We start from the raw sequence: 57,671 nt of genomic DNA on the forward strand, positions 1-57,671 counted from the left end.
GCAGCAGCAGGTTGGTGGCCGGCAGCGAGACCAGCGTGATCGGGGCGCGCGCCACGGCATCGAGCGTGCGCAACGCCAGCGCCTCGGACTGCGCCGCCAGGGCGCAGGCATGGCCGCAGACCACGCGGCCCTCGAAGCCGATCTCGCCCAGCAGCCGCGCCGTCGTGGCCAGACCGGTGGCCGAAGCCGTCAGCTCCTCGTCGACATGCAGGTCGACATCCAGCCCGCAGGCCTGGGCGGCCAGCAGCAGGTGGCGCAGGGCCGTCTCGCTCCAGTTGGTGGAATGCACGAAGCCGCCGAGCAGCGCGTCCGGGCCGCTGTCGGCGATGGTGCGCGCCAGGCGATGGGCCTGCGCCAGGTCCTCGAACAGGGGCAGCTTGACCAGCGCCACGCGCTCCAGCCGCACCCGGCCGCGCCAGTCGGCGGCCAGCTCCCGCAGCACGTCCCAGGCCACCGGCACCGCATCGGGCTCCCACCAGTCGACGTGACTGCGCAGGCGCGTGGTGCCGCTCTCCCAGGCCCAGCGCAGGCCGCGCGCGGCGCGCTCGCGCACGTCGGCCGGCGTCCAGTGGACGCGGTCGGCCAGCATGGCGTCGATGGCGCCGAGCAGTCCCGGCCGCACTGGCCCCATGCGGCCGAAGGTGAAGCTCTTGTCGAGGTGCGTGTGGGCATCGACGAAGCCCGGCAGCATTAGCGCGCCGGCGGCGTCCCAGTCGGCCGGGTCCGCGCCGGCGCCGCCCGGCTGCGGCATGGCCGGCCGCAGCGCGGCGATGCGGCCCCGCTCGAGCGTCAGGTGGGCCAGTCCGGGGACGCCATCGCGCAGTGGCCAGTCGGTCGGCAGCAGCCAGCGCGGCAGGCGCAGGCGGTCGATGGTCGATGGCGCGGCCGGCCCGGCCGGGGCCTGGGAGGTCGGGAAGCTCGGCAAGGAGACGGGCGAGGCGTTCATGGCATCCGTTTCGGGATCGGGCGGCGGCTCAGGCGAAGCGCGCCATGACGCGGCCGACGTGGTCCTTGAAGCGCCGGCGCCGCTCGGGCGTCGCCACGTTCATGTGATAGCAGGCGTGGTAGTCGACCCGGGCCCGCTGCCCGGTCAGGCGCCGCAGGTAGCGCGTGACCAGCTTGCGCGGCGGGTCGCCCATGTACCAGGCCATCCAGCGCGGCCGGCCATAGGTGACCACGGCGGCGATGCGGCGGATGTGCGTGAGCATCGGCTTGACATCGGCCGGGTCGCTGATGTCGAAGGCCACGCCCGGCATCAGCAGGCGGTCGAACCAGCCCTTGAGCATGGCCGGCGGGCCGAAGCACCAGGTCGGGAAGCACAGCACCAGCGCCTCGGCCCATTGCAGCCGCTCGACCTGCGCCCGCAGCGGCTCGCGGTTGGAGGGCACCTCGTGATAGCCCAGGCGCTCGGCGCGCGAGAGCACGGGATCGAAGCCCTCGGCATAGAGGTCGCAATCGTCGACCTCGTGCCCGGCCTCGCGCAGTCGCCGCACCACCTCCCCGTGCAGCGCCGCATGGAAGCTGGTTTCGACCGGATGGCAGTAGACGACGAGGACGCGCATGGGCTTGACCGCTTAATCAGAGCAACTGGTCAGATTAAGCAAGCCATGTGCCAGCGCGCATGCACCGCGATGGCGCGCACCCGATCCGGTGCGGGCCGGCGGACGAGCCGGCAAGCGCGCGGGCGGCGCCGCGCCCGGCGGGTTCAGGCGCCGGGTGGCGTCAGCCCGCAGCCGGCCAGCACGAAGCCGACCAGCTCGCGCTCGATGGGCGCGCGCTCCAGCGGCGCGTCCGGCGCGACATCGAGCATCACCCGCGTCTGCAGGGCGTAGTCGGCATAGCTCTGGGTCATGGCCCAGATGTGCATCAGCAGGATGCGGGCATCCAGCGGCCGCATCAGGCCGCGCGCGATCCAGCCGTCGATGACATCGACCTTGGCCTGCGTCCAGCCGCGCGCGTTGGGCCAGTAGCGCGCCAGGTTGCGCCCGCCATCGAGCACCTCGCGCGTGAAGATGCGCGAGATCTCCGGCGCGTCGAAGGCATGCGCCAGCTTCTTGCGCACGTAGTCGGCCAGCACCGCCGCCGGGTCGTCGGCCGGGCCCTCGAACGCGAACACCACCTTCCAGTCGTGCAGGCACTGCATCAGCAATTCCTCGTAGAGCTCCTCCTTGCCGGCGATGTAGTAGTGCAGCTGCGGCTTGGTCAGGCCGGCGCGGGCGGCGATCGCCTGGGTCGAGGTGCCGCGCAGGCCATGAAGGCTGAACTCGGCGATGGCGGCGGCGCGGATGGCCTGGAGGATGCGCTCGCGGCCCGGACGGGCGCGCGACAACGGGCCTTCGGGCGCCGGCATCTGGCGGGTGGTGGAGCCGGCCGATGGCGCCGGGTGCAGGAACGGGATGGAGGACGCCTCGCGGTCGGCGGCGGCACGGGAGATCGCACGGGTCATGGCGCGGATCGTAGTCGCCGCGCGGGCGGCGGCACGCTTTTCAGACGGAGCGGGGTCGGACGCGCCCGATGATCGCGGACGACGCAGTTGCGACTTGCCGCAACCCGACGAGAAAAGATCAAGGCCTCGTTCGGGTGAAACTGAAAGGATCGTCCGGCTCGGAAAACCTCACCACTTCCTCCGAACCCGATGGCCTCGATTGACTGGACTCATTGAAGTTGAGCGATGTCCGCTTCATCGACAGACCCACCGCCCGCCCGTTCTCGGTGATGTATCTGTTTTCGGGGTAACTCACGGAACCATCCAGCTCCTGTCTTATGCCAAGACACGACGAGTGCAAATGAGGAAGATGAAAGAGTCGAGTCCTGTCTCGCTTGCCCAGTGGGTTCGAAACCACGTACACCTCCATCGTTCTGAACCTGCCGGAACCCATGTACCGTCCTTGGATGCAGATCATGGCCGGGCGCTTCTCGAAACCCGTTGCGACATACACCGACACGTCGTAGAGAGGAGCATCTTTCGATGGTTTTTCAGCACCCGACAGCAATCGGGCGGATTCGTAGTCGAACTGCCGGCCATTGATCCTGAATCCCCCGCCGACCAGACTGGTCGTCACGACGATCCTCCTGAGGCCAAGTTTTCCACGATGGTCTTGACATGAATCCTTCTCGCCGCAGAACCCGTGTTCGTCTTTCAGGGAATAGCTTTCATCGGGCTTGTCGAGTGGATTTCCGGAGAATACCGGGCCACTCAATTCATTGTAGTAATCGTCGTAACTGGTGAAGACCCGCTCGGAACGAGCTGGCGAGCATGCGATGCATAAACACAGAGCGAAGAGATATCTCACCGATATGCCTTTCCAGCGGTCGCCCTCAAATAGTCTTCGGGGTGCTTCCAAAAAATCGTCTTCCCATGTGCGGCCGTGGAAATCCATACGGCGTCATAACGGCCGCGTTCGGCTCCATCGACCACCTCACCCGTTCTTTTGTTCCTGATCTTCCATCGGACGACAACCTTCCGCGCACTCTCTTCGACACCAAAAATATTGTGGGAGGGATCTCCATATCTGAAGCCATCCTTTCGCTTGGGATGAGCCGAGTTGTCACTGCCATACCGATCGACCCCGAAATCCACCCCGTCCCAGAACAGGGCGCCATTCGACGGATCAACGCCCCTGTTCGCCAAGGCAGCATTTGCGCCACTGAGCGCGGCCATCATGCCCGCATCCTTCTTGACGACGTCCGTTCCGGCTTTCATGAACTTGTTGAAACGCTGATTGGATCCATTCCATGCATAGGCATAGTTGGGATCGGCCGCCTTCAGTTCCCTGACCGTCTTGCCACCCCAGGCTCGACATCGATTGGCGACAGCGAAAGCGATCCCACCCATTTCATTCGAATCGTTGGCCACTGACGCTTCGCCGTAGGCCAGAGCCGCCAGCAGACGGACATCGTCATCCATCTGGTTGTCATTCATTTTCGATTGCCATCGATCCATGTGATGAAGGCCAGATTCGGATGCAAGTTGATGGAATATGAATTGCTCTTCCCGCATTCCAGACTGGCACCATCGATCATCGTCCGGCCTGCGCTCGTCATCTTGTATGCCATGCCGCCGATTGGCTTTCCCGTTTCGGCGTCGACCACTTCATAAAAGATCTCATGCTCTTCCATGGCATGACCCGCATACGCTCGCCATGGAATCGCTCCCGGCATGCCCATGATTTCATGCCCATCGAAATCCATGCCGACGTTGTCGAACAGGGCCTTCAAACGTGGCGGGGTCGGGCATCTGCAGATGCATAGATCCCCATCGAGGTTCGCCTGCCGTCCATCCGGGTCCGTGTGGGGGCGGAAAGGCGGCACGCACCGGGTCACGCCCCAGCTGTTGCACGCATCGCAATACACGGGGTCGCCCTCGAAACAAGCAAGCCTCTCGTCATATGTCGAGGCGAATGGCTGAGGCCTGGGTTGAACCCTACCGCCTCCTGGAGTCAGGGTGTCGCCTTCGCGGATGAATGAACGTCTGTGCATTTTTTTCCTGTTTCCTCTTCAGTGGTTCAAACCGTGTCATCGAACTTTCGCTTCTGTCTCGATCGCGGATTCTTAGTCAGAGGCCCGGGACCGGATGGAGGACGCCTCGCGGTCGGCGGCGGCACGGGAGATCGCACGGGTCATGGCGCGGATCGTAGTCGCCGCGCGGGCGGCGGCACGCTTTTCAGACGGAGCGGGGTCGGACGCGCCCGATGATCGCCAGCGCATCGGCAGTCACCAGGGAGCCCAGCCAATGACGAAGATCCGCATCGACGATCGGGAACCCATGCACCCGCCGGCCGGCGCGCCGCCACGGCCGCCACGGGATGGGGCCGCGCCCTCGGCGCGCGGCGCGCGGCTGCTCTTCGTCGCCACCATCTTCGGCAGCGCGTTCCTGCTGTTCCTGGTCCAGCCCCTCATCGCCAAGCAGATCCTGCCTTGGTTCGGCGGCTCGGCGGCTGTCTGGTCGATCTGCCTGGTGTTCTTCCAGGTCGTGCTGCTCGCGGGCTATGCCTATGCCGACGCGGTCACCCGCTTCCTGAGCATGAAGGCGCAGGCGGGGCTGCACATCGGCCTGCTGCTCGCGAGCCTGGCCTTCCTGCCGATCGTCACCAGCACGCGCTGGAAGCCGACCGGCGGCGAGGACCCGACGCTGTGGATCCTGGGCCTGCTGCTGGGCACCATCGGCCTGCCCTATTTCCTGCTGTCGACCACCGGGCCGCTGGTGCAGTCGTGGGTCGCGCGCACGCCATGGGGGGCGCGGGTCTATCGCTACTTCGCGCTGTCGAACCTGGCCTCGCTGGCCTCGCTGCTGGCCTATCCGGTCCTGATCGAGCCCTCCACCCCGCTGTTGCTGCAGGCACGCGGCTGGTCCTGGGGCTATGCCGCGTTCGCGCTGCTGTGCGGCGCGGCCACGCTCCACGTCGCGCGGCGCTGGGCCGATGGCGGACCGCACGCGACGCCGGCCGCCGCCCTTGGGGGTGACCGGGCCGATGTCAGCACGACCCGGGCTTCCACGGCCGCGCCCGGCGGGCTCGACCCGTTGCTGTGGCTGGTGCTGCCGGCGCTCGGCTCCTGGCTGCTGCTGGCCATCACCAACCACCTGACGCAGGATGTCGCGGCGCTCCCGTTGCTGTGGGTGCTGCCGCTGTCGATCTACCTGCTGACCTTCGTGCTGTGCTTCGAGAGCGACCGCTGGTACCGGCGCGGCTTCTTCCTGCCGACCGCGGCGGTGATGCTGCTGCTGTGCGCCTTCGGCCTGCAGGACGACATCGGCGCCAGCATCCTCACGGCGCTGCCGATCTATGTCGGCGGGCTGTTCGTGCTGTGCATGGCCCTGCATGGCGAGATGGCGCGGCTGCGCCCGGAGCCGCGCCATCTCACGCGCTTCTATCTGATGCTGTCGCTCGGCGGCGCCCTGGGCGGCATCGCCGTCGGGCTGGTCGCTCCGCAGGTGCTGCCGGCCTACTACGAGCTCGGCATCGGGCTGGTGCTGACGGCCCTGATCGGCATCGTGCTGATGCGCGGTCGACTGCTCGCCGGCGCCGTCGCTCTCGCGGTGGCGGCTGGCTGCGCCTGGTGCCTGGCGGCCCAGATCCGCACCGATCACGCCGATTCGCGCGTGCTGGTGCGCAACTTCTACGGCACCCTCAGCACGCTCGACACGCGGCGCGACGATCCGCAAAGCAATGTGCGTCGGATGTACCACGGCGCCGTCAAGCATGGCGAGCAGTTGCTCGCGCCAGCGCGCCGGCGCGAGTTGACGGCCTACTACGGCCACTCGTCGGGCATCGGGCGCGCCATCGACTCGGCCCGCGAGGCGCCGCGCCGCGTCGGCATCATCGGCCTGGGCACCGGCACGCTCGCGACCTACGGCCGCGCCGGCGACATCTATCGCTTCTACGAGATCAACCCGCAGGTGTTCGACCTCGCCGATCGCGAGTTCAGTTTCCTCGGGGACAGTCCGGCGCGCATCGAACGCGTGCCGGGCGATGCCCGGCTGGCGCTGGAGGCGGAGCCGCCACAAGCCTTCGACGTGCTCGCGGTGGACGCGTTCTCCGGCGATTCGATCCCGATCCACCTGCTCACCATCGAAGCCCTGTCGGCCTACGAGCGGCACATGACACACGACGGCATCATCGCCTTCCATGTCACCAACCATCTCCTGGAGCTGGCGCCGGTGGTGGCCGGCATCGCCCGGGCGCGCGGGCTGCGGGCGGTGCTGGTGCACGACGATCCCGAGAGCATCCTGCTGCGTAGGACGAAATGGGTGCTGGTGGCGCGCGACGAGGCGACCCTGCGCCGCGCCGGCATCGGCGACGCGGGCCAGGCCATCGCCATCCCGCCGGGTGCCCGGCCGTGGAGCGACGACTTCAACAACCTGCTGGGGGTCGTGAAATACCGCTGAAGCGCCAGACGTGTTCCTACGCGCACACAGAGGGTTCGCCGCCACAGCCAGCGATCCGGCGCCGAGACAACAGGGTATTCACCCATCTCATCGGAGCGCAACGTGTCAGATCGTCTTTCCATCCAGGATCCCCGCACCCAGTATCCCCAGCCGCCCTTCCCGTGGCAGCCACAGACCCCGCCCGGCTCGGCGGCCAAGATGGACCCGGTCCCCGACCACGGCGAGACCAGCTACCAGGGCTCCGGCAAGCTCAAGGGTCGCAAGGCCCTCATCACCGGCGGCGACAGCGGCATCGGCCGGGCCGCGGCCATCGCCTTCGCGCGCGAGGGCGCCGATGTCGCAATCTCCTACCTGGAAGCGGAAACCGCCGACGCCAAGGATGTCATCCAGCTGATCGAAGCCGAAGGCCGCAAGGCCCTGGCGCTGCCGGGCGACGTCACCGACGAGGCCTGGTGCCGCGAGATGGTCGCCAAGACCGTCGAGCAGCTCGGTGGCATCGACATCCTGGTCATCAACGCCGGGCGCCAGCAGAACCGCGAGGACATCTCCAAGGTCACGTCCGAGGACTTCGACCAGACCATGAAGACCAACCTGTATGCGATGCACTGGATCGCCCAGGCCGCCGTGCCGCACCTGCCGGCCGGCGCGTCGGTCATTACCACCGCCTCGATCCAGGCCTATGACCCATCGGCGATCCTGCTCGACTACGCCACCACCAAGGCGGGCATCGTCGCCTACACCAAGGCGCTGTCCAAGCAGCTGCTCAAGAAGGGCATCCGCGCCAACGTCGTGGCGCCCGGACCGTTCTGGACCGCGCTGCAGTCCTCCGGCGGCCAGCCGCCCGAGAAGGTCACGAAGTTCGGCTCGGAGAGCGAATACGGCCGCCCGGGCCAGCCGGTGGAGATCGCTCCGGTGTACGTCCTGCTGGCCAGCCAGGAAGGCAGCTTCATCAATGGCGAGGTGTATGGCGTCACCGGCGGCGCTGGTGTCGCGTGAGCCGCGACGAAGACCGACGATCCACGCAGGCACCGGTTGAGGACGGGCGGCCCGCCTCCGATGCGGGCCGCTCCGATGGCTACCTGCCGCTGGAGCAGTATGGCGTGCTGGGCGATGGCCGCTCCGTCGCACTGGCCGGCCTCGATGGCTCCATCGACTGGTGGTGCGTGCCCAACCTCGATTCGCCGCCATTGTTCAACCGCCTGCTCGACCCCGAGGAGGGCGGCCGGTTCGTCCTGGCGCCCCGCGCGGCCTTCACCGCCACGCATCGCTATCGCGACGACAGCAACGTGCTGGAGACGACCTTCGTCACCGACACCGGCACCGCGCGACTGACCGAGTCGCTCAACAGCGGCACGGCCGGCCGCCTACCATGGGCCGAGCTGGCGCGCCGGGTGGAAGGCATCGAGGGCACGGTGCGCTTCGACCTGTGCGTGCTCTTCAGCCGCCGCGCCGACGCGGTGAGTCCCTATCACTCGAAGACCGGACCGCATGCCGTGTTCCATGTCGGACGCGTCCTGGGCCTGGTGCTGCACAGCGCCGGCGTCACGGTGGACCGCTCCGACGAGGGCGTGGTGGGCCACCTGGAGGTCCAGGCCGGCTCGCGCGAAATCGTCGCCGTGGTCGCGGGCGAGGACGAGCCGCTGGTGATTCCCACCATCGAGGATCTGGACGACCGCATCGATGTCTCCGACAACGAATGGAAGGTCTGGGCGCGCCGTCTCAAGCACGAGGGCGGCACCCGGCCGCAGTTCCTGCGCAGCGCGCTGGCCCTGAAGCTGCTGCTGTATTCGCCGACCGGCGCCATCGCCGCGGCGGCCACGACCTCGCTGCCCGAGGGCATCGGTGGCGTCAAGAACTACGACTACCGCTATGCCTGGGTGCGCGATGCCGGCTACACGGTCAAGGCCTTCCTGGCGGCTGGCGCGCTCGGCGAGGCCAAGGCCGCGTTCACCTGGCTGCTCCAGCGGCTGGAGGAGCACGGGCCGCAGGTCTGCTTCACGCTGCAGGGCCGGCAGGTGCCGCCGACGACCGTCATCGACGTGCCCGGCTACCGGCGCTCGCGGCCGGTGCAGATCGGCAACGACGCCACCTCGCAGCGCCAGCATGGCGTCTTCGGCGACATCTTCGAGACGGCATCGCGCTTCGTGGCGGGCGGCAACATCCTGGACTCCGCCAGCGCCGAACTGCTGTCGCGCCTGGCCGACCAGTGCGCCGATTGCTGGCGCCAGAAGGACTCGGGCATCTGGGAGCTGGAGGAACCGCAGCACTACACGAACTCCAAGATCAGCTGCTGGCAGGCGCTGGCACGCGCGGTGGAGCTGGCCGATGGCGGCCAGCTGCCCACCACCTGCCGCGACCGCTGGTGCCGCGAGCGCGATCGCATCGAGGCCTGGATCGGCGAGCACTGCTGGTCGGAGAGCCTCCAGTCCTATGTGTTCTACCAGGGCTCGGAGAAGCTCGACGCATCCCTGGCGCTGGCGGTGCGCTTCCGCTTCGACGGCCAGGACCGCCTGGCCAGGACGCTGGATGCGATCGACCGGCACCTGGGCCGGGGCGCCTTCCACTACCGCTACAGCGGCGTCGACCAGGAGGAGGCCTGCTTCCTGGCCTGCTCGTTCTGGATGGTCGAGGCGCGCGCCCTGCTGGGCCAGCGCGAGGCCGCGCTGGCCGCGCTGCGGGCCATGGGCGATGCCTTGCCGCAGGGACTCGGCGTGTTCGCGGAGATGGTCGATCCGGTCGATGGCTCGATGCGGGGCAACCTGCCGCAGGGCCTGTCGCACCTGGCGCACGTGATGGCGCTGGACACGCTGTCGAACACGCGGTGAGCCACCGGCATCCGGTCGGCTGAGTCGCTTCGCGTCCGCGGCGGCATGCCATGACATGACATGACATGACATGGCTTGCCCAATAATCGACCGCGTCGTTCCCCGCCACCTCGCCGTTCCGTCCCGTGACCCTCCTCGCCGCCCTGCCCACCGACCTCCCCGCCCTGCGTCGCATGGGTCCCGCGCAATGGCGTGCGCTGCTCGATGCGCCGGCATCCGATGCCCTCGCCTGGCTGACCACGGCGGCGCGCGAGGGTCATGCCGGCGCGCAGGCGCTGCTGGGCCAGTGGCTGCTCGACGGCCGTGGCACGGCGGGATCGCAGCCCCGGCAGCGCGATGCCTTCGCGTGGTTCCTGAAGGCGGCGCAGCAGGGCGAGGCGATGGGCATGAACATGACCGGGCGCTGCTACGAGAACGGCTGGGGCGTGGCGCGCGACCTGCAGGCAGCCATCCGCTGGTTCCGGCGGGCGGCGGACCGGGACCTCGACGCCGGCCTCCACAACCTGGCCAACCAGCTGGCCTCGGGCGCGGGCCTGCCGCGCGACGACACCCGGGCGCTGGCCCTGTATCAGCGGGCGGCCGGCCTGGGCCACGCCAAGTCGATGACCAAGGCGGGCCGCCACCACGAGGAAGGCCTGGGCACGCCGAGCGATGCGGCAGCGGCGCGGGACTGGTATCGCCGGGGCGCCGAGGGCGGCGACTTCCGTGGCCAGTACCACCATGCGCGCATGCTGGCCACCGACGGCCGCGTCGACGAGGCCCTGGCGTGGCTGCGGCGCCTGCCCGCCACGGCGACGCCGGGCTTCCTCGACGAGGTCGGCCGCCTGCTGTCGGCGTCGCCCGACGCGCGCCTGCGCATGCTCGGCGACGAACTTCTTGCCCACGCCCACGCCGCCGCGGGCGGCTCGGCCGGTCGCGGCTAGCGCGGCTGGCGCGGCTAGCACGGGGGCGCCACGGCGCGCGACGGCCTTACGATCGGACGTCCTCCAGCAGCTCCCCATGCCCCTCCACCTCGACGAAGCCATCACCTTCCGCCGGCTCGAGATCCTGCTGGCCTTCATGGAGACCGGCAACCTCACGCGCGCGGCGGAGCTGCTGCGGATCAGCCCGGTCAGCGTGCATCGCGCCCTGCACGCGCTGGAGGCTGGCCTGCGCTGCACGCTGTTCCGCCACGAGGGCCGCAACCTGCACCCGACCGATGCCGCACAGGCCTTGGCCGAGGTGGCGCGCGAGGTGCTCCACACCATGGCCGAGGGCGTGCGTTCCACCCGCGAGCTGGCCGGCTACTCGTCCGACCGCATCCGCATCGGCTCGCTGTATTCGCTGACCGACCGCACGGTGCCGATGCTGGTCATGGGCATGAAGCTGCGCAAGCCCGACCTGCAGACCGAACTGGTGCTGGGCTCCAACGCCGACCTGCTGCAGAAGCTGCGCGACGGCGCCATCGACGCCGCGCTGCTGGGGCGTCCCGAGGACGCGGCCGATGTCGAATCCGAGCCGCTGTTCGAGGACGACATCCACTTCGCCGCGCCCGTCGGCTCGCGCTACGCGGCGCTGCCGGAAATCGACCTGGCGGATTGCGCGCAGGAGCGCTTCGTCACGCTGAGCGAGGGCTTCGTCACGTACGTCGGCTTCGTCGACGCCTTCCGCGTCGCCGGCTTCACGCCCCAGGTGGCCATGCGCACCGGCGACATCTTCTCGCTCATGAACCTGGTGGCCGGCGGTGTCGGCTGCACGCTGCTGCCGGGGCGGGTGCGCCACGCGATGCCGGGCAAGGTGCAGCTGATCCCATTGCAGCAGCGCTACCTGATGCGCCAGACCATCACCCTGAGCTTCCTGCGCACACGCGAGCGCGATCCCAACCTGCTGGCGCTGCTGGCGGTCTGCCGCACGGCGCGACGCGACCTGGGCTGAGCGCCGGGTTAACCCTCGATCGTTTCGCGCGGCGTAAAGGTCGCGCGCCGCGCTTCATTGATCGCGCCGCCACGGATGCGTACCGTTCGGCTCCAGGTGCGCGGCGACCCGGTCGGCGCGACGAGAAAAAACACCGGAGACACGCTCCATGACCCCCCACTGGATCTCGATCCACGCCCTGATCGCCATGTTCGTGCTCGCCACCGCCCTGCCCATCAACATGGGCGTGATCGCCTTCGTGGGCGCGTTCCTGGTCGGCACGCTGGTCGCCGGCATGAACACCAAGGCGATCATGGGCGGCTTCCCGGCCGACCTGTTCCTGACGCTGGTGGGCATCACCTACCTGTTCGCGCTGGCGCAGAACAACGGCACCATCGACTGGCTGGTGCGGCTGGCGGTGCGCGCGGTGCGCGGGCGCATCGCCGCCATCCCGTGGATCATGTTCCTCATCGCCGCGCTGCTGACATCGGTGGGCGCGGTCAGTCCGGCGGCGGTGGCCATCATCGCGCCGATCGCGCTGGGCTTCGCCGCCAGGTACGGCATCAGTCCGCTGCTGATGGGCCTGATGGTGGTGCACGGCGCGCAGGGCGGCGGCTTCTCGCCGATCAGCATCTATGGCGGCATCACCAACAAGATCGTCGCCAAGGCCGGCCTGCCGCTCGACGAGACGGCCACCATGCTGGCCAGCCTGGGCGTCAACCTGAGCGTGGCGCTGCTGCTGTTCCTCATGTTCGGCGGCATGAAGCTGCTGCGCCAGCGCGCCGACGCCATCGGCGCCATGGCGCCGGTGCGCCGCGTCGCCCATGGCCAGGGCGGCGCCCAGGTCCATGGCGACGCCGAGGGCGGGTCCTTCGGCGAGGAGCGCCGCACCGCTTCGCCCGACACCGCCTCGCTCATGGACGCCCCGGCCGCCGACCCCGCCGCCGAGGGCTCGCGGCTCCATCAGATCACCACCGTCGCCGGCCTGGTCGCCCTGGCGGTGCTGACGCTGTTCTTCAAGCAGGACATCGGCTTCGTCTCGATCACCATCGGACTGCTGCTCACGCTGATGGCGCCCCACCTGCAGAAGCGCGCGCTCGGCCAGGTGTCGTGGCCGGAGATCATGCTGATCGTCGGCGTCAGCACGTATGTCGGCGTGATGGACAAGATGGGCACGATCGACTTCGTCGGCCACAGCGTCGCCGGGCTGACCTCGCCGCTGATCGCGGCGCTGCTGCTGTGCTTCGTCGGCGCCGTGGTGTCGGCCTTCGCCTCCTCGACCGCCGTGCTGGGCTCGCTGATCCCCCTGGCGGTGCCCTTCCTGCAGGGCGATGCCGGCGTCGGCGCCATCGGCTTCATCGCGGCCATGGCGGTGTCCTCCACCATCGTCGACGTCAGTCCGTTCTCCACCAATGGCGCCCTGGTGCTGGCCAATGCCAGGGGCGTCGACCGCGATGTCTTCTTCCGCCAGCTGATGGTGTATGGCGCCATCGTCACCCTGGTGGCGCCGGTGGTGGTGTGGTTCCTTTTCGTGGTGCTCTGACGCGCCACGCGCCACCTCCCCCTCGCGCCCTTCTCCGATCGACTTCGTCCCTCCGACTCCCCAACATCACGCCATGAACCCACGCTCCTGGACCTCCAAGGCCGACCGGCGCGCCGAGCGGCTCGCCCGCGCCGCCGCCGCGCTCGGCACCCGGCTCGCCGGCAAGCGCGTCGACACCGACGCCATCGGCGACCTGCTCGAAGCCGTGCTCGAGCCCGGCGACCGCGTCTGCCTGGAAGGCAACAACCAGAAGCAGGCCGACTTCCTGGCGCGCGCGCTGGTGGCGCTCGATCCGCAGAAGGTGCACGACCTGCACATGGTGCAGTCGGTGCTGGCGCTGCCGGAGCACCTGGACGTGTTCGAGAACGGCATCGCCTCGCGGCTGGACTTCAGCTTCTCCGGGCCGCAGGGCGCACGGCTGGCCCGGCTGGTCTCGGGCGGGCGGCTGCAGATCGGCGCCATCCACACGTACCTCGAACTGTTCGCGCGCTACTTCATCGACCTGACGCCGCAGGTGGCGCTGGTCGCCGCGCACGCGGCCGACGCCGAGGGCAACCTCTACACCGGCCCCAACACCGAGGACACGCCGGTCATCGTCGAGGCCACCGCCTTCTCCGGCGGCATCGTGATCGCGCAGGTCAACGAGCTGGTCGACGGCCGTACCACCACGCTGCCGCGCATCGACATCCCGGCCGACTGGGTCGGCTTCGTGGTCAAGGCGCCGAAGCCGAACTTCATCGAGCCGCTGTTCACGCGCGACCCGGCGCAGATCAGCGAGATCCAGGTGCTGATGGCGATGATGGCCATCAAGGGCATCTACGCCGAGTACGGCGTGCAGCGCCTGAACCACGGCATCGGCTTCGACACGGCGGCCATCGAGCTGCTGCTGCCGACCTACGCCGAGTCGCTGGGGCTCAAAGGCAGGATCGGCAAGCACTGGGCGCTCAATCCGCATCCGGCGCTGATCCCGGCGATCGAGGCGGGCTGGGTCGAGTCGGTGCATTCCTTCGGCTCGGAGCTGGGCATGGAGGACTACATCCGCGCGCGCTCCGATGTCTTCTTCACCGGCCCCGACGGCAGCCTGCGCAGCAACCGGGCCTTCTGCCAGGCCGCCGGCCACTACGCCTGCGACATGTTCATCGGCTCGACCCTGCAGATCGATCTCGACGGCAACAGCTCGACCGCCACGCTCGGCCGCATCGCCGGCTTCGGCGGCGCGCCCAACATGGGCGCCGACGCGCGCGGGCGACGACATTCGAGCCCGGCCTGGCTCAAGGCCGGGCGCGAGGCACGCGCCGGCCGCACCGGCGCGGCCGGCACGCCACGCGGGCAGAAGCTGGTGGTGCAGATGGTCGAGACCTTCCGCGAGCACATGCAGCCCGCGTTCGTCGACCGGCTCGATGCCTGGACCTTGCAGGAACAGGCCGGCATGGACCTGCCACCGATCATGATCTACGGCGACGACGTCACCCACATCCTGACCGAGGAAGGCATCGCCAACCTGCTGCTGTGCCGCAGCGACGCCGAGCGCGAGCAGGCGATCCGCGGCGTCGCCGGCTACACGGCGGTCGGCCTGGCGCGCGACCGGCGGGCGGTGGAGAACCTGCGCGACCGCGGCGTCATCCGCCGGCCGCAGGACCTGGGCATCGACCCGCGCCAGGCGACGCGCAACCTGCTGGCCGCGCGCAGCATGCGCGACCTGGTGCGCGCCTCGGGCGGGCTCTACCAGCCGCCCCGGCGCTTCAGGAACTGGTGACACGCCATGGCATTGGCAATGGCACAACGGCTGGCAAGCCCCAAGGAGATCCCACGATGAGCGACGTACCCGCAGGGCTCGAGACCCTGCAGTTCCTCTACCCCGGCGACCGGCCGGCCGGCGCCTTCGCGCCGGTGCTGGTCGGCGTCGTCGGCTCCGGCAACCTGGAGGTGATGCTGGAGGCCGCCACCGACCGTGACGACTGCGCCGTGCGCGTGGAGACCTCGGCGCGCGGCTTCGGCCCGATCTGGCAGGCCGTGATGGACGACTTCCACGCCCGCCATCCGCTGGGCGGCCTGCGCGTGTCAATCAACGACATGGGCGCCACGCCGGCCGTGGTGAGCCTGCGCCTGGACCAGGCCGTGGCCGCGATCGGCCCGATCGGCCCGATCGCACCGGACGCGGGAGGCCGGCCATGATCAGCTATGCCGAATGCTCGGCGCGCGAGCGCCTGGCGCTGCTGCTGGACGCGGGCAGCTTCCACGAATGGCTGCCGCCGAGCGAGCGCGTGACCAGCCCGCACCTGGCGCAGCTGGGCGTGCCCTCGGCCTTCGACGATGGCGTGGCGGTCGGCCGCGCGCTGCTCGACGGCCGCGCGGTGTTCGTCGCCGCGCAGGAGGGCGAGTTCATGGGCGGCGGCGTCGGCGAGGTGCATGGCGCCAAGCTGGTCGGCCTGCTGCGCCGCGCCGTGCGCGACCGGCCCGCCGCCGTGCTGCTGCTGGCGGAGTCGGGCGGCGTGCGCCTGCACGAAGCCAACGCCGGGCTGATCGCGGTGTCGGAGGTGATGCGCGCCGTGCTCGACGTGCGCGCCGCCGGCGTGCCGGTGGTGGTGCTGATCGGTGGCGCCAACGGCTGCTTCGGCGGCATGGGGATCGTGGCGCGCTGCGCCGACCGCATCGTGATGAGCGATGTCGGCCGGCTGGCGATGTCCGGCCCGGAGGTCATCGAGGCCTCGCATGGCGTCGAGGAATTCGACTCGCGCGATCGCGCGCTGGTCTGGCGCACCACCGGCGGCAAGCATCGCTGGCTGATCGGCGACTGCGATGCACTGGTGGAGGACGATGTCGCGGCCTTCCGCGCCGCCGCCATCGACCTGCTGGCGATGCCGGACTGTTCGGCGCCGCCGACCCTGGCGACGCTGGAGGCCGAGCACGCGATGCTCGACCGGCGCCTGCACGCCCTGCCCCCGCAGGCCGCCGATGGCGATGCCGATGCCGACGGCATCGACACCCTCCACGCGCCCCCCGCCGCTGGCGACGGCGGGACCGACGAGGCCGTGCGCCTCTGGACCGCCCTGGGCATCGCCGATGCCGAACGCGTGCCGGAGCTCACGGTCGACGCCGTGCGCGCGCTGCGCCTGCCATGAACCCGGAGTCCCATCCCATGCACTGGAACGAACTCGTCACCCGCCTCTTCGGCGCCGACCACGGTCTGCTCGCCGATGGCGACTTCCTGCGCGGCGAGGTGCTGTTCGACGGCGCGCCGCTGAGCATCGTCGGCACCACCTACCATGCGCCGATCGGCGTGCGGCTGGCATTGGCGCAGGCGCGCGGCGTGCTCGACACCGTCGCGCGCCATCCGGGCCGCCCGATCCTGCTGCTGATCGACACCCAGGGCCAGCAGCTGCGCCGGCGCGACGAGCTGCTGGGCATCAACCGCGCCATGGCGCACCTGGGCACCGCCATCGACCTGGCGCGGCGCCAGGGCCATCGCGTCGTCGGGCTGGTGTACGACCAGGCGCTGTCGGGCGGCTTCATCACCTCGGGCCTGATCGCCGATGCCTGCTATGCGCTGCCCGAGGCCGAGATCCGCGTCATGCGGATCCCGGCCATGGCGCGCGTCACCAAATTGCCGGAGGAGCGGCTGACCGAGCTGTCCCTGTCCAACCCGGTGTTCGCGCCCGGCGTCGGCAACTACGTGGCCATGGGTGGCGTGCGCGCGCTGTGGGAGGGCGACCTGGCCGCCGCCCTGCGCAACGCGCTGGCCGACTCGCCGGTCGAGGACACCCGCGCGCGCGATGGCGCCGAGCGCGGTGGCCGCCGGCTCGCCGCCGAGGTCGCGCAGCGCGTGCTCGACGCCGCCTGAGCCCGGACATCGCGCCATGCTCCCGCGCCCGCGCCGCCACCAGCTCGCCCGGCTCACCGACACCGGCTGGGCCGACGTGCTGCGACGTCCCTGGGACGCGCAGGCGCGCGAGTGCCTGGCGCACTGGGCCTCGCGCGATCTGCCACTGGTGGTCACGCGCCAGCCGGCCGACGCCCGGGCCGGTGGCGAGCTCGCCCTGGGCCTGCCCGCGCCGCAGCGCTGGGAGCGGCGCCGGCTGGCGTTGCGCGTGCCGTCGGCGGCGGTCGTGGGCACGGCCGAATTCCCGTGCCTCGGCGAGCTGGCCGATTCCGCTGCGCCGGCCGACGCGGTCGCGCCGGTGCGCCGGCTGGCGCGCGCGCTGGCCGACCGGCTGGCCGTCCAGCGGGCCACGGCGCGGGTCTTCGGCAGCCACGGCTGGCGGCTCCTGACCGGCCTGGACCACGTGCGGCCCGCCTCGGATCTCGACCTGTGGATCGGCGTCGCGGATGTCGCGCAGGCCGACGCCGTCGCCGCGACGCTGCGCGCCTTCGATGGCCGGACGCCCCGGCTGGATGGCGAACTGGTCTTCGGCGACGGCGCGGCCGTGGCCTGGCGCGAGTGGCTCGACTGGCGCGCCGGCCGCGTGCGCGAGGTGCTGGTGCGGCGCGCCGATGGCATCGCGCTGCGGCACGACACCGACTGGTGCCGGGCATCGGCCGTGCCGGCGGGGGTGGCATGACGCGCGCGGCGCCCGTCGCGCGCCCGACCGCCGCGCGCGGTCTGCGCGGCGGCGCCGCCGACATCGGCCGCGCCGCCGTGCTGGCACTGCACGACGAGCTGGCGCTGACGCCCAAGCCGGGCCTGGTGACGCCGGTCGACGCCGGCAGCCACGACGACATGGACGCCCACACCTTCATGCGCAGCCTGTTCGCGCTGCGCCACTACTTCGTCGAGATCGCCGGCGCCGGCTTCGACGGCGCCGGCTTCGACATGCTGGAGCGCTGCGGCATCGCGGCGGAGGCGCGCATGCGCGCCGCCACGGGCGGCGTCAACACGCATCGGGGCGCGATCTTCATGCTCGGGTTGCTGTGCGCGGCGGCCGGCGCGGCGCTGCGCGCGCATGGCGCGATCGACTCGCCGCAGGCCGTGCGCGACGCGCTGTGGCGCCACTGGGGCGAGGCGCTCGCGCGGCGGAGCCGACGCGCGCCGGTGCTGCCCGGCGGCATCGCGGCGCGGCGGCTGGGGCTGCGTGGCGCCGCGCAGGAGGCCGCCCTCGCCTTTCCGATCGTCTTCGAAACCGCCGTGCCGGCGCTGCGGGCCGGCCTGGCGCGCGGCCTGAGCGCGCGGCTGGCCCGGCTCGACACCCTGTTCCACGTCATGGCGGTGCTCGACGACAGCAACCTCGCGCATCGCGGCGGCCTCGCCGGCCTGCGCGACGTGCAGGCGATGGCGCGCGGCTTCCTGGCGCGCGGCGGCAGCGCCCGGCCCGACGGACTGGCGCACGCCCGGGCCATCGCCGCGCACTGCGTCGCGCGACGCCTGTCGCCGGGCGGCGCGGCCGACACGCTCGCGGCGGCCTGCTGGGTGCTGCGGGTGACCGAGCGATGAGCTTCGCGCTGCTGTTCTCGGGTCAGGGCGCCCAGCATCCGGACATGCTGCCGTGGCTGGCCGACGACGCGCTGGTGGCCGACACGCGCGCCCGCCTGGGCATCGACGACTGGCGCCAGGCGCTGGCGGATCCCGACTGGGCGGCGCGCAACGAGCACGCGCAGGTCCTGCTGACCGGTCTCGCGCTGGCGGCCTGGCGGCAGCTGGCGCCCCGGCTGGGGGCGGCGCCGTCCGCCATCGCCGGCTACAGCGTCGGCGAGCTGGCGGCCTTCAGCGCCGCCGGCGCCTGGTCGCCCGAGGCGGCGCTCGCGCTGGCGTCATGTCGCGCGGCGGCGATGGACGCCTGCGCGACGCTCGCCCCGGGCGGTCTGCTGGCCGTCACCGGCCTGCCGGCCGCCCGGCTCGACGCCCTGCGCGCCCGGACCGGCCTGGCGCTGGCGATCCGCAATGGCGTGGATGCGGTGGTGCTGGGCGGCCCGCTCGCCGCGCTGGCGCAGGCGCAGGATCTGGCCACGCACGATGGCGCGCAGTGCCGGCGGCTGCCGGTCGGCGTGGCGTCGCACACGCCCTGGATGCGTGAGGCGGCGCTGCGCTTCGCCACGCTGCTGGAGGAGGTGCCGTTCCAGGCGCCCCGGGTGCCGCTGTTCAGCAATGCCGCCGACCGCGTGCGCGATGCCGCTTCGGCCCGGCGGGCGCTGGCGACGCAGATCGCGACCACCGTGCGCTGGGACGAATGCATGGACAACATCAGGGACCGGCAGATCCGCTGCGTGCTGGAAGTCGGCCCGGGACAGGGACTCGCGCGCATGTGGAACCAGCGCCACCCGGACGTCCCGGCGCGCGCCTGCGACGAGTTCCGCAGCGCCGCCGCCATCGCGGCCTGGCTGAGCGGCCACGCCGGCGACGACTGAGGATGGCGGCCTTCGTGGCGGCCGGACCGCAGGCGGCGGCAGCTGCTCAGTCCAGCTTGGCGTCGGCCGCCTCGACCAGCGCCTTCCAGACCGGCATGTCGCGCTGGTAGTTGCGGCGGAATTCATCCGGGCTGTTCATCAGGGCCAGGAAACCGGCGCCGACGATGCGCTCCTGCACCTTGGCGTCGCGGGCGATCTCGCGCAGGTGGCCATGGAGCGCATCCACGATCTCGCGCGGGGTGCCGGCCGGCGCGCCCATGGCGATCCAGCCGAAGATCGAATAGGCATCGTCCTGGACGCCCTGCTCGAAGATGGTGGGCACCTGCGGCAGGATCTGCATGCGCTGGCGCCCGGTGACGCCGATCGCCTTCAGGCGGCCGGCCTCGATGAAGGGCTTGGTGTTGAGCGCGCTGGAAAAACAGAACTGCAGCTGGCCGCCGATCAGGTCCTGGATCATCGGCGCCTCGCCCTTGTAGGCCGAGTGCGTCATGTCCGAGCCGGTGGTCTTGCTCATGTAGGCGCCCGCCAGGTGCGCGTACGAGCCGGTGCCCCAGGAGCCATAGGACAGCTTGCCCTTGTTGGCGCGGGCGTAGGCCAGCAGTTCCTTCATGTCGTTGGCGCCCACCGACGGATGCACCACCAGCGTCACCGGCGCCGCCGCGATCTGCGAGACCAGCGCCAGGTCCTTCTGCGGGTCGTAGGGCAGCTTGGTGTAGAGGAACTGGTTGATCAGCATCGAGGTGCTGAGCGAGACCAGCAGCGTGTGGCCGTCCGGCGCGGCCTTGGCCACGGCATCGGTGCCCAGGATGCCGGCGGCGCCGCCCTTGTTGTCGATCACCACCGGCTGGCCGATGCGCTGCGACAGCGCCTCGCCCACGGTGCGCGCGATGATGTCGGTCGCGCCGCCCGCGTTGAACGGCACCACCACGCGCACCGGCTTGCCCGGCCACGCCGTCCTCGCTGTCTGCGCCTGCGCCTGCGCCGCGCCCATCAGTCCGCCGCCCAGCACGGCCAGGCCCTGCAGCATCGAGCGCCGATTGATCTCCGAATGATTCATCTCCGTCTCCGTCTTGTGGGTTGTTCTTTCATCGTCAGCCACTGCCAGCGCTGCCCCCTGCAAGGGAGGTGAACCTATTCCGGCAGGGTCAGCACGCCCTGCTCGCGCAGGGCCTGCAGCTGCTCGTCGCTCATCGACAGCAATGCCTGCAGCACCTCGCGCGTGCCCTCGCCCAGGGTCGGCGGCGCGTTGCGGATCGGCAGGCGCCGGCCGTCGAGCCGGTAGGGCGGCGCGAACACCGGCGTCGTGCCGACCACCGGATGCGGCATGTCCTGCACCAGCTGCCCGCGCCGCGTGCGCTCCGAGGTCAATGCCTCGTGCAGGCCGGCGACGCGCCCGCACGGGATGCCGGCGGCGGCCAGGCGTTCGAGCAGCAGGTCGCGCGGGAAGGTGCGGATCAAGCCCGCCAGCATCGGACCCAGCGCCAGTCGGTTGCGGGCCCGTTCGACATTGGTGGCGAAGCGCGGGTCCTCGACGATGTCGGGCCGCTCGATCACCTGGCGGCAGAACTTGTCGAACTGCGCGTTGTTGCCCACGGCGATGATGAGCGGGCCGTCGGCGGACTCGTACATGCCATAGGGCACGATGGAGGGATGGGCGTTGCCATAGCGCTCGGGGTCGCGGCCGAGCTCCAGCGCGTCGAGCCCGTAGTAGCCGGTGATCATCAGGCCGCAGTCGTAGAGCGCCATCTCGATGAGCCGGCCCTCCCCCGTGCGCTCGCGCTTGAACAGCGCCGCCAGCACGGCCTGCGCGGCATACATGCCGGTCATCAGGTCGACCACCGCGACGCCGAACTTCAAGGGCGGCGTGCCCGCCACGCCATTGAGCGCCATCAATCCGGCCTCGCCCTGGATCACCAGGTCGTAGCCGGGCCGGGCGGCCTCGGGCCCGCTGGTGTCGTAGCCGGCCACGGCGCAGTAGATCAGGCCGGGCTTGAGCGCCTTCAACTGCTCGTAGCCCAGGCCCAGCTTCTCGGCCCCGCCGGTCTTGAAGTTGTGGATCACCACGTCGCACAGCGGCAGCAGCTCGTGCACCAGCCGCAGGCCCTGCGGGCTCTGCAGGTCGATGGTCACGGACCGCTTGTTGCGGTTCATGCTGTTGTAGTAGGTGGTCTCGGTCTTGCCGATGCGCAGGCCCCAGTCGCGCGTGTCGTCGCCGCGGCCCGGGTGCTCCACCTTGATCACCTCGGCGCCGAAATCGGCCAGCACCTGGCCGCACAGCGGGCCGGCGAACACGCGCGAAAGGTCCAGCACGCGGATGCCCTGGAGAGGCAGTTCTCTGTCGTCGTCGTTCTTCGTCGAGCCGGTCATGGCTTTGTCTCCTGTGTCTCTCATGGCGGGGCCGCGCCGCGCCGCGTGGCGGGCTCAGGCCGTCGGGGTGGCGTCCAGCGCGATGTAGCGCGCCAGGTGGTGATCCTCGTCACCCAGCTGGTGGTCGATCATGACCAGACGCTTGGCGTAGTGTGGCAGCGGCAGCTCCCAGGTCATGCCGATGCCCCCGTGCAGCTGGATGGTCTCCTCGGCCACCTGCGCGCCGATGCGGCCGATGCTGAACTTGGCGGCCGACAGCGCGCGCTCGCGCGTCGCGCGGTCGGGCGCCTCGTCGAGCGCGGCGGCGGCGTTGATGACGGCCGAGCGGGCCTGCTCGATCTCCAGCAGCAGGTCGGCCATGCGGTGCTGCAGGGCCTGGAAGCTGCCGATCGCGAGACCGAACTGCTTGCGCGTGCGCAGGTAGTCGAGCGTCGCGACCTTGGCCGCCTCCATCGCGCCCAGCGCCTCGGCGCACAGCGCCACCAGGCCGCGCCCGACCGCATGCTCGAGCGTCGCGTGGCCCTCGCCCTCGGCGCCCAGCAGCGCATCGGCGGCGAGCCGCGCGCCATCGAAGCGCAACTCGGCGACGCGGCCGCCATCGATCGCCGGGCAGCCGCGCACGCTCAGTCCGGGCGTGCCGGCGGGCACCAGGAACAGCGAGATGCCTTCCTCGTCGTCGACCCCGCCGGCCGTGCGCGCGGAGACCAGGAACACATCGGCGTGCTCGCCCTGCGTCACCGCGCTCTTGGTGCCGTGCAGCACCCAGCCGTCGCCCTCGCGCGTCGCCGTGGTGGCGACATGCGCGAGTTCGTGGTGGGCATCGGGTTCGTCGTGGGCCAGCGCGGCGACGGCGGCGCCATCGATCAGCCGGCCGAGCCAGCTCTTCTGGGCCGCGCTGCCGGCCGCGCCGAGCGCCGAGCCGACCAGCACCGCGCCCAGCAGCGGCTCGACCACCAGGCCGCGCCCCAGCGCCTCGAAGACCACGGCGATGTCGAAGCCGCCGCCGCCGAAGCCGCCATCGGCCTCGTCGAACAGCGCGCCGATCACGCCCAGCTCGGCGAACTGGCGCCACATGCCGGGATCGAAGCCCCGCGCCGATTGGGCGATGCGGTCGCGCGCGTCGAACGCATAGCGCTCGGCGACGAAGCGGTCGAGGCTGTCGGCGAGCATGCGCCGGTCTTCGGTATGTTCGAAATTCATGCGTCTCTCCCTCAGAGGCCCAGAATCATCTTGCTGATGATGTTCTTCTGGATCTCGTTCGAGCCGCCGAAGATCGACAGCTTGCGGTTGTTGAAATAGCGCGCTGCGGCGGCGGCGGCGAGCGGCGGTCCGAAGGCGGCCTCGTCGGGCCCGTCCTGCAGGGCCTCGGCGACGAAGGGCCGGGCGTGGACGCCCATCGCGCGCCGCGTGAGCGAGGAGATCTCCTGGCGGATCTCGGTGCCGCGGATCTTCAGCATCGAGCTCTCCGCGCCCGGCGCGCCGCCACCGGCCACTGCCGCGATGACGCGCAGGTTGGTGGTCTTCATGTTCTCCAGGTCGATCTCGACGCGCGCCAGCCGGGCCGCGAAGGCCGGGTCCCGCGCCAGCGGACGACCGTGGCGACGGCGCGTGGCGGCGATCTCCTTGAGCTGCGCCAGCGCGGCGACCGAGAAGCCGACGCCGGCGATGTTGGTGCGCTCGTAGGTCAGCAGGTACTTGGCGCAGGTCCAGCCCTTGTGCTCCTCGCCCACCAGGTTCTCCGCCGGCACGCGCACGTCGGAGAAGAACACCTCGTTGACCTCGTGCTCGCCGTCGAGCGTGATGATCGGGCGCACCTCGACGCCGGGCGACGTCATGTCGATCAGCAGGAAGCTGATGCCCTCCTGCTTCTTGCCCTCGCGATTCGTGCGCACCAGGCAGAAGATCATGTTGGCGTGCTGGCCGAGCGTGGTCCAGGTCTTCTGGCCGTTGACGATGTAGTGATCGCCCCGCGCGTCGGTGCCGCGCACCGCCTGCGTCTTGACCGCTGCCAGGTCGGAGCCGGCGCCGGGCTCGGAGTAGCCCTGGCACCACCAGTCGGAGCCATCGAGGATGCGCGGCAGCCAGTGGCGCTTCTGCGCCTCGTTGCCGTACTTGATGAGCACCGGCCCCAGCATGTTGACGCCGAAGGGCACGATGCGCGGCGCGAAGGCCAGCGCGCATTCGTGCTCGAAGATGAACTTCTCGATCGCGCTCCAGCCCGGGCCGCCGTACTGCTCGGGCCAGTGGTTGGCGAGCCAGCCGCGCGCATGCAGGATGGCATGCCATTCCTCCATGTCGGCCTTGGCCAGGATGCGGCCGTCGCGCACCTTCCGCGACAGCCGCGCGGGCAATTGCTCGGCGAGGAAGGCGCGCACCTCGGCGCGGAAGGCTTCTTCTTCGGGGGTGAATCTCAGGTCCATGGGAGCTCTCGTTTCTTCATTCGGTTCGGTTCAGGCTGGCGAAGTCGGCGCCGCGCTCGACCAGTTCGACCAGCAGGGGCGAGGGGCGCCAGAACACCGGGTCCTGGCGGGCGAACTCGCGGATGTCGGCCAGCACGCGCGGCAGGCCGACCGTGTCGGCGTACTTCATCGGGCCGCCGCGATGGCGCGGGAAGCCATAGCCGTGCACGAAGGTGACGTCGACGTCGAGCGGCCGCAGGGCGATGCCCTCGCGCACGACATTGGCGCCCTCGTTGATCATGGCGGCCATGTAGCGCCGCACGATCTCCTCCGGGCCGAAGGCGCGCGGCGCGATGCCCGCGCGCTGGCGCTCGGCGTCGATGATGGCCAGCACCTCGGGATCCGGCCGGCCGGCGCGCTCGCCCTGCGGATAGAGGTAGTAGCCGCGCTGCGTCTTCTGGCCGAACCAGCCGCGCTCGCACAGGCGGTCGGCGATCTGGACATAGCGAGCCGCCGGATCGCGCGTGGCGGCCTTGCGCTTGCGGGTGGCCCAGCCGATGTCGCCACCGGCCAGGTCGGAGACCTGGAACGGGCCCATCGGATAGCCGAAGTCGCGCAACGCGGCATCGATCTCGTAGGGCGAGGCGCCATCCTCCATCATGTGGTCGGCGGCCTGGCGATAGACCGCCAGGATGCGGTTGCCGATGAAGCCGTCGCAGACGCCGGCGCGCACCGGTACCTTCTTCAGCCGCCGGGCCAGCTCGAAGCCGGTGGCCACGACATCGGCGGCCACCTGGCGCGGCACCACGATCTCCAGCAGCTTCATGATGTTGGCGGGCGAGAAGAAGTGCAGGCCCAGCACGTCCTGCGGCCGCGTGATGCTGGATGCGATCTCGTCGATGTCGAGGTAGGAGGTGTTGGTGGCGAGCACGGCGCCGGGCTTGCAGACGCGGTCGAGTTCGGCGAAGACCGCCTTCTTGACCGCCATGTCCTCGAACACCGCCTCGACCACCAGGTCGACCGTGGCCAAGGCGTCGTAGGTGGTCGAGCCCGTGAAGCGCGCCATGACGGCGGCCAGGTCCTCGGCCGTCAGGCGGCCCTTGCGCAGCAGGCCGTCGTAGACCTTCTGCACATGGCCGCGACCGCGCGCCAGGCTCTCGGCATCGCGTTCGATCATCACCACCGGCAGGCCGGCGTCGAGCATCGCGACCGCGATGCCGGCGCCCATGGTGCCGCCGCCGACGATGCCGGCCGAGGCCAGGGCGCGCGGCGCGGCGGCCCGGGTCTCCGGCGCCTTCAGCACCTCGCGCTCGGCGAAGAAGGCATGCACCAGGCCGGCGCGCTGCGGACTGTCGAGGCACTGCAGGAACAGCTCGCGCTCGCGCGCCAGGCCCTGCTCGAAGGGCAGCGCGAGTGCCGCCTCGACGGCCTCGACGATCTTCGCGGGCGAGAACAGGCCCCGGCCCTTGCGCGCGGTGTCGGCGCGCGCGGCCTCGATCGCGGCCCGGCTGGCCTCGGCATCGGCCAGGCCGCGCGCATCGCGCGTGCGGCGCACCGGAGCGCGCGTGGCGGCGAGTTCGCGGGCATAGGCCAGGCCCTCGGCCCGCACGTCGGCGCCGACGCCCAGGCGATCGACCAGGCCGAGCGACAGCGCTTCGGCCGCGCCCGCGTGGCGGCCACTCAGCATCAGATCGAGCGCCGCGGCGGCGCCGATCAGGCGCGGCGTGCGCTGCGTGCCGCCGGCGCCGGGCAGCAGGCCGAGCTGCACCTCGGGCAGGCCGAGCCGGGCCGAGGGCATCGCCAGGCGGTAGTGCGCCGACAGCGCCACCTCCAGGCCGCCACCGAGCGCGGCGCCATGCACGGCGGCGACCACCGGCCGGGCGCAGGACTCGATGCGCGCGCAGACCTCGGGCAGCGAGGGCATCTGCGGCGGCAGGCCGAATTCGCGGATGTCGGCGCCGGCGATGAAGTTGCGGCCGGCGCCGATCAGCAGCACGGCGGACGCGGCGGCATCGGCCTCGGCGGCATCGAGGGCGGCCATCAGGCCGCGCCGCACGTCCACGCCCAGGGCGTTGACGGGCGGGTTGTCGATCGTCACGACGAGGATCTCGCCATCGCGCTGCCAGCTCACCGGACCGGGGGCGGTCGTCGGAGCGGACGCGGAAGCGACGGGGGGCTGGGAGTCGGTGGTGGCCATGGCGGATCTCGTCTCGGGTCGTGTCGTGTCGGGGGTGGATGGCGGGACGGGCGGCCGGGTTGCCGGCGCCCGCGCGGGGAATCCACCGGATTCTTCGGCCGAGCCGGTGTTTTGACAATTGCACAGCTGATTGACAGACTGTCAAAGAATTCTTGACACAATCGGCGCGCATGGACATCCAATCGCTCACCCTGCTGGTCGAGATCCTCGATGCCGGCAACCTGAGCGCGGCGGCGCGGCGGCTGAAGATGAGTCGCGCCAACGTCAGCTACCACCTCAACCAGCTCGAGCGCTCGGTCGGCGCGCAACTGGTGCGGCGCACCACCCGCCGCTGCGAGCCGACCGAGATCGGCGTGCGGCTGTACCAGCATGGCGTGGCGATCCAGGGCGAGCTGCTGGCGGCGCGCGAATCGGTCACCGCGCTCGGCGACGGGCTCCTGGGCCGGGTCCGGCTGAGCGTGCCGAGCGGCTATGGCCAGCTGGTGATGGCCGACTGGCTGATCGACTTCAAGCGCCGCTATCCGGGCATCGTGCTGGACGTGGTGTTCGAGAACCGCATCGAGGACCTGCTGCGCGACGAGGTCGACATCGCGGTGCGCGTGATCCCGGAGCCGCCGCAGAACCTGGTGGCGCGCGAGCTGGGGCCGGTGCGCTATGTCGCCTGCGCCGCCCGTGGCTATGTCGAGCAGCACGCGCTGCCGGTGCAGCTCGACGAACTGCATGGCGCGCCGGTGGTCACGGCCGCCGTGGTGGGCCGGCAGCTGCGCGTGTCGGCCTATCGCGGCGAGACGCGGCGCGAGGTGATCCTGGAGCCGACCCTGATCTCCGAGAACTTCCTGTTCCTGCGCCAGGCCATCCTGGCGGGCCTGGGCATCGGCCTGGTGCCGGACTACGTGGTGGCCGACGACATCCGGCGCGGCGAGGTCGTGACCGCGCTCGACGACTGGCGCCTGAGCATCTTCGGCACGCGGATGTTCATGCTCTACATGCCCGACCGCCAGCACACGCGGGCCCTGCGGACCTTCATCGATTTCGTGCTGGAGCGCGCGCGCGGCCTCCGGCCCGTGTGATGCGCCGGGGTCGTTCCGGCGACGCATCGAGTCAATTCCTGACACATCAAGGGCATCCGCAGCGACGGGCCGGCCGAGCGGCTTGTCCAGGATGGACATCCGAAGTTTCGTCAACGAAACCCCATCCCTCCGCATCTTCAGGATCTGCCATGGACAACAAACCCAACATGCCGCCCGCTTCGAACAACACGGCCGATGCCTTCAACAAGCCCCAGGGCGACTCGCGCCAGCAGGCCACCTCGTCGTCGGCCGAGATCCGCAAGGACGTCGATCGCGCCACGGGCAAGGTCGCCGACGCCGCCAAGGACGTCAAGGACCAGGCCGTGGACACCGCGAAGGATGTCAAGAACGCGAAGGACGAGGTGGTCGACAAGGCCAAGGACGTCAAGGACCAGGCGGTCGACAAGGCCAAGGACGTGAAGGACGAGGTGGTCGACAAGGCCAAGGATGCCAAGGACCAGGCGGCCGACAAGGTCGAGGAAGTCAAGGGCGAGATCGTCGACGGCGTGCAGAACGTCAAGGAGAAGGCCGCCGAGGTGGCGGACGATGCCAAGGCGACCGCCTCGCGCGTGGCCGACAAGGTGCAGCGCTCCGGCGAGAAGGCCATCGAGGCCACCCGCACCTATGCCACCCAGGCCGTCAATGCCACCGGCCGCAAGGTGCGCGACGTGCAGGACCGCTTCGATGCCGCCAAGAGCACGGCCAGCGACTACATCCACGAGGACCCGGTGCGCGCCGTCACCTATGCGGCGATCGGCAGCGCCGTCCTCACGGCCGCATTGATCGGCTTCCTCAACAACCGTCGTTGAGCCCGGCGGGGCACCGGGCATTCGCCCGGACCCCTCCCCTCCCCCGGCCCGGTCCCGCTCAGGCGTTGAGCGAGGTCTCGGTGACCGGAGGTTCGGACCAGCTCCCCGTCTCGCGTTCGTCCGGACGGCAGGCCTGAAGGAAAGGCTGGGGCGCCATGGGCCGCCCATGCAGCCAGCCCTGCTGCGACGGACAGCCATGCTGGGCCAGGAACATCGCCTGCTCCGGCGTCTCGACGCCCTCGGCCACCACGTGCAGGCCCAGGTGCGAGCCCATCGACAGGATGGAGCACACGATGCCGGCGCTGGCCACGTCGTTGGGCAAGCCGACGATGAAGCTGCGGTCGATCTTGATCTCGTGCAATGGCAACTGGCGCAGATAGCCCAGGCTCGAGAAGCCGGTTCCGAAGTCGTCGATCGAGAAGCGCACGCCCAGGGCGACCAGTTCGCGCAGGCGCTCGGTGACATGGGCGACATCGGTGATCAGCAGTCCCTCGGTGATCTCCAGGATCAGGCCATCGGCCGGCGCGCGGCTGGCCGACAACGCCTGGCGTACGTGGGCGACGAAGTCCGGGTGGTTGAACTGCACCGGGCTGATGTTGATCGCCAGGGTCTGGTCACCGCCGCCCTGGCGCAGGTCGACCAGGATGCGGCAGCCGGCATGCAGCACCCAGATGCCCAGCTCGACGATGACGCCGCAGGACTCGGCCAACGGGATGAACTGGTCCGGTGGCACCAGGCCGCGCTCGGGATGGCGCCAGCGCAGCAGTGCCTCGCCGCCGCTCACGGCTCCCCAGCGATCGACCTGGGGCTGGACGTGCAGGAACAGCTGGGGCGATCCGATCGCCGCGCGCAGGTCCTCCTCCAGGGCCAGCCGGTCGTGGAAGCCGGCCATCATGGCGTGCTCGAAGAAGATCAGGCCGCCACGGCCACCGGTCTTGGAACGCCGCAAGGCCAGCTGGGCCTCGCGCAGGACGACCAGGCCATCGATGGTGTGGGCGTCGATCAGGCTGGCGCCGGCGCTGGCGTGGATCGACAGCGTGCAGGTGCTCAGGCGGAATGGATCGGCCAGGCTGTTGAGCAGCTTGCGCGCCACGCATTCGGCGATGTGCCGCGCAGCGCCCTCCCCCAGGCCGTCGGACGGCACGACCGCCACGAACTCGTCGCTGCCGGTGCGCGCGATGACGTCGTCGCGCCGCAGCACCGCCTGGAAGCGGCGCGCCACCTCGCACAGCACCTCGTCGCCGATGTGCGCGCCATGGGCGACGTTCAGCAGCTTGAACTGGTCGATGTCCAGGCAGATCACGGCCACCGGGTCGGCGCCGTCGATCACGCGCTGGTGCGCGACGGCCAGCTGCTCGACCAGCTCGCGCCGGTCGCACAGGCCGGTCAGCGCGTCGCGGTGGCGCTCCGTGGCCGGCGCCATCACCGCCAGCGCATCCGGCGCGCCACCCAGGCCCAGCACCGGATCGGCGACGGCGCCGACCGTGGTGCGGCCGGTCTCGGCGATGACGAAGCCGCCCTTGCCCGACTGCTTGACCGCGTACATGGCGGCATCGGCGGCATGGATCAGGGTCTTGGAATTGGCGGCATGCAGCGGATAGCTGGCCACGCCGACGCTGGCGCCGACCCGGGCCAGTTCGCCGTTGGGCAGGGCGAAGGCGACGCGGAAGCTCTCGATCAGCCGCCCGGCCAGTTCGCCGATGCTCGGATGGGTGGCATCGACGCCGATGATCATCACCACCAGCTCGTCGCCGCCCAGCCGGCCGACCACATCGCAGGTGCGATGGAACAGGGCCCGCAGGCGCTGGGCCGCCTCGACCAGCACGGCATCGCCGGCGGCATGGCCCCAGCGGTCGTTGACGCCCTTGAAGCCGTCGAGGTCGATGAACATGAGGGTCACCGCGCCCTCGTCGCGGCGCGCCGTGTAGACATGCTGGCCGAGCGAGGATTCGATGAAGGCGCGGCTCTTGAGGCCGGTCAGGGCGTCGTGCTCAGCGCGATGCTGGGCGGCATGCTCCTGCACCTTGCGCTGGGTGATGTCGTAGAGCACGCCCTCGACGCGATGCCGGCCCGAGGCCGCGTCCACCAGCACCGACACCATGCAGTGCGCCCACAGGGTGCTGCCATCCCCGCGCACCAGCTCCAGGTCGGCCGCCTCCGGCTGCGCCGAGGCCCGGGCCTGCTCCACCAGCCGCGACAGGCGTGACGGCAGCAGGAACACGGTGCCGGCGAAATCCGGCATGCGCTCGGCGTTCAGGGCCTCGGCCGGCAGGTCCAGCAGGCGGCTCAACGCCGGATTGGCCTGCAGCAGTTCGCCGGCTTCGGACAGGATGAAGATGCCGGCGCTGGTGGAATCGAAGATGCCCCGGTAGCGGGCCTCCAGCGCGGCGATCTCGCCGCGCATGGCGCGCTCGCGCTCGAGCGCCTGCTGCTGCAGGTCGAGCAGGCGGTTGACCGCCGCCGTCACGATGCCGACCTCGTCGTGGGTGTGGCTCGACGCGATGGCGAGCCGCTCCGAGGTACCAGGCTCGAGACGCGCCAGGGCCTCCGCCAGCCGATGCATCGGACGCGACAGGAGCCGACGCGCCAGTGCGTTGAAGACCAGCAGCACGCCCGCCAGCAGCACGATCAGCGCCGCCACCAGGGTCGCGGCCTGCCGGCGCGCCTCGGCTTCGAGCCGGGTCGAGTCGAGCCAGACGCGCAGCCGCCCGACCACCTCGTCGGGGTTGAAGGGCGAGGCCAGCGCCGACTCGAACGAGGACGGCTCGGACGGACCGGCCGCGCCGGCGGCGGCGAGCGCGCGCGAGGCGCCGCCGGCCGAGGCCATGGGCTGGCCCGCGAGGTCCTGCACGCTGACCCAGGAGACCGAGGGATGGTGGGCCAGTCCGCCGACGAGCTCCTTGAGCAGGACGTCGTCGCGCGCGTAGGCGCCGACGGCCACGGTCTGATGCACGGCCGCGACGATGGCGCGCGCCGAGGTCTCGCCGGCCTCCATGTAGTGCGAGCGGGCGCTGTGATAGACCACCGTGGAGACCACGGCCGCCAGCAGCGTGGCGATGCCGAAGACGACGGTCCGGAAACGGGCGTGGAGACTGCGACTGTGCATGGAAGTGGGACGCAAGGAGGAAGTCGGCTCAGGGCAGGCGCAGCACCACGCGGACCGAGCCGTCGGACGGTTCGCGGGTGAGGTAGCCGATGGCCGTGGGGTCGGCGCGCAGGCGCTGGATCATGGCCGCGTCGTCGTCGACGTTGCGCGGCGGCTGCACCTGGCCGGTGAAGTGCAGGCGGGCCCAATAGCTGTTGATGCGGGCGATGTCCATGCCGGTGAGGGCCTGGTAGAAGTCGGCGCGCGCGGCGCCGTCGTGCTGCTGGTCCCAGGGCGTCGCGGACTCGCCGCCCGGCAGTGTGCGGGTGCGCCCGGTGTAGAGCGCCAGCACGTCCTTCTGCGCCAGCGACCGCACCGGGCTCTGCGCCGAGACGACCACGTAGATGGTGTCGGCCGCGCGCGTCCGGACCGGCGTCCAGGCCAGCGCCGCCGACAGGGACAGCGCGATCAGCGGACGCATGCGGCAGGTGAAGGTCTTGCCCATCATTGCCCCCAGACGAAGTCGACCAGCACCGACATCAGGATGCCGTGCGCGCCACGCTCGTCGGCGAAGCGCCAGCCGGCACCGCCGTTGCGGCGCACGTCGAAGCGGTCGAGCTGCAGTTTCAGCGCGGCGTTGGGCCTGAAGTCCCAGCGCAGGCCGACGCCGACCGTGCCCTGGTCGAAGCGATAGTTGTCGCCGGCGGTGACGGCATAGCCGGCCAGCGCCTGCGCCTGCGCGGCGCCCTGCGGGCCGATGATCGGCGCCAGCGTGCCCGCCAGGTCGGGCGTCGAGAGCGCCGGCTGGTCGGGCCGCACCCGGCTGGCGACGCCGTAGTAGGTGAAGTCGCCATGACGGTAGCCGGCGCTGACATAGGCCCGCTTCGCGCTCAGCGGACTGTTCGGCACGCGCAGCAGGCTGCCTTCGGCGGTGAAGGTCCAGGGGCCGGTGTCGTATTGCGCCGCCAAGGCCCAGTAGCTGGCGAAGCCACGGGTCCAGAGGTTCTGGTTCAGCGTGTCGAGCGTGCCGGCCAGTCCGGGCACCGGCAACTGGCCCAGCTGGTCCAGGGCGCCGCGCAGTTGTCCCGGGCCGGGGCCGGTGTCGACCGCCAGGCGGCTGCGCAGGTAGCTCGCCTTGAGCAGCAGACCACCCTGCTCCCGCGTCAGGCCGAGCGCCAGGGTGTCGCGTCCGCGCATCTTGACGCGGTTGCCCTCGAGGTCCGTCACGCTGGAGCGGACCGAACCACCCGACAGCCGGGCGCGCCAGAGTGCGTCGGCCCCGGACCAGCGCTGCTCCAGGTCGATGCCGTCGAGCGAGGCCAGCGGCGCGAAGCCGTAGAAGTCGACCGGGGGCCGGGCCCAGGGCAGCGCGAAGCCGACATTGCGGCTGTCGGCGAACAGGAAGATGTCCGGGCTGGTGCGGCCGATGCGCACACGCGTGTCGGGCAGCGGCCGATAGCCCAGGTAGGCCCACTCGATGCTTTCGGAGACCGGCGTGCCGGAGGGCTTGGACAGCAGGACGCCCTGTACCCCGGCTTCCCAGCGCGTGCCGGGCGTCCAGTTCAGTTGCATGCCCAGGCGCGAGTCCGGTCCGGCGCTGACGGGCGACGTCGCGCCGAGCTGCGCGGTGTTGCGCAGGAAGCCCCAGTCGTGGCCGCCGGCCTGGCCGACGATGCCCAGGGTGCCGAAGCCGCTCACCTTCCAGGGCGAATCGGGTGAGCCCTGCGCATGCGCCGGCAGGAATACGGCGGCGGCCAGCAGCGCCGCCACCGCCAGGGACGAGGCCGCGCGATGGGCGGTGCGGGTCGGCCAGGGCCGTGGGGAGCGCTTCGTGCGCGAGAAGGTGACTCGTGGGAGATGCATGTCGATCCGAAGGCCGCGTGGGCGGTTTCCTTCACTGTTCGACACCCCGCGCGCGAAGTTGAGAGCGCTTTACGACCTGGAAGCGAAATAATTCGGCGATTTGGCGGAACGATGTCCGGATCGCGGACCACCGGGGCACCGGAAGCGGCGACCTGTCTGGCGCCGGTGCGGGGCGGAACGCGCTGCGCGCGAGTCGCCGGGCCGCCCGGCCCTCCCCTGGCGCGCGGCTGCCGACGGTGCTGGCGCTGGCCCTGATCCCGGCCCGGTCCACCGGTCCCGGCGGCTTCCAGCGGCGTGCCACCACCGTGAGATGGCCACGGTGAGCAGCATGGGCCTCTTTGCCACCGCGCCGATGCGGGCGGACGCCGAGGGACGCCAGCGGCCCGGCACTGGCGCCCGCGGCCGGGTCGACCGCTGGATCAGCCCGCGACGAGGCCCGCCGAAGTCACGCCGGCGATGCAGATCGCCTCGTCCTCGTCGCCCGTGCCACCGCTCGCGCCGACGGCACCGACGATGCGACCGTCGGCATCCTTGATCAGCACCGCGCCGGGCTGCGGCAGGAAGCGGCCCGACGAGGTGGCGGCCAGCGAAAGGAAGAAGTTCGGGTTGCCCTTGGCGCGTTCGCCGAGCACCCGGCTCGAGACGCCCATGCCGACGGCGCCCCAGGCCTTCGCCTGCGCGATCTCGAAGCGGAACATGCTCGCGCCGTCGGCGCTCGCGAAGGCCTTGAGATGGCCGGAGGCGTCCAGCACGGCGATGGCCATGGGCGCATAGCCCGACTGGTCCGACTCGAGGAAAGCCCCGGAGATGATCTGTTGGGCCTGGGCGAGAGTGAGCGTGGTCATGAATGGAAGCGGAATAAGGGATGGAGGAATCCGGCGTTGCCCCGATGCCTGGAGCGAACGACGGACGACGCGAACCCGGGCCGCGCGGCGAGACCCCGGCAGGCGACGACCGCATCGACATCACCATGATCGTCGAGACGGTCATGGTCCTTGCTGTCGACGGCGATGGATGTCAGGGACCGAGGCTGCTCGCTGGAGCGATCCTGATTCGCCAACCGAGTGTGGGCCCACGGTGCCCGGCGGCCTGCCGGACGAGCCCGCATGTTGCGCGACCCGGGAACGGGTGTCGTCTGGTCAGGAGGGACCCTTCGCGCATCGGGTCGTGCGCGACGCAGGACCGAACTCGGGCGATGGGCCGATGGGCCGATGGGCGATGGGCGATGGGCGATGGGCGGATGGGCGGATGGGCCGATGGGCCAGGCGGCTGTCTCGACATGGCCTTGTCCAGTGGAGCGAGCGCACGGCGCCTGCCCGTGCCGATGCTGCGAAGGGGCGCAGGCACTCCGACGGGTCCTTTGTCCAAGTTTGCATTGGCTAACATGTTCGCAATGTCAGAAGGGGGTGGCGACGCGATTGTGCGCCTGGCTCCTGAATTCCACAGGCCTCCTGTCAAGACATGCGACGTGCATGTGTGCGGTTGCGGCCTGGGTCTGGAACGGTGGTTCTCCTGCGACATTCGGCGGTGATTGCATCGATGAGCGATTCCTTGAAGGCTCGATGGATGGGCTTCACATCGCGCGACACGGACTTCGGCCAGCATTCGAGCAGTTTTTTTGAGCCAGGACGCAGCGTCGAATCTGGCGCTGACGCGCACCGGGCGATGGAACGAGCGACCGGATGGCGCCGGCGTGTCTGACGTGGATCGGTCAAGTGAGACTCACCTTTTTTTGGCTCGGAGTCGAGCCACTGGAAGGGCGAGATCAACGCATCGCGACGGAACGACCTGCGGAGGGTCTCGATCGATTCCGCGCGGTGTGTGCCGCGCGAACAGCGGGATCATGGTGCCGGACCCCGATGCCGAGTGCTACGCCGGTGAGACATCCATCGTCGGTGCGCACGCGAGTCCAGGCCAGGCAGGACCCATGAATCTCAGAGGCCGACGATCCTCCGCGGCAGACTGTTCGTTTCTCGAAAGGGGAAGGATCCAAGCATTCGGCATCCGCTCCGGGAAGCGTGTGAATGTCGGCGACAGGAGAGGGCGCGGGGAGATCGGTGGAGTGGGAGAAGGGGAGAAGGGGAGGGCGCAGTGGACGATGAGGAAGTGGATGCGGTCTGGATGTCGGCGCAGGGGTAGGACCGTCCTACCCCCCAGGCCGCAGGCTGCTACTTCAGGAACGCTTCGATCAACGCCGCGAGTTTCTTCTTCTTCGCTTCGTCCAGCTTCTGGTTGAATTTCACGTTCACTTGACCAGTCACGGACGTGGTGATGGACGCCAGCACGGCACCATCGCGCTCGATGTCGATCTTGGCCAGGGGGGCATAGGACGGTCCTACCCCCTGGCCGGCGCCCGTGAGCACACCCAGCACTTCCTTGGCCGTCAAGCCCTTTCCGGCGATGGATTTCGCCCGCTTCAGCAATCCTTCGGGGTCGCTCTGCTGCACGTCGTTCAGCGGTTTGGCCCATCGGAACTGGAGATCCAATGGCGAATGGAACGCATCGACGACGGCTTGCGGAAGCCGCGCCAGGGAGATCGCCTTGCCGACATCGGCGACATCGCGGCCGATGGCCGATGCCAGCTGGCGATTGGAGGCATACAGTCCCTGGTCCAACGCACGCGTGTACATCACGCCCTGCTCCCAGGCCGAGAGATCGGCACGGTTCCTGTTCTCGCGCTCCATCTGCACGAATAACTCCTGCTCCGTCGCCGATTCGATCAGCGCCAGGACCGGCAGTCCCAATTCCAGGCAGGCGCGGTGGCGCCGATGTCCGAAGACGATTTCGTACATCGCATCGCCCGGGGGGTAGGACGGTCCTACCCCCCCGGTCGATCCAGCCGGAATGGGTCGGACCTTGATGGGCTGCACGTTGCCGCCCGCGCGACCGATCTCTTCCTTGAGCGCCGCGAAGTCGGCCGACTCGAAGGACGAACTATGCCGATTCGCCCAACGGGATGCGACCACCTTCGTGGCATCGAGCAGGCGTGTCGGCTCGGCGCCCTCGAAGCGCGCCGCCTGCGTGCGGAGCAGTTCGTTCTCCTTCATCGCCTCGGACTGGTTGGCCATGAAGCCCATCAGGGTGCCCGGCGCGGTCTTGGGCTTCATCGCCAGACCGGTTCGGGGAGGGGCTGCGGGCGCGACGGGGTTGGGAGCCGTCTCCGACGTGGTCTCCGGCTTGACGGGCGGGATCTGGACGCGCCCGGCCTTCGCCAACAAATTACGTGCCATCACTTGACTCCTTTCTTGCCACTCACTCTCGCTGATTCGTCGAGCTGGCGATCCCATACGGTACGGATCGAGCCCTCGACCAGGGAGACGAATTGATCATAGGCATCGCGCGCGCGCTTGAAGGTCCGGGCGTTGCCGTCGTAACGCGAGACGTCATAGACCGTACCGAACTCCGCGCTCGCCGTCGCGGTCACAGCGGTCTTGGGGATCTCGATCGGCAACACCTTCTCGGCATAGGTCGATCCGATCCACTGCCGGACCACGCCACTGGCGGCATCGGAGGAATCGACACGCGACAACAGGACGTTGATGAAATCGAATTCCTTGGTCAGCCCGCGTTCCGTCAGCAGCGAGTTCGTCAGTTCCGAGAACATGCTCCAGAACTGGGCCGCGGAAGCAAAGTCCAGCGCGCTGGGTGGCAGTGGCATGACGATGCCGTTGGATGCCATGAAGGCATTGATCGTGACATAGGACAGCGATGGGGGAGTGTCGATGACGATGACGTCGTACTCCGAACGGATGTCGTCGATGCCCAGGTCCAGCACGCGCCAGAACTCGAACCCCGGCTCCTGCGACTGCCGGGCCGGCAGGGCGAATTCGGCACCGAACAGCAGGGGGGCCGCGGCCACCAGATCGATCCCATCCCAATAGGTGGAGCGGATCGCATATCGGATCGAGGTTTCAGAACCCATGGCCAGAGGCAGGATGGTCTCCTCCTCGTTGACCTCGGTATCGGGAAGGATGCCGAAGAGCGTCGTCAGGGAACCTTGGGGATCGGTGTCGATCACGAGCACCCGATGACCCAGCAGCGACAGCCCCTGGGCGAGGGTGACCGCGGTGGTGGTCTTGGAGACGCCACCCTTGAAATTGCCGATGCTGATGGTGACCGCCTCGGCGCCTGGTGGCCGGAGGAAGTCCTTGCGGTATTCCTTGACCCAGGTCCGCGACTCCTGGAGCGTGAACTCGCGACGGCTTCCGGCGCTGTTCAACTGGCCCGCCGGCAGGTCGCCCTTGGCGATCCGGTGACTCACCGAGCCTTTCTCGGCCGAGCACATGGCGGCGAGCTGACTGAGGTTGAAGACCGGCGGCGACTTGCGGGCCGATGGCGCCAGCATGGCGACCCTGATCTCTCCCATCATCGCGATGGCTCGTTCGGCCTGATCAGCGATGTTGGCCAACGTAATTTTTCGTGGCCGGGTCAAATTCAATTTGTTCAACACAATGCTCCTCGTGAAACGGGCGCCAGTCCTTTTACGGAAAGCGGCACCACAGCGCCTATTGTGTCAACTAAGGCTTGTCTGGAGAAGGTGGAACCCTCATTTCGCTGGCCATATGGGCTGTTTTCTTGTCCATGAATGACGACCCTGGGATTTATTCAGTATCAACCCTTTAATCTCTTTAATACCTTTAGGGTCCGATTTATTCAATAGAATCAACGAGTTATCGTTGTTTATGCATGTGGATACAGGAGCAGTCGGCGATTTTTCAGGAGTCGTCAGGAGGGGCTACAGGAGACAGCATGCAGGTTCCCGGGAGATCAGGTGAGAGCTTTCAGGAGCCTTCCGTGGGAGGGGACAGCAGGCTGCCAGACGGTCGGGATGAGGCGTTTCGAGCCCCGCCAGGAGCCTCCAAGTGCGGAAAAATCCTCGTCGGCCCCTCGATCGTCCTGCCGACGTGAGAGTTTTCAGGAGCGCTTGGAGCCGGCTTCACCCTCCACAGGTGAGACTTTTCAGGAGTGAAAAGCGCTCGGGGGTCGATATTCCTCAGGTGAGAAGGCTTTTCTCGTCAAGCGACCCTACGGTAGAGTGCCGCATGGACCCCCAGCTCAACACTCCCGCACCATCCTCGCCACGCTGGCGTTCGAAAGCCTCGAACACCGTGGCCACGATCTCCACCCGGCCTCTGCTCAAGCCCGTCAACACCCTGGGATGGACGCCGAAGGAAAAGAAAATCACCATCCTGGCGCGCAAGAGCTGGAATGTGCTGCTGCACCTGGCGCAGGATCAGGGTCTCGACAAGGAAGTCTTCTCCACCACGCTGTCACAGGTGGTCCGGAGCATCGACTACGGCTCCAACGACCTCGAACTCATCAAGAAGCATCTGCGCGGGATGGTCTCCACGACGGTCGAATGGCAGTCGCCGACTTCGGGGGAGGGCGGGTACTGGACGGTCTGCGGCCTGCTGTCGCATGCCAAGCTGACCAAGGTCCGAGGAGAGATCTGGGTCGAGTGGTCCTATGCGGTCAACATGCGCCAGGAACTGCTGGAGCCGCGCGTCTTCGCGCGCCTCCAGCTGCCCATCCTCTCGCAGCTGCGCACGCATGCCGGACTGGCGCTCTACGAGATCTGCACGCGCTACAAGGACATCGGTCGCACCGCTCGCCAGTCGTGGCACTGGTGGCGCCCGGTGCTCACGGGCCGGCCCGACAACGAGAAGACCGCGCGGATGGAATACCGCGTCTTCAAGCGCGACTGCCTGCGGCTGGCCATCGCGGAGATCTCGGCCGTCACCGACATCGAGATCGAACTGGTGGAGTACAAGGCGGGCCGCTTCATCTCCGATCTCCAGTTCCTGATCCGTCCCAAGGCTCAGCAGGACCTGCCCGTGGTCGCGTCGACCCGCCCCGTGGACCTGGTGACGATCCAGCGCGCGGTGCGATTGGGCATCGAGAGCGACCGGGCCGAGTCGCTCATGGAGGAGTTCGGCGAAGCGGCGCTCGTGGCCGGACTCGACGCCCTGGAGCGACGCATGGCCTCCGGTTTTCCGGAACCCCTGCGTGACCTCTATCGCTATCTCAAATCGCTCATGCCGGGCGAAGCCAAGCGCGTCCAGAGCGAACAGGCGGTGCAAGCATCCAAGGCCGATCCGCAGAGTCCCGTCAGCCGGGCGCTGCAGGCGACGCGCCACGCCAAGTGGACCGAGCAGTGGCTGCGGGAGCGCCGCAATCAGGTCATCGAGGAACTCCAGCGTCTGTCGCCGGAGGCCCAGAACGATCTGGAGGTGGCCCTGCTGGAGGACATGGAGCGCCGCAACGTCCATCCCTCGATCCGAAAGAGGCTCCAGACCAGCGGGTGGGAGCACCAGATCGTCGTCCAGGACATGGTGCGCTACTACGCCCAGGCCACCCACGGCCCGCAATGGGACCAGCCGAGCGATCGTGAGTTGCTGGAGGTGGCGGCGCGCATCAGCGCCACGGGTGGCTGAGAGGGGCGCGGAAGGGCAAAGGAAGGCACGAACCGCGGGACCGGACTATGGTGGCTTGCCATTTTTCATTCTTTTAATGCAGTGTTGATTATGTGATTTATCAACTGAGCATTGTGGCTCCGATCGTGGTCAGGGTTGCGGTTGGAAGCGTCGACTGGGTCACCTGATCGTTCCTGTGCCAGCTGCCCTCGAGCCTGCAACGGCAGACTCGCCCGCATGAGCTTCTCGCCGGTGGACATCGCTATCCCCTCGAAATCGTCCGGCACGGCCAGGTCGGGCGTGCGGCCGATGCGGTGGGCGTGCCCTTTCTGGAACGGGGTACGCACGGCGCCCGCCTCACCAGGGAAGGGTTGCTGTTCCTCGAATCGGCCCGGCGCTTCGACATCGAGCGTGCCACCTTGATCGGGGCCGCGTCCGAACTCGGGGCACGGCGGGCACGCTCGTTGCGCGTGGGGCTGACCCCCGCGGCCAGCGACGGTCCGGCCGTCCAGGCACTCGCCAGGATGATGCGCAGCCGACCCGGGCTGCGGGCAGCGCGCAGCTCGCCATCGGCGTCGACATCACCGTCGTCGGACTTCACGCCCGGAGTGCTCGTCTCGCAGTCGTCCGACCCCACAACAGCGAAGTCCAGACATTCGACCCTCCCAGCGCCGACGAACCGATCGATCTAGGCCGCCTGTTCGTAGAGCTCGGCTTCGCGGGCCTTCAGAATGTCCGCGAGGAACCAGTAGGCTTCTCCCCAGGCACGCAGGACCTGGTCGTCGACCGCATCGCCCAGCACGTCCTTGATGGCGGGTAGCAAGGCATTGGCGACAGCTGGGTAATGTTCGGGCTTGATGTGCGTCTGGACATGACGCAACGAGATCCGCTCGATGGCGCCCCCGAGCGCGTCCAGGTTGTCGACGTTCCTGGCAAAGGCGAGGATGGCCGCCGCCAACCGCTTGGGCTGCGCGCCCGAGACATGAGCGGCTTCGTCGAACAGCGATTTGATCCCGGGATCCACGAAAAGACGCTCGTACATGCGGGTGCTGATGGCCAGCCCGTGTTCCTGCATCACGGGTGCCGTCGATTTCACGATGGCGATGGTCGCTGGAGAGAGAGGTGTGCTCACGTTCGATCCCAAATGCAAATGGGGATTGGAGCATCCCGCGCTGGCGCCCACCTTGATCGATGTCAGGCGGCAGGTCGAAACATCGGAAAGACGCCAGCCGACCTCTTTCCTACCGGGGCATGCGATAGAGCGTGCGCACGAGGTTCGTCGGCGTGATGATGCCGACCAGATGGCGCTCCTCGTCGATCACCGGGATATGGTGATGCCCGGCTTCGGAAAACAATGCGATCAACTCGCTCGCGTGACGTCCGACGCTCACCACGCGCACTTCGCGGCTCATGATCTGGCCGACCACTTCGGGCTTGTCGGAATGCACCCGGCCGCTGGGCTGGAGGAATCCGAGCAAGCGCTTGCCGATGCCCTCGTGGACTTCCAAGCCCGAATGGCGCAGGAAGTCCGCCATGGTGACGATGCCCACGATGCGGCGAACCCGGTCGGTGACCGGCAGGGCTTTCACGGCATGCTCGCGCATGAGCCGCCACGCCTCGGCCAGGGGAGTGCCGAACTGCACGTGCGCGGGCTCCGTGGACATGATGTCGCCGCACTTGAGGTCTCCGAAGCGACGCTGGTAGGCGGCCGACTCGGCCTGGTGCAGCAGTTCTCCCAGATCGTCGCGACTGATATCGAGCACCTGGTTGTAATGGGCCAGGGCGGCATCGAGGTCGGCCGCAGTGAAGCGCGGCGGCGCTCCGGAGTCCCTGGAATCCCTGGACAGTGCCACCGGCCGGTGGGGGTAGCGTCTGCCGGTCAGCGAGTTGTAGACGACTCCGGCGAGCACCAGCAACACGCAGTTCGCAAGGACCGGAAAAACCAGGAAGTGCAGGCCCACGCCCGTGGTCGCCGCGAGCAGGGCGGCCGCGCCTCCTGGCGGGTGCAGGCAGCGCAGCAGGAACATCAGTCCGATGGCCAGCGCCACGGCGGCCGCGCCGGCCATGACCGGATCGGCGATGGCCTGGGCGCAGAGCACCCCGACCAGCGCAGAGAGCGTGGTGCCGCCGATGACCGCCCACGGCTGTGCGAGTGGACTGGCCGGCACGGCGAAGATCAGCACGGCACTGGCGCCGATCGGAGCCATCAGCCAGGGGTAGGAAGCAAGGTCTGCTCCCGCCCACCAGCGGCACAGCGCCGCGGTGAACAGGATGCCGCAGCCGCTGCCGAGCAGGGCGCGCCAGCGTTCGCGGGCATCGACGTGCAAGCGCGCTGGCCAAAAGCCGGCTTTCAGGTGCGTGACCCCTCGCGCCAGCAATCCACCATGGATGCCGGCGCGGGTGGAGTTGGAATGGTCGTTCATCGATTCGCTGGCAGGTCGGCGTGGTTCAAGGAAGTATTCCAGATCGGGCGCGGCGTTCGCCTCCACAGCATCACCGTGCGGTCCGCAGCCGCCGCGAGGTCGTCCGGTCTGCTCGCTCGTCCACGCAAGCCCGGCAAGGGCCAAAGCACCGATCGAACGTGTTTACGGAGGAAAACACCTAATAGAAGTGCTATTTCCGCGAGTCTGCTGATTCAAGTTCATCGATACAGTAAATCGTTTTACAAGAACGGTCGAGTGACTGGCATGGGGTCGTTTCCTTGAACGACCCGGCCAGTGACATCGGTGAACACGAGACGAACAGGAGACCCCTCATGACCCAGCCTCTTTCCCTGTCCCGCCGCAGCTTCGTGCGGTCCACCGCGGTCGCCTCCTCGGCGATCGCGACCGGGCTTGCCAGTCTGTCGCCCGACGCCAGCGCGCAGTCCACCATCGCGCTGCGGTTGTCTTCGGCCCATCTGCCCGACCTCAACTCCTCGCATTTCGCCTGGCAACAGCTGATGGCGGTCAATCTCAAGAATGCGGTCGGCGACAGGATCCGCATCGACTACTTTCCCAACAACCAGCTCGGCAAGGAAAGCGACGTGGTGCAACAGGTCAAGGTCGGCTCCATCGACATGATGCTGACCGGTTCGTCCATCTGGGCCACGGTCACGCCGCAATTGGGGATGCTGGACCTGGGCTACCTCTTCGACAGCTACGACCACGTGGCCAGGGCCCTGGACAGCGGCGTGGGCGCCAAGCTCAACGAGTTGCTGCAGAAGGGCACGGGATGCCAGGTCATCACCTGGTCGGCGCACTACGGCGCGCGCAACGTGTACACCAAGCAGTCGGTCAAGTCGCTGGCCGAGATCAAGAACGTCAAGCTGCGCGTGCTGCCCACCCCCGCGTTCATCGAGACATTCAAGATCATGGGCGCGATCCCCACGCCGATCTCCTTCGGCGAGCTCTACATGGCCGCGCAGACGGGCGTGGTCGATGGCTTCGAGCACGACTCCGGCACGGTCCTGGCGAGCAAGCTCAACGAGGTCGTCAAGCACTGCTGGATGACCGAACATCTGTTCAGCCCCATGGTGTGCATCATGGGCAAGCGCGGCATCGACAAGATCCCGGCTGATCTGCGCCCGGCGTTCCTCAAGGCGGCCGCCGACTCCACCGTGCAGCTGCGCCGGATCGGCACCGAGAAGGGGCTGCAAGGGATCGAGGACCTGAAGAAGCTCGGCATCGTCTTCACTCCCATGGCGAAGAACGAACGTGATGCGGTGCGCAAGGAGATGGAAGCCAAGCTGTGGACCGCCTTCGCCAGGCAATACCCCGAGACCTCGCCGCTGTTCGTCGCCATCAATGCGGCGCGGGGGTGAGCCATGTCGGCCCACCTGCCCATGGACGGCGCCAACAACGCTGTCGCGTCGCCGGACATTCCCCGCGTGATCGCCCAGGCGCTGCAGGCGGCCTCGCCGGGGACCTCTCCTTCGGGTCATGGCCAGGGTCCGGCGGCGCCGGGCTTCAGCACCGCCCACGCGCCCGGTCGCTGGCTGGCGCGACTGATGCGATGGACCGAATACGCCGCGGGCATCGTGCTGGCGGTGGATGTCGCCGTCGTGTTCGTGTCGGTGGTCTTTCGATATTTCCTGCATGAGCCATTCGATTGGGCCGAGGAGATCGCGCGCGCGCTGATGATCGTGCTGGTGTTCTTCGGTGCCGCCACCGTGCTCGCGCGCAGCCAGCACGTCGGCGTGGACATCTTCCGAGGCCTGCTGCCCCGCCATTGGCAACCGGCGCTCATCCAGCTGTGCAGCTGGATCGTGGTGGCGGTGTCGGCCAGCCTCCTGGTCTCGTCGATCGGCCTGACGACGGACTCCTGGGACAGCACCACGCCGATCGGCCTGCCGCAGTGGATCTACACCCTGCCAGTGGTCATCGGCAGCCTCTTCATGACGATGTTCGGCATCGCCTGCGCCGTCAACGGGCCTTCGCGCATCGTCTGGGGCACGCTGGCCATCGGCGTCGCCGTGGTGGCGGCCGTGTGCGGCTGGAACGCGCTGATGCCCGCTCATGCGATCGCGCCGTGGATGCTGCTCACCGGCTGTTTCGTCGGCGGACTGCTGCTGGGCGTTCCCATCGCCTTCGTGCTGGCCTTGTCGTCCCTGGTGTTCTTCATGGCCGATCCATCGCTGCCCATGCTGGTGTATTCGCAGCAGGTCATGGCCGGCACCGACCACTACGTGCTGCTGGCGATCCCCTTCTTCGTCCTGGCCGGCCTTCTGATGGAGGCCAACGGCATGTCGTCGCGCCTCATCGAACTGCTGCTGCGCATGTTCGGCCGGGTGCGCGGCGGGCTGGGGCTGATCACCATCACGGCGACCGCCTTCTTCTCGGGCGTCTCCGGCTCGAAGCTGGCCGACATCGCCGCCGTGGGCGGCATCATCATGCCGGCGGTGCGCAAGACGAAGCAGGATCCCAACGAGACCGCCGGCCTGCTCGCGTGCACGGCGGTGATGGCGGAGACGATTCCGCCCTGCATCAACATGATCATCATGGGCTTCGTCGCCAACATTTCCATCGCCGGCCTGTTCATGGCGGGCCTGGTGCCCGCCGCCGTGCTGGCGCTGTCGCTGGCAGCCGTCACGGTCTATGTCGGCACCCGCATCGACCCCGACGATGCCTTCGACGTGCGCACGCCGATGTTCCGCCTGATCGGCGGCGCGCTGGTCGCGCTCGTCATGGTCGCGATGATCGGCAAGGGCGTGACCTCCGGCGTGGCGACCTCCACCGAGGTGTCCGCCTTCGCGGTGGTCTACGCCCTGGTGGTCGGCTGGATGGCATTCCGCGAGCTGACGGTCGCCTCGGTGGCCCGGCTCTTCGTGCGTTCGGCCTCCATGGCCGGCGGCATCCTCTTCATCGTCGCGGCGGCGTCCAGCGTGTCGTTCGCGCTGACCATCCAGCAGATCCCGCAGTACCTCTCGACGTTCATGATCGGCTTCGCGCACGAGTGGGGCAGCACCATGTTCATCCTGTTGTCGGTGCTGATCATGATCGTCTTCGGCGCGGTGCTCGAAGGTGCGCCGGCGCTGATCATCTTCGGCCCGCTGCTCACGCCCATCGCGGCGCAACTGGGGGTGAACCCGCTGCATTTCGGTACGGTGATGGTCATCGCGATGGGCCTGGGCCTGTTCGCGCCGCCGATCGGACTGGGGCTCTTCGCGACCTGCGCCATCACCGGCACCGAAGTGAAGAACGTGGCGCGTCCCATGATGAAATACCTGAGCGTGCTGTTCGTGACGTTGATCCTGCTGGTGCTGGTTCCGCAATTCTCGACGTGGCTGCCCGCACGCATGGGGCTGTGAGTTCCACGCCTTTTCCTCGACCCGAGACCCAGACAGGCAAGCAGACGTGAGCAAGATCAGAGATGTCGCCCAGCATGCGGGCGTGTCGACCAGCACCGTGTCCAACGTGCTCAACGGTCGCGGCCATCGCATGGCCGCGGAAACGCTGGCGCGCGTGCAGGCGGCCATCGCGGAACTGAAATACCGTCCGAACACCACGGCGCGGCACCTGAAGACCGGACACACGCCATTGCTGGGTCTGCTGGTGCCCTCGATGGCCAACCCGATGTATGGCGCCATCGCGCGGGAGATCGAGACGCAGGCGCAGGAGCGTCACGGCTTTCGCGTCATGATCGGCAACACCTATCGCGACGTGCGCAAGGAAATCGATTTCTTCGAGGACCTGCTGGCGCACGGCATCCGCGGCGTCATCATCATCTCGTCGCTGATCGACGAGCAGCACTACGAGGTCGCCGCGCGGCGCGGTCTGGTGATGGTGAGCTACGACCGGCGCGCCACGCCGGGCGTCGACTCCATCATCGACCACGTCACCGTCGACAGCTTCGAGTCCGGACGCCTCGCGACGCAGCACCTCATCGACCAGGGCCACCAGCGCCTGGCCTTCGTCACGCCGACCGGCCGCACCATGAGCCGCAACGACAAGATCGCCGGCTTCATGTCGGCGGCGCACGCGGCGGGGCTCGGTGCCAGCGCGCATGTGGTCGAAGGCACGCCGCTCGACGACTATGGCGATTCCATGATGAGCGAACTCGGCCGCATGCAGGCGGGTCTTCTGGCCCGGCAGGCGCAGCGGCCCACCGGCGTCATCGGAGTCAACGACCTGATGGCCTTCGGTCTCATGGCGGGTTTCCGCGACGCGGGCCTGGTCGTGCCGCACGATGTGTCGGTGCTGGGCATCGACGACGTGTTTCTCTCGACCCTGATGCATCCGGCCATGAGTTCGGTGCGCTTGCCCGTGCCCGAGATGGCGCAGCTCATGGTCGAGCGCGTGATCGCGCGTCTGGCCGACGCCTCCCTGCCGACGCGGGAGTTCAGATTCCAACCCACCCTGGCGGTGCGCGACTCGGTCAGGCCGCCACCGCTCGCGTCGTGCTGAACACGACGTCTCAACAAGGCCTTCGATGACCACGGTATTCATCAGCCACCCGCCGGGCAAGCTGGACCACTATTTCGGCGGACGTGCCATCCAGGCACTGCAGCGCATCGCGCGGGTGCGTTTCAACCCCGAGGAGGGCGACCTCGAATCAACCCGGCTGGCGGCGCTGGCGGGCGACTGCGACGTCATCGTGTCCTATCGTCAGACGGCAGGCGACGCGGCGCTGTTCGCGGCGCTGCCGGATCTGAAGGCCTTCGTGCGCTGCGCCATCGACATCCGCAACATCGACCTGTGCGCGGCCGATCGGCACGGCATCCTCGTCACGCAGGCCAGCGCTGGTTTCATCGCCTCGGTCTCCGAATGGATCATCGGCGTGATGATCGATCTGAGCCGCCACATCAGTGCGTCGGTCGGCCAGTACCGCGCCGGCGTGCAGGCACCGGCTGCCATGGGTCGCGAGTTGCGGGGCTCCACGGTCGGCGTCATCGGTTATGGCCAGATCAGCCGCTATTTCTGCCAGCTGGCGCTCGCCTTCGGCGTCGACGTCGTGGTGCACGATCCCCATGCGACTGTCGATGCACGAGGGCTTCGCAGTCTCGGATTCGACGACTTGCTCGCGACGTCGGATTTCATCGTCTGCCTGGCGGCCGCGACCGACGCGACGGAGAACCTGATCGACGGCCGGGCGCTGGCGAAGATGAAGTCGAGCGCCTACTTCATCAACGCCTCGCGCGGCAACCTGGTCGACGAAGCCGCCCTGGTCGCCGCGCTCGACGCCGGTCGACTCGCCGGCTGCGCGCTCGACGTCGGGCGCGCGCCTGACCAGATGCCGTCGCCGCATCTTGCCGCCCATCCCAAGGTGATTGCGACGCCACACATCGGTGGCCTCACCCCGCCCGCCATCGAGCATCAGGCGATGGAGACGGTCGCTCAGGTGGCTGAACTGATCCAGGGCCGCGCACCTCGTGGCGCGGTCAACGCCGACCAGGCCTTCCGATGGCGCGAGGCATTCACGGCGACGGCGCCGCGTTGACGTCTTTCCTCCCCGGCTTCCCCGCGAGCAGGGAGGCCGAGCGATTCCGAGATTTCAGGAGACCCCATGGAACCCGCCACGACCCTCACGACCTATCCGGGCGCCTGCGACTGCCACGTCCATATCTACGAGGACCGCTACCCGCTGGTTCCGGGTGTGGCCTGGGTGCCGCGCCACTCACCGGTATCGCTCTACCGCAAGGCACAGCAGGCCGTCGGCCTGCAGCGCGCCGTCGTGGTGCAGCCCACGGGCTATGGCTACGACAACGATTGTCTGCTGGCGGCCATCGCTGAGCTGGGCGACGACGCTCGCGGCATCGCGCTGCTGGCGCCTGACGCACCCGCCGGAGAGATACAGCGCCTGCATGCGGGTGGTGTGCGCGGCGTGCGCTACATGATGATCGGTGGCGTGCTGACCTGGGACTCGCTCGAGCCCATGGCGGCGCGCATGGCCGATGTGGGCTGGATGGTCAATCTGCAGCTCGACGGGCGCGGTTTTCCTGCTCACGAGGAGGTGCTCAAGCGGTTGCCCTGTCCCCTGGTGCTCGATCACAACGGCAAGTTTCTCGAGCCGGTCGAACCCGGCCATCCCGCATTCCAGTCGCTGTTGCGCATCCTGGACACCGGCAACGTCTGGATCAAGCTCTCCGCGCCCTATGAAACCTCCAAGGTCGGCGCGCCGGCTTATGACGACGTGAGCCTGATCGCGCAGACGCTCGCCGAAAAGTTTCCCGAACGATGCCTCTGGGCCAGCAACTGGCCCCATCCCGGTCGCGATCCGGTGCCTGCCATCGCGCCGCTGTACGACCTGCTTTTCGATTGGGTGCCCCAAGACGAGGTGCGCCGCAAGATTCTCGTCAGCAACCCGGCAGCGCTCTATGGCTTTTGAAAACTCCGGAGCATCAGCGCCATCCCGAGCGGCGCGCCGTATCCGATGACAAGACAAGGAAACACAACCATGATCCCGTTCGAAAACCGTTCGCGTCGACGCTTCAGTGCCGCGCTCGCTGGCTCGTTGGTCCTGCCACTGGTGCTGCCCAGCATCGCCCGGGCCGATGTCTTTCCTTCGAAACCGATCCGCATCGTGGTGCCTTTCTCCGCGGGTGGGCCCACCGACCTGATGGCGCGTTCGGTCGGCAAGAGCCTGTCGGCCTCGATGGGCCAGCCGGTCATCGTCGACAACAAGCCCGGCGGTGGCGGGGTGATCGGCATGAGCGAGATCATCCGCCAGCCAGCCGATGGCCATACCCTGGTCTTTCCCTCGATCCTGGCGGTGACGAATCCAGCGCTGATGCCGAATTACCCTTTCGACACCCTGCGTGAATTCGCGCCATTGACGGTGGTGGGTTACATACCGCACGCCATGGTGGTGCGGCCGGATTTCGAGGCCGCCGATCTGCCGGCACTGGTGGCCATGGCCAAGGCCCAACCCGACAGCCTGTCGTATGGTTCCTCGGGCAACGGGACCTCGGCCCACCTGGGGGCGGCGATGTTCGCCCAGCGCGCCGGCATCCAGGTGACCCACGTGCCCTACCGGGGCGCCGGCCCGGCGGTGCAGGACCTGCTGGGTGGCCGGATCCAGTTCATGTTCCTCGACATGAGCAGCGCGCTGCCGCAGATCCGTGCGGGCAAGCTGCGCGCCATCGCGGTGGCGCCGTCGCGTCGCTTCGCCGGCCTGCCCGATGTGCCGACCGTGGCCGAGCAGGGCTATCCGGGCTTCGACGTCCATGGCTGGTATGGCCTGATGGCCCGCGCCGGAACGCCGGGGCCGGTCATGCAGAAGCTGCACGCCGAGGTGCGACGCGCCCTGGCCTCGCCCGAGGTGGCGGATGTCTTCCGGGCGCAGGGCATCGAGCCCGGCGGCCAGTCGCCAGCCGAATTCACCACGCTGGTCCGCAATGATCTGGCGCTGTGGAAACGCACGGTCGAGCAACTCCACATCACCCTGCAATAGCCCGGTCACGGAGAGGTAAAACCATGCGCATCGTCATACCCGACGACTACCAGGACTGCGTTCGCAGCCTCGATTGTTTCGCTCGCCTGGCCGGTCACGAGGTTCGGGTGTTCCACGACACGGTGACCGGTATCGACGCTCTGGCCGAGCGTTTCGCCGATGCCGACGCCATCGTGCTGACCCGCGAGCGCACCCGTATCGACGCGGCGCTGCTGGAACGCCTGCCCCGGCTGCGGATCATCAGTCAGACCGGCAAACTCGCCGGCCATGTCGATCTGCGAGCCTGCGCGGCGCGTGGGGTGGTGGTCACCGAGGGGAGCGGCGCCGGTTCGGCCACCGCCGAACTCGCCTGGACCCTGGCGCTGGCCAGCCGGCGCTTCCTGGTGCAGGAGGCCATCGGCATGCGTCAGGGGCTGTGGCAGCGCCATCTGGGCCAGCAGCTCGGTGGCCAGCGGCTGGGCGTCTGGAGCTATGGCCGGATCGGCCGGCAGGTGGCGGGTTTCGGCAAGGCTTTCGGCATGCGGGTGTGGGTGTGGGGACGCCAGGGTTCCACCGACATGGCACGCCGCGACGGGGTGGAGGTCGCACCCTCGCGCGAGGCGTTCTTCGAGGACAGCGACATCATCAGCCTGCATGTGCGGCTGAATCCCGAAACCATCGGGCTGGTCACTGCCTGCGATCTGGACCGGATGAAGACCACCGCCCTGCTGGTCAATACCAGCCGCGCCGAACTGATCGAGCCTCACGCGCTGGAACAGGCGCTGGTGCGCGGCCGGCCGGGCTTCGCGGCGGTGGACGTGTACGAGCAGGAGCCGGTGATGCATCCCGGTCATCCCCTGGCGGCCCTGCCCAACGCCTTGTGCACGCCCCACATCGGCTATGTGGAGAGGGACAACTACGAGCGTTACTTCGGCATCGCGTTCGACAACATCAACCGCTTTGCCGACGGCCGCCTGGAGCAGGCCGAGAACGCGGCAGCGGCGGCCGCTTGAGACAGTTCGCAGGGAAGTGGTGGGGTGGCCCATCGGGGAGCGGGCACAGGAGGACGCGTCTCCTGTACCTGGATGTCCGGGACCGTCCCCGGGTCGTGTCAGAGAAAGTAGAGCCTCAGAGCGTTCTCGCCGGTGATGCGGTCACGGTCCACCGCATCGGGCACCACCGTCTCCAGCCAGTCGATCGTGCTCTGGTAGACCGTGCTTTCCGCCCCGACGAAGGGGCAATCGCTGGCCCACAGCATGCGCTCGTAACCCACGCGCCGACACAGCTCGCGCGCATGGTCCGCCGCCTGCGGACCCAGTCGATAGGCTCCCGACAGCTTGACCCAGGTGCGCCCTTGCTCGACCGAACGCACCACGGCCTTGAAACCCTCGCTGGCGACACCCAGCACCGGGTCGGGCCGGCCGATGTGGTCGATCACGATCTTCACGCCCGAGCGCTCGAGCTGCGGCAACACCTGCGGGATGCGCGGCCCGTCCAGGTGCAGGTGCACGTGCCAGTCCATGTCGGCCAGGCGATAGAGGAACTTGCGCCACTCCCAGCTGTCGAGGTCCGGCAGGTCGCGCAGGCTGATGAAGGGCAGGCGCACGCCGACCATGCCATCTTCGGCCATGCGTTCGAGGATGTAGCGGTCGGTCGAGGGCTCGAGGATGGCGGTACCACGCCATTGGGGGCGCGTGCGCAGCGAGGCGATGACGTAGTCGTTCACGTCGCCCCAGGGGCTGGCCGCGGCGATGACGCAGTGGGCCACGCCGTGGGCGGCGAGGGTGGCGTCGAGTTGCTCCGCGGTGAACTCGTAGTCCGGCGCATGACGCGGGTCGGGCACCAGAGGCATGTTGCGCCTGAAGATGTGCACGTGGCTGTCGACCAGGGGCGTGGTGCGTCGCGACGGCGCGGTGGCCCGGGGGGTTTCGAAGTCTTCGAAGTCTTCGGAATTGGAATTCATTGGGATTTGATGCCGGAAGTGTGGATGACCCGCGCCCAGCTTTCGGCGTCGCGGTGGAAGAGGGCGGCGAGTTCGCCGGGCGTGCTGGCTCTGGGATCGGTGCCCAGGGCGAGGAGGCGTTGACGCATCTCGGGCATCGCCATCACCTCCTGCATCCGTTGCTGCAGCGTATCGATGGCCACCTGGGGCGTGCCGCGCGCTGCATACAGCGCGTTCCATCCGGCGACCTCGTACCCGGGCAGTCCTGCCTCGCGCACGGTCGGCACCTGGGGCAGCCAGGGCGAGCGCTCGCGGCCCGTCGCCGCGATCACCCGGACCTGGCCGCTGTCGACCGCCGATTTCAGGGCGGCATAGGACTCGAAGGCGACGTCGACGTCGCCGCGGATCAGGGCCGTGAGCACTTCAGGCGTGCTCTTGTAGGGGATGACGTCGGCCTGCACCTTCGAGACCGAGCGGAACAGTTCCGCCGACAGGTGTTGCGTGCTGCCTGGATTGATGGTGCCGATGTTCAGGCGGCGCTTGCGGCCCTCGGCCAGCAGCGCGGCCAGGTCCGGCACGGGACTGTCCTTGCCCACGAGCAGGATCAGGTCGAAATACGCCAGGGTGGAGACCGGCGCGAAATCGCTCTCGTAGTCATAGGACTGCTTGTAGAGCGTCTTGGCGATGGTCGTGCCATTGGTGAACATGATCAGCGTGTAGCCGTCCTTCGGCGCCGTCAGCGCGGCATTGGCTGCCGAGACCCCGCCAGCGCCGGGCCGGTTGTCGACGACCACCGGCTGACCCAGGCGCTCGCTGAGTTTCTGGCCCGCGATCCGCATGGAAATGTCGGCCAGTCCGCCCGGGCCGAAGGGGACGATGATGTGGATGGGCCGGCTCGGATACGGATCGGCGGCGTGCGTCAGCTGCCAGGGCGCCAGGATGCCCACGGTGGCCAATCGCAGCAGCGATCGACGGCTGCACGCCGGCGCGGGCAGGGAGGACTCTCCGCCCGGCGATGGGGCAGCTGGATGGGGCATGGCTTGTCTCCTGAATGAACCGGAGAAAGTCTAGGGAGCCCGCGGCGCTGGAACAAATGAATCGTTTGGCGCCACCCATGCAGCCGAATCATCTTGTCCATCGGACAGCTGCTGGCGCAGCCAGCCGATGGCGCGATCCCGCATCCAGCTTTCCTGCTCGCTCGGGGCATCGTCGCGGCGGGTCAGCAGGCAAAGCTCGCGACACATCCTCGGCGCCGCGATGCGCACCACGCCGACGCCGGCGCCGTGCGGCACCGACAGGCTCGGCACGATGGTCAGGCCCAGTCCGGCGCGCACCATCTCGATCGCCATGGCGTTGTGCAATGCTTCGTAGCGCCAATGGAGCCGGTCGCGAAGAGGACCCAGCGCCTCTTCGACGAGCATGCTGTTGCCCGATGGCAGACTGATGCGGATCAGGGGTTCGCCCTCCAGCACGGCGCAGTCGACGCCGGGATTGACGGCCAGGGGGTGGTCCGGCGGGCAGATCAGCACGAAGGGTTCGACCGCCACCGGCTGCATGACGAGATCGCCGTAGCCCGGTTGCACCACCGTCAGTCCGAAGGAGGCGACCCGCGATGTCACCACCTCGACGATTTCCCTGATCGACGTGTCGAAGACGCGAACCAGAGTGTCCGGCCACGCATCGCTTGCGGCACGCAGCAACGGGCTCACCAGGTTCGTGCACAAGGTCGGGAGGCAGGCGAAGGCCAGCCAGTGGTTCGCGTTCTGACCGTGCTGGCGCACTGCTTCGCACGACATGCCCAGCTCGCGCACGGCGCTGCGCGCATTGGGCAGCAGCGCGCGGCCGGCCTCGCTCAGGGTCACGTCGCGCGTGGTCCGGTCGATCAGGCGCACACCGAGGGCCTCCTCGAGCTTGCGCATGCGGTGGCTGACTGCCGTCTGGGACAGGTTGAGTTGCGTCGCGGCGAGCTGGAAGCTGCCGGTCTCCACGATGGCCAGGAAGGCCTGAATGCCTAGAAAGTCGATGTGCATGGACCTGGCGCCCGCCCGATCAGGAACGTGAAATCGATTCATCCGCCCATGCGAACAAATCATTTGTGGGTGATCTGCCCGAATGGTGTACTGCAGCGCCTCTTGCTTCGCACGACAGGATCCGACATGCCCCGACTGACCCGCCGAGTCCTCCTTGGCGCCGCTGGACTCTCGTCCATCGCGGCACGCTGGGCGCATGCGGCCGACGGCGACTGGCCGACACGCCCCATCCGCCTGATTGTGCCTTTCTCCGCTGGCGGCACGGTCGATGTCACGGCCCGCCTGGCCGCCGTGCAGCTCGGGCGCGCGCTGGGCTCGCCGGTCGTGGTGGACAACCTTCCCGGTGCCGGTGGCGTGATCGCCTCGGGCCGCGTCGCGACGTCACCGCCGGATGGCTACACGCTGCTCTTCACCACGCCCAACCACACCATCAACCCGGCACTGTTCCCGCGCCTGCCGTTCGATACCGAAAAGGATTTCGCGCCGATCGCGCTGGTGGCCGAGATACCCGAGCTGCTGGTGGCCAGCAGCAGTCAGCCATTTCGCGACTTTCCCGGTTTCGTCGCCTATGCGAAGGCGCATCCCGGTGCCCTCGACTACGGGTCGGCGGGCAACGGCACGCTGCCTCACGTGACCATGGAACTCCTGCTGCAGCGCCTGGGGATCAAGGTGACGCACGTGCCCTACAAAGGCGCCGCACCGGCCTTGAACGACCTCATCGCGGGCCAGCTCGCGGTGAAGATGGACACCATCGCCACCGCGTCGCCTCATGTGCGCAGCGGACGGCTGCGCGCCCTGGCCATCGCCAGTGCGCGCCGCTCGGCGCTGATGCCCGACATTCCGACCATCGCCGAACTCGGCATGACGGGTTACGAGGGCATCCTGTGGATGGGCATCCTGGCGCCGGCCAGGACGCCCGTGGCCATTGTCGACCGGCTCGGTGCCGCCATCGCCCGCTTCCAGGACGATGCCGCCTACACGACGCAATTGCGCGAAGCCGGCGTCGATCCGGTCGGAAGCGATCCGACGGGTTTCTCGAAGCGCATCCATGCGGAACTCGGCCAGTGGGCCGACGTCGTGCGCGCTTCGCACATCTCCGTGGAATGACCCGACATGACCATTGCTCCTTCATCCACCCAGCCGCCCCTCACGCAGCCACCGGATCCTCATCCGCGCAGGCCGCGCACGGCCTGCCCGCCCGGCGCCATCGACTGCCACGTGCACCTGTTCGGTCCGGCCGAAAGGCATCCCTTCCATCCGGGAAGCCGGTATGTCTCGCAGGATGCGCTGCCCGCCACCCACATCGCCTTGCAGGACACGCTGGGCCTGTCCGGCGCGGTGGTGGTCAGTGGCGGCGGTTATGGCCGCAGCCATGCGCATCTGGCCGAAGTGCTCGAGCGACACCCGGACCGTTTCCGTGGCGTGGCGCTGCTGCCCGATGACGTCACGCCGGCGGAGTTGCGCCGGCTCGACGGTCTGGGCGTGCGCGGCGCGCGCTTCGTCAGCCCCGGCCATGTCGGCGCCTTGCCGCGGCTGTCGCCCGGGATCGCGTCACGCGTGGCCGACGTCGGCTGGCACGTGCAGTTCTATCCGGCCGGGGACGATCTGCCGCGTTTCGCCGATGCCTTGCTCGCCATGCCCAACGACATCGTGTTGGACCACTTCGCCGCGATTCCGGCCGCGGGTGGCATCGACCAGCCCGCCATGCAGTGCCTGTTGCGGCTGCTCGACACGGGGCGTGTCTGGGTCAAGTTGTCGGGTCCGATGCGATGCGCCACGGGCGATCCTCCCTACGCCTCGGTCACGCCGATGGCACGGGCGCTGGTCGCGGCCAACCCCGAGCGGCTGCTGTGGGGCAGCGACTGGCCGCATGTGAACATGAACGGTCGCGCCATGCCCAACGACGGCGATCTCTTCGACCTGCTGGCCGACTGGGTGCCCGACGAGGCCGTCCGCAGACGCATCCTCGTGGACAACCCCCGCGCCCTCTATGGCGACATGACGATCCCGAAGTCCGCGCCGGCCCGCAGGGTGCCGCCGCTGCGGCCCTGATCGGAGGACGCACGCGCCGCCGGCGACGGGCGATGAGGGTTCGTCGATGGCCGCTTCACTTCAGGGTGAAACGCACCGTCGTCGTCCTGCTCCCGTCGGTGACAACGGCCACGGCCTTGGCGCCCTTGTCCAGCTTCACGCCCCTGGCTTCGAGCCTGTTGCCGCCGGCCGGGGTCAAGGGGACTTCCGTCTTGTTGCTGCCCTGGAGCACGGTGAGCTTGCCGCTCAGCTTCCTGGCGTCGTACGCCTTGTCGTGGTCGTCGACATGCAGCGCCGCACCGTCGGGCGTCGCGACGAGTTCGAACGACAGGTCGTTGGCGCTCTGCACGACGCCGCCATGCCTGGCGGGCGCGGTGCCGTGGGCCGACACGGTGGCAGCGCCCAGCGCGGCGGCGCTCAGGAGCATGGCGGCGAACAGGCGGGAGAGTTTGAGAGTCATGATGAGCATTCCTTGAAGGGGTGAGACGAGGGAAAAGGACGAACGGGGCGGGCCAGTGGATGTCGGTCAGTACGTCTCCTGCGGACGCACTGGCGCAGTCGCTCTGCCGGCCTCGGCATCGGCATCGGCATCGGTGCCCGTCAGCCGCTCGGCCGCCTGGCGACCGAAGCGCCAGAACAGCAGCGGCGTGAGCAGGGTGTCGAGCAGGGTCGAGCTGATCAGGCCGCCGAAGATGACCACCGCCACGGGGTGCAGGATCTCCTTGCCGGGTGCGTCGGCGGCCAGCAGCAGCGGCGTCAGGGCGAAGGCCGCGACCAGGGCCGTCATCAGCACCGGCGTCAGGCGCTCCAGCGAGCCGCGCACGATCATCGACTGCGTGAACCGCTCGCCCTCGAAGCGGCACAGGTTGATGTAGTGGCTGATCTTCAGGATGCCATTGCGCGTGGCGATGCCCGCCAGCGTGATGAAGCCGACCATCGACGCCACCGACAGGCTGATGCCGCCGAGCCACATCGCGATCACGCTGCCGATGAGCGCCAGCGGGATATTGCCCATGACGATGCCTGCGAGCACCACGGACCGGTAGCGTGAGAACAGCACCAGGAAGATCAGGGCGAGCGAGATGGCCGAGAGCCCGACGATCAGCTCCATCGCCTGCTCCTGCGCCTGGAACTGGCCTTCGAGGCTGATGAACGCCCCGTTGGCCAGCGACGTCCTGGCGATCACGGCGCGGATGTCGGCGACCACCCGAGTCATGTCGGCGCCATCGGTGTTGGCGTAGACCACGATGCGCCGGCGGCCATTCTCCCGTCCGATCTGGTTGGGCCCGTCGGTCTCTTGCACCGTTGCGAAACTGGAGACCGGGAGCCGTCCGGCGGGCGTGTCGACCAGGGTATTGGCCAGGTCCAGCGGACCGCGCCGGTGGTCCGGCAGGCGCAGCACCAGCTCGTAGCGACGCAGTCCGTCGACGATGGTGGCGCCGTGCGCGCCGTCGGTGAGTGCCTGCAGGATGCGGATCGCCTCGCCCGGCGCCAGTCCCGTCTGCGCCAGCCTGCGTTGGTCGAGGCGCACCGTGATCTGCGGGATGAGCACCTGCTTTTCCACCGACAGGTCGACCAGGCCCGGGATGCCCGCCAGGCCCTGGCGGACCTGCTCGCCCAGGCTGCGCAGCGTGTCGGTGTCCTCGGCGAAGATCTTCAGCGCGATCTGCGCCCGCACGCCGGAGAGCAGGTGGTCGAGCCGGTGCGAGATCGGCTGGCCGATCGCGACCTGGGCGGGCAGCACGGCCAGGCGGGCCCGGATGTCGGCCGTGATGGTCTCGCGGTCGCGCCCGGAGCGCTTCAGGTCGACGTCGATCTCGGCCGAATGCACGCCCTCGGCATGCTCGTCGAGTTCGGCGCGGCCCGTGCGGCGACCGACCTGCGTCACCTCGGGAACCTCGGCGATGAGCGTCTCGGCCAGGGCACCCATGCGGTTGGCCTCGGCCAGCGCGGTGCCGGGATTGAAGACCATGCCCAGCACCAGCGAGCCCTCGTTGAACGCCGGCAGGAAGGCGCGCGGGAGGAACGGCACGCTGGCTGCGGCTGCAGCGACGGCCAACGCGGCGCTGGCGATCAGCCATCGGGCGCGCGGGAACGACCAGCCCAACACGCGTTCGTCCCAGCGCTTGA

At 69.0% G+C, this 57,671-nt stretch carries 50 protein-coding genes (2 of these 50 only partly in view); 25 read left to right on the forward strand and 25 right to left on the reverse strand.

What is annotated here, in order from left to right; translation table 11 throughout:
* The 6 genes from AC1MLT_RS19270 to AC1MLT_RS19295 all read right to left on the reverse strand — a co-directional run.
* Positions 1-946, reverse strand: partial view of an amidohydrolase family protein gene (locus AC1MLT_RS19270; protein WP_481035772.1) — the 5' portion only. It extends 422 nt beyond the left edge of the window; the window shows 946 of its 1,368 coding nt (coding positions 1-946); its start codon is at positions 944-946; its stop codon lies off the left edge, out of view.
* 28 nt (positions 947-974) lie between these two features.
* Complete coding sequence (locus AC1MLT_RS19275; RefSeq protein WP_481035774.1) at positions 975-1,562, reverse strand: NAD(P)H-dependent oxidoreductase; 588 nt, start codon at positions 1,560-1,562, stop codon at positions 975-977.
* Positions 1,563-1,705: 143 nt separating this feature from the next.
* Complete coding sequence (locus tag AC1MLT_RS19280; protein ID WP_481035863.1) at positions 1,706-2,350, reverse strand: TetR family transcriptional regulator C-terminal domain-containing protein; 645 nt, start codon at positions 2,348-2,350, stop codon at positions 1,706-1,708.
* 214 nt (positions 2,351-2,564) lie between these two features.
* Positions 2,565-3,293 (reverse strand): hypothetical protein, encoded by a 729-nt coding sequence (locus tag AC1MLT_RS19285; protein ID WP_481035776.1) that lies wholly within the window; start codon positions 3,291-3,293, stop codon positions 2,565-2,567.
* Positions 3,290-3,922 (reverse strand): hypothetical protein, encoded by a 633-nt coding sequence (locus AC1MLT_RS19290; RefSeq protein WP_481035777.1) that lies wholly within the window; start codon positions 3,920-3,922, stop codon positions 3,290-3,292. The genes AC1MLT_RS19285 and AC1MLT_RS19290 overlap by 4 nt, the downstream gene beginning before the upstream one ends.
* Positions 3,919-4,218: a hypothetical protein gene (locus tag AC1MLT_RS19295; protein ID WP_481035778.1), complete on the reverse strand. Its 300-nt coding sequence runs from the start codon at positions 4,216-4,218 to the stop codon at positions 3,919-3,921. Before AC1MLT_RS19295 ends, AC1MLT_RS19290 begins: the two co-directional genes overlap by 4 nt.
* Before the next feature lie 514 nt (positions 4,219-4,732).
* On the opposite strand from AC1MLT_RS19295, the gene AC1MLT_RS19300 reads away from it, so the two are divergent.
* The 13 genes from AC1MLT_RS19300 to AC1MLT_RS19360 all read left to right on the forward strand — a co-directional run bounded on the left by AC1MLT_RS19300 (position 4,733) and on the right by AC1MLT_RS19360 (position 19,486).
* Positions 4,733-6,886 (forward strand): fused MFS/spermidine synthase, encoded by a 2,154-nt coding sequence (locus AC1MLT_RS19300; protein ID WP_481035780.1) that lies wholly within the window; start codon positions 4,733-4,735, stop codon positions 6,884-6,886.
* 102 nt (positions 6,887-6,988) lie between these two features.
* A complete protein-coding gene (locus AC1MLT_RS19305; RefSeq protein ID WP_481035781.1) occupies positions 6,989-7,882 on the forward strand; it encodes an SDR family oxidoreductase in 894 nt (297 codons plus the stop codon).
* An 83-nt stretch (positions 7,883-7,965) separates the two neighbouring features.
* Positions 7,966-9,711 (forward strand): glycoside hydrolase family 15 protein, encoded by a 1,746-nt coding sequence (locus tag AC1MLT_RS19310; RefSeq protein WP_481035865.1) that lies wholly within the window; start codon positions 7,966-7,968, stop codon positions 9,709-9,711.
* Between the two features lie 125 nt (positions 9,712-9,836).
* A complete protein-coding gene (locus tag AC1MLT_RS19315; protein ID WP_481035782.1) occupies positions 9,837-10,634 on the forward strand; it encodes a tetratricopeptide repeat protein in 798 nt (265 codons plus the stop codon).
* Positions 10,635-10,710: 76 nt separating this feature from the next.
* Positions 10,711-11,625, forward strand: a complete 915-nt coding sequence (locus tag AC1MLT_RS19320; protein ID WP_481035783.1) for a LysR family transcriptional regulator — start codon at positions 10,711-10,713, stop codon at positions 11,623-11,625.
* A 148-nt stretch (positions 11,626-11,773) separates the two neighbouring features.
* Entirely contained in the window at positions 11,774-13,147 is a 1,374-nt protein-coding gene (locus tag AC1MLT_RS19325) for an SLC13 family permease (RefSeq protein ID WP_481035785.1), read from the forward strand.
* A 73-nt stretch (positions 13,148-13,220) separates the two neighbouring features.
* Positions 13,221-14,903 carry a malonate decarboxylase subunit alpha gene (gene mdcA, locus AC1MLT_RS19330; protein WP_481035787.1) on the forward strand — a complete coding sequence of 561 codons (1,683 nt, stop codon included), beginning with the start codon at positions 13,221-13,223 and terminating at the stop codon, positions 14,901-14,903.
* 56 nt (positions 14,904-14,959) lie between these two features.
* Positions 14,960-15,322, forward strand: coding sequence for a malonate decarboxylase acyl carrier protein (gene mdcC, locus AC1MLT_RS19335; RefSeq protein ID WP_481035788.1), 363 nt, complete (start codon positions 14,960-14,962; stop codon positions 15,320-15,322).
* Complete coding sequence (locus AC1MLT_RS19340) at positions 15,319-16,269, forward strand: biotin-independent malonate decarboxylase subunit beta (protein WP_481035790.1); 951 nt, start codon at positions 15,319-15,321, stop codon at positions 16,267-16,269. Before mdcC ends, AC1MLT_RS19340 begins: the two co-directional genes overlap by 4 nt.
* A 17-nt stretch (positions 16,270-16,286) precedes the next feature.
* Entirely contained in the window at positions 16,287-16,988 is a 702-nt protein-coding gene (locus AC1MLT_RS19345) for a biotin-independent malonate decarboxylase subunit gamma (protein WP_481035791.1), read from the forward strand.
* Between the two features lie 16 nt (positions 16,989-17,004).
* Positions 17,005-17,706, forward strand: coding sequence for a malonate decarboxylase holo-[acyl-carrier-protein] synthase (mdcG, locus tag AC1MLT_RS19350; protein ID WP_481035792.1), 702 nt, complete (start codon positions 17,005-17,007; stop codon positions 17,704-17,706).
* Positions 17,703-18,575, forward strand: coding sequence for a triphosphoribosyl-dephospho-CoA synthase MdcB (mdcB, locus tag AC1MLT_RS19355; RefSeq protein ID WP_481035866.1), 873 nt, complete (start codon positions 17,703-17,705; stop codon positions 18,573-18,575). Before mdcG ends, mdcB begins: the two co-directional genes overlap by 4 nt.
* The gene (locus AC1MLT_RS19360) at positions 18,572-19,486 is read left to right on the forward strand and encodes an ACP S-malonyltransferase (protein ID WP_481035794.1); all 915 of its coding nucleotides are present in this window, start codon (positions 18,572-18,574) and stop codon (positions 19,484-19,486) included. The genes mdcB and AC1MLT_RS19360 overlap by 4 nt, the downstream gene beginning before the upstream one ends.
* Positions 19,487-19,532: 46 nt before the next feature.
* Here the strand turns inward: AC1MLT_RS19360 and AC1MLT_RS19365 are convergent, their stop codons facing one another.
* The 5 genes from AC1MLT_RS19365 to AC1MLT_RS19385 form a co-directional block, all read right to left on the reverse strand.
* Positions 19,533-20,543, reverse strand: a complete 1,011-nt coding sequence (locus AC1MLT_RS19365) for a Bug family tripartite tricarboxylate transporter substrate binding protein (RefSeq protein ID WP_481035795.1) — start codon at positions 20,541-20,543, stop codon at positions 19,533-19,535.
* 74 nt (positions 20,544-20,617) lie between these two features.
* Complete coding sequence (locus AC1MLT_RS19370; protein ID WP_481035797.1) at positions 20,618-21,853, reverse strand: CaiB/BaiF CoA transferase family protein; 1,236 nt, start codon at positions 21,851-21,853, stop codon at positions 20,618-20,620.
* Positions 21,854-21,907: 54 nt separating this feature from the next.
* Entirely contained in the window at positions 21,908-23,053 is a 1,146-nt protein-coding gene (locus AC1MLT_RS19375) for an acyl-CoA dehydrogenase family protein (protein WP_481035798.1), read from the reverse strand.
* Positions 23,054-23,064: 11 nt separating this feature from the next.
* Positions 23,065-24,273 (reverse strand): acyl-CoA dehydrogenase family protein, encoded by a 1,209-nt coding sequence (locus AC1MLT_RS19380; RefSeq protein WP_481035800.1) that lies wholly within the window; start codon positions 24,271-24,273, stop codon positions 23,065-23,067.
* Between the two features lie 16 nt (positions 24,274-24,289).
* Positions 24,290-26,449, reverse strand: coding sequence for a 3-hydroxyacyl-CoA dehydrogenase NAD-binding domain-containing protein (locus tag AC1MLT_RS19385; protein WP_481035801.1), 2,160 nt, complete (start codon positions 26,447-26,449; stop codon positions 24,290-24,292).
* A 170-nt stretch (positions 26,450-26,619) separates the two neighbouring features.
* Between AC1MLT_RS19385 and AC1MLT_RS19390 the strand changes: the two genes are divergently transcribed.
* The gene (locus AC1MLT_RS19390; RefSeq protein WP_481035802.1) at positions 26,620-27,519 is read left to right on the forward strand and encodes a LysR family transcriptional regulator; all 900 of its coding nucleotides are present in this window, start codon (positions 26,620-26,622) and stop codon (positions 27,517-27,519) included.
* A 149-nt stretch (positions 27,520-27,668) separates the two neighbouring features.
* Positions 27,669-28,328 carry a hypothetical protein gene (locus tag AC1MLT_RS19395; protein ID WP_481035803.1) on the forward strand — a complete coding sequence of 220 codons (660 nt, stop codon included), beginning with the start codon at positions 27,669-27,671 and terminating at the stop codon, positions 28,326-28,328.
* Between the two features lie 58 nt (positions 28,329-28,386).
* On the opposite strand, the gene AC1MLT_RS19400 is transcribed toward AC1MLT_RS19395, so the two are convergent.
* From AC1MLT_RS19400 to AC1MLT_RS19425, 6 genes are all read right to left on the reverse strand, one after another.
* Entirely contained in the window at positions 28,387-31,434 is a 3,048-nt protein-coding gene (locus AC1MLT_RS19400; protein ID WP_481035804.1) for a sensor domain-containing protein, read from the reverse strand.
* 28 nt (positions 31,435-31,462) lie between these two features.
* Complete coding sequence (locus AC1MLT_RS19405) at positions 31,463-31,894, reverse strand: hypothetical protein (protein ID WP_481035805.1); 432 nt, start codon at positions 31,892-31,894, stop codon at positions 31,463-31,465.
* A gap of 23 nt (positions 31,895-31,917) precedes the next feature.
* Complete coding sequence (locus AC1MLT_RS19410) at positions 31,918-33,276, reverse strand: hypothetical protein (protein ID WP_481035806.1); 1,359 nt, start codon at positions 33,274-33,276, stop codon at positions 31,918-31,920.
* A 419-nt stretch (positions 33,277-33,695) separates the two neighbouring features.
* A complete protein-coding gene (locus tag AC1MLT_RS19415) occupies positions 33,696-34,121 on the reverse strand; it encodes a GlcG/HbpS family heme-binding protein (RefSeq protein WP_481035808.1) in 426 nt (141 codons plus the stop codon).
* A gap of 1,323 nt (positions 34,122-35,444) precedes the next feature.
* Positions 35,445-36,506 carry a ParB/RepB/Spo0J family partition protein gene (locus AC1MLT_RS19420; protein ID WP_481035809.1) on the reverse strand — a complete coding sequence of 354 codons (1,062 nt, stop codon included), beginning with the start codon at positions 36,504-36,506 and terminating at the stop codon, positions 35,445-35,447.
* Positions 36,506-37,684, reverse strand: coding sequence for an AAA family ATPase (locus AC1MLT_RS19425; RefSeq protein WP_481035810.1), 1,179 nt, complete (start codon positions 37,682-37,684; stop codon positions 36,506-36,508). The genes AC1MLT_RS19420 and AC1MLT_RS19425 overlap by 1 nt, the downstream gene beginning before the upstream one ends.
* Before the next feature lie 700 nt (positions 37,685-38,384).
* On the opposite strand from AC1MLT_RS19425, the gene AC1MLT_RS19430 reads away from it, so the two are divergent.
* Positions 38,385-39,710, forward strand: coding sequence for a RepB family plasmid replication initiator protein (locus AC1MLT_RS19430; RefSeq protein WP_481035811.1), 1,326 nt, complete (start codon positions 38,385-38,387; stop codon positions 39,708-39,710).
* A 65-nt stretch (positions 39,711-39,775) separates the two neighbouring features.
* On the opposite strand, the gene AC1MLT_RS19435 is transcribed toward AC1MLT_RS19430, so the two are convergent.
* The 3 genes from AC1MLT_RS19435 to AC1MLT_RS19445 form a co-directional block, all read right to left on the reverse strand.
* Entirely contained in the window at positions 39,776-40,036 is a 261-nt protein-coding gene (locus AC1MLT_RS19435) for a hypothetical protein (protein WP_481035812.1), read from the reverse strand.
* 341 nt (positions 40,037-40,377) lie between these two features.
* Entirely contained in the window at positions 40,378-40,821 is a 444-nt protein-coding gene (locus AC1MLT_RS19440; protein ID WP_481035813.1) for a globin domain-containing protein, read from the reverse strand.
* A gap of 109 nt (positions 40,822-40,930) precedes the next feature.
* Entirely contained in the window at positions 40,931-42,112 is a 1,182-nt protein-coding gene (locus AC1MLT_RS19445; RefSeq protein ID WP_481035814.1) for an HPP family protein, read from the reverse strand.
* A gap of 332 nt (positions 42,113-42,444) precedes the next feature.
* Here AC1MLT_RS19445 and AC1MLT_RS19450 point away from each other — a divergent pair, with 332 nt between their 5' ends.
* The 7 genes from AC1MLT_RS19450 to AC1MLT_RS19480 all read left to right on the forward strand — a co-directional run bounded on the left by AC1MLT_RS19450 (position 42,445) and on the right by AC1MLT_RS19480 (position 50,551).
* Entirely contained in the window at positions 42,445-43,491 is a 1,047-nt protein-coding gene (locus tag AC1MLT_RS19450; protein WP_481035815.1) for a TRAP transporter substrate-binding protein, read from the forward strand.
* A gap of 186 nt (positions 43,492-43,677) precedes the next feature.
* Positions 43,678-45,477, forward strand: coding sequence for a TRAP transporter large permease (locus tag AC1MLT_RS19455; RefSeq protein ID WP_481035867.1), 1,800 nt, complete (start codon positions 43,678-43,680; stop codon positions 45,475-45,477).
* A gap of 46 nt (positions 45,478-45,523) precedes the next feature.
* Complete coding sequence (locus AC1MLT_RS19460) at positions 45,524-46,573, forward strand: LacI family DNA-binding transcriptional regulator (protein WP_481035816.1); 1,050 nt, start codon at positions 45,524-45,526, stop codon at positions 46,571-46,573.
* Between the two features lie 25 nt (positions 46,574-46,598).
* On the forward strand, positions 46,599-47,606 hold the full coding sequence (locus AC1MLT_RS19465) for a hydroxyacid dehydrogenase (protein WP_481035818.1): 1,008 nt from the start codon (positions 46,599-46,601) through the stop codon (positions 47,604-47,606).
* A 66-nt stretch (positions 47,607-47,672) separates the two neighbouring features.
* A complete protein-coding gene (locus tag AC1MLT_RS19470) occupies positions 47,673-48,494 on the forward strand; it encodes an amidohydrolase family protein (protein WP_481035819.1) in 822 nt (273 codons plus the stop codon).
* Between the two features lie 69 nt (positions 48,495-48,563).
* Positions 48,564-49,559, forward strand: coding sequence for a Bug family tripartite tricarboxylate transporter substrate binding protein (locus AC1MLT_RS19475; protein ID WP_481035820.1), 996 nt, complete (start codon positions 48,564-48,566; stop codon positions 49,557-49,559).
* A 23-nt stretch (positions 49,560-49,582) separates the two neighbouring features.
* Positions 49,583-50,551 carry a D-2-hydroxyacid dehydrogenase family protein gene (locus AC1MLT_RS19480; RefSeq protein ID WP_481035821.1) on the forward strand — a complete coding sequence of 323 codons (969 nt, stop codon included), beginning with the start codon at positions 49,583-49,585 and terminating at the stop codon, positions 50,549-50,551.
* A gap of 98 nt (positions 50,552-50,649) precedes the next feature.
* Here AC1MLT_RS19480 and AC1MLT_RS19485 read toward each other — a convergent pair whose 3' ends face one another.
* From AC1MLT_RS19485 to AC1MLT_RS19495, 3 genes are read right to left on the reverse strand one after another with little or no spacing between them, the layout of a single operon-like run.
* On the reverse strand, positions 50,650-51,501 hold the full coding sequence (locus tag AC1MLT_RS19485; protein ID WP_481035822.1) for an amidohydrolase family protein: 852 nt from the start codon (positions 51,499-51,501) through the stop codon (positions 50,650-50,652).
* Complete coding sequence (locus AC1MLT_RS19490) at positions 51,498-52,517, reverse strand: Bug family tripartite tricarboxylate transporter substrate binding protein (RefSeq protein ID WP_481035823.1); 1,020 nt, start codon at positions 52,515-52,517, stop codon at positions 51,498-51,500. The genes AC1MLT_RS19485 and AC1MLT_RS19490 overlap by 4 nt, the downstream gene beginning before the upstream one ends.
* A 30-nt stretch (positions 52,518-52,547) precedes the next feature.
* Positions 52,548-53,510: a LysR family transcriptional regulator gene (locus AC1MLT_RS19495; RefSeq protein WP_481035824.1), complete on the reverse strand. Its 963-nt coding sequence runs from the start codon at positions 53,508-53,510 to the stop codon at positions 52,548-52,550.
* Between the two features lie 240 nt (positions 53,511-53,750).
* Here AC1MLT_RS19495 and AC1MLT_RS19500 point away from each other — a divergent pair, with 240 nt between their 5' ends.
* Both AC1MLT_RS19500 and AC1MLT_RS19505 read left to right on the forward strand, forming a co-directional pair.
* Positions 53,751-54,617, forward strand: a complete 867-nt coding sequence (locus AC1MLT_RS19500; protein WP_481035825.1) for a tripartite tricarboxylate transporter substrate binding protein — start codon at positions 53,751-53,753, stop codon at positions 54,615-54,617.
* A gap of 6 nt (positions 54,618-54,623) precedes the next feature.
* Positions 54,624-55,562 (forward strand): amidohydrolase family protein, encoded by a 939-nt coding sequence (locus AC1MLT_RS19505; protein WP_481035826.1) that lies wholly within the window; start codon positions 54,624-54,626, stop codon positions 55,560-55,562.
* 55 nt (positions 55,563-55,617) lie between these two features.
* On the opposite strand, the gene AC1MLT_RS19510 is transcribed toward AC1MLT_RS19505, so the two are convergent.
* The gene (locus AC1MLT_RS19510) at positions 55,618-56,001 is read right to left on the reverse strand and encodes a hypothetical protein (protein ID WP_481035827.1); all 384 of its coding nucleotides are present in this window, start codon (positions 55,999-56,001) and stop codon (positions 55,618-55,620) included.
* A 66-nt stretch (positions 56,002-56,067) separates the two neighbouring features.
* On the reverse strand, positions 56,068-57,671 hold the 3' portion of the coding sequence (locus AC1MLT_RS19515) for an efflux RND transporter permease subunit (RefSeq protein WP_481035829.1). Its footprint extends 1,558 nt past the window's final position; only the last 1,604 of its 3,162 coding nucleotides appear in the window; its start codon lies off the right edge, out of view; the stop codon is at positions 56,068-56,070.

The sequence above is a fragment of the Variovorax sp. PEI5 genome (assembly GCF_056679935.1).

Coding starts and splice junctions, on each gene's coding strand:
- AC1MLT_RS19320 (WP_481035783.1), top strand. CDS start 10,711: ATGCCCCTCCACCTCGACGAAGCCATCACCTTCCGCCGGCTCGAGATC.
- AC1MLT_RS19510 (WP_481035827.1), bottom strand. CDS start 56,001: ATGACTCTCAAACTCTCCCGCCTGTTCGCCGCCATGCTCCTGAGCGCC.
- AC1MLT_RS19280 (WP_481035863.1), bottom strand. CDS start 2,350: ATGCCGGCGCCCGAAGGCCCGTTGTCGCGCGCCCGTCCGGGCCGCGAG.
- AC1MLT_RS19495 (WP_481035824.1), bottom strand. CDS start 53,510: ATGCACATCGACTTTCTAGGCATTCAGGCCTTCCTGGCCATCGTGGAG.
- AC1MLT_RS19375 (WP_481035798.1), bottom strand. CDS start 23,053: ATGAATTTCGAACATACCGAAGACCGGCGCATGCTCGCCGACAGCCTC.
- AC1MLT_RS19410 (WP_481035806.1), bottom strand. CDS start 33,276: ATGCATCTCCCACGAGTCACCTTCTCGCGCACGAAGCGCTCCCCACGG.
- AC1MLT_RS19445 (WP_481035814.1), bottom strand. CDS start 42,112: ATGAACGACCATTCCAACTCCACCCGCGCCGGCATCCATGGTGGATTG.
- AC1MLT_RS19325 (WP_481035785.1), top strand. CDS start 11,774: ATGACCCCCCACTGGATCTCGATCCACGCCCTGATCGCCATGTTCGTG.
- AC1MLT_RS19290 (WP_481035777.1), bottom strand. CDS start 3,922: ATGAATGACAACCAGATGGATGACGATGTCCGTCTGCTGGCGGCTCTG.
- AC1MLT_RS19360 (WP_481035794.1), top strand. CDS start 18,572: ATGAGCTTCGCGCTGCTGTTCTCGGGTCAGGGCGCCCAGCATCCGGAC.
- AC1MLT_RS19475 (WP_481035820.1), top strand. CDS start 48,564: ATGATCCCGTTCGAAAACCGTTCGCGTCGACGCTTCAGTGCCGCGCTC.
- mdcA (WP_481035787.1), top strand. CDS start 13,221: ATGAACCCACGCTCCTGGACCTCCAAGGCCGACCGGCGCGCCGAGCGG.
- mdcG (WP_481035792.1), top strand. CDS start 17,005: ATGCTCCCGCGCCCGCGCCGCCACCAGCTCGCCCGGCTCACCGACACC.
- AC1MLT_RS19380 (WP_481035800.1), bottom strand. CDS start 24,273: ATGGACCTGAGATTCACCCCCGAAGAAGAAGCCTTCCGCGCCGAGGTG.
- AC1MLT_RS19405 (WP_481035805.1), bottom strand. CDS start 31,894: ATGCGTCCGCTGATCGCGCTGTCCCTGTCGGCGGCGCTGGCCTGGACG.
- AC1MLT_RS19370 (WP_481035797.1), bottom strand. CDS start 21,853: ATGACCGGCTCGACGAAGAACGACGACGACAGAGAACTGCCTCTCCAG.
- AC1MLT_RS19345 (WP_481035791.1), top strand. CDS start 16,287: ATGCACTGGAACGAACTCGTCACCCGCCTCTTCGGCGCCGACCACGGT.
- AC1MLT_RS19340 (WP_481035790.1), top strand. CDS start 15,319: ATGATCAGCTATGCCGAATGCTCGGCGCGCGAGCGCCTGGCGCTGCTG.
- AC1MLT_RS19485 (WP_481035822.1), bottom strand. CDS start 51,501: ATGAATTCCAATTCCGAAGACTTCGAAGACTTCGAAACCCCCCGGGCC.
- AC1MLT_RS19505 (WP_481035826.1), top strand. CDS start 54,624: ATGACCATTGCTCCTTCATCCACCCAGCCGCCCCTCACGCAGCCACCG.
- AC1MLT_RS19415 (WP_481035808.1), bottom strand. CDS start 34,121: ATGACCACGCTCACTCTCGCCCAGGCCCAACAGATCATCTCCGGGGCT.
- AC1MLT_RS19385 (WP_481035801.1), bottom strand. CDS start 26,449: ATGGCCACCACCGACTCCCAGCCCCCCGTCGCTTCCGCGTCCGCTCCG.
- AC1MLT_RS19470 (WP_481035819.1), top strand. CDS start 47,673: ATGGAACCCGCCACGACCCTCACGACCTATCCGGGCGCCTGCGACTGC.
- AC1MLT_RS19275 (WP_481035774.1), bottom strand. CDS start 1,562: ATGCGCGTCCTCGTCGTCTACTGCCATCCGGTCGAAACCAGCTTCCAT.
- AC1MLT_RS19490 (WP_481035823.1), bottom strand. CDS start 52,517: ATGCCCCATCCAGCTGCCCCATCGCCGGGCGGAGAGTCCTCCCTGCCC.
- mdcB (WP_481035866.1), top strand. CDS start 17,703: ATGACGCGCGCGGCGCCCGTCGCGCGCCCGACCGCCGCGCGCGGTCTG.
- mdcC (WP_481035788.1), top strand. CDS start 14,960: ATGAGCGACGTACCCGCAGGGCTCGAGACCCTGCAGTTCCTCTACCCC.
- AC1MLT_RS19390 (WP_481035802.1), top strand. CDS start 26,620: ATGGACATCCAATCGCTCACCCTGCTGGTCGAGATCCTCGATGCCGGC.
- AC1MLT_RS19395 (WP_481035803.1), top strand. CDS start 27,669: ATGGACAACAAACCCAACATGCCGCCCGCTTCGAACAACACGGCCGAT.
- AC1MLT_RS19465 (WP_481035818.1), top strand. CDS start 46,599: ATGACCACGGTATTCATCAGCCACCCGCCGGGCAAGCTGGACCACTAT.
- AC1MLT_RS19420 (WP_481035809.1), bottom strand. CDS start 36,506: ATGGCACGTAATTTGTTGGCGAAGGCCGGGCGCGTCCAGATCCCGCCC.
- AC1MLT_RS19300 (WP_481035780.1), top strand. CDS start 4,733: ATGACGAAGATCCGCATCGACGATCGGGAACCCATGCACCCGCCGGCC.
- AC1MLT_RS19450 (WP_481035815.1), top strand. CDS start 42,445: ATGACCCAGCCTCTTTCCCTGTCCCGCCGCAGCTTCGTGCGGTCCACC.
- AC1MLT_RS19455 (WP_481035867.1), top strand. CDS start 43,678: ATGCGATGGACCGAATACGCCGCGGGCATCGTGCTGGCGGTGGATGTC.
- AC1MLT_RS19480 (WP_481035821.1), top strand. CDS start 49,583: ATGCGCATCGTCATACCCGACGACTACCAGGACTGCGTTCGCAGCCTC.
- AC1MLT_RS19365 (WP_481035795.1), bottom strand. CDS start 20,543: ATGAATCATTCGGAGATCAATCGGCGCTCGATGCTGCAGGGCCTGGCC.
- AC1MLT_RS19400 (WP_481035804.1), bottom strand. CDS start 31,434: ATGCACAGTCGCAGTCTCCACGCCCGTTTCCGGACCGTCGTCTTCGGC.